This window comes from Inquilinus sp. CA228, from assembly GCF_052078665.1.
Taxonomy (GTDB): Bacteria; Pseudomonadota; Alphaproteobacteria; order DSM-16000; family Inquilinaceae; genus Inquilinus.
In genome coordinates this window covers 1-42,538 of sequence record NZ_JBQJIK010000074.1, presented here as the reverse complement: position 1 = coordinate 42,538, position 42,538 = coordinate 1, and the positions used below count along the sequence as shown (strand labels likewise).

Sequence of the window (42,538 nt, the reverse complement as noted above, 5' to 3'; positions counted from 1 at the left end):
CCCCCGACACGGCGCTGCCGGCCATGGCGGCGATGGTGGCGCGGCTGCGCCAGGCGGCACCCGGCCGGGTGCTGGGCGTCGGCCTGGCCATGCCCGGTCCGTTCGACGTCGAGGCGATGAGCTTCGTCGGCCCCACCACCCTGGCCGGCTGGGCCGGCGTGCCGGTGGAGGATCGGCTGCAGGCGCTGACCGGCCTGCCCGCCTTCGTCGGCGGCGACGCCCCGGCCGCGGCGCTGAGCGAGGCGATGTTCGGGCTGGGCCGCAGCCTGCGCGACGTCTTCTACATCCATTTCGGCTTCGGCCTGGGCGGCGGCCTGGTGGTCGACGGCCAGGTGCATCAGGGCGCCTGGGGCAATGCCGGGGAGTTCGGCCATATACCGATCGTGCCGGGCGGCCGCGCCTGCAGCTGCGGCAATGAAGGCTGCCTCGAGACCTATGTCTCGGTGCATGCGCTGCGCACCGCGCTGGCCGAGGCCGGGGTGGCGCTGGACCCGGCCGATCCGGCGGCCGCGGACCATCCCGCCGTCGATGCGTGGATCGAGGCGGCGGTGCCGCCGCTGCGCCGCGCCGTCTGCGCCATCGAGAACCTGCTGGACCCCGCCTGCGTCGTGCTGGGCGGGGAGATGCCGGAGCCGATCCTGCACCGGCTCGCCGCGCGGCTGGAGCCGCTGCTGCCCTCGGTCAGCCGGCGCAGCGACCGCAGCCATCCGCGCCTCGCGCTCTCCGCGATCGGCGCCGACAACGCGCTGGTCGGGGCGGCGGTGCTGGCCATCTCGGGCCTGCTGTCGCCGCGCTCCGGCCTGCTGTTCGCCGAGGCGGAGCCGGCGGCGCCCGCCACGCACGGCAAGATCGCCATCGCCACGGAGACACGGGCATGACCGACACCGCGACGGCGGGCCGCGAGTTGCTGCGGCTGGAGCACATCCAGATGCGCTTCGGCGCGATCACGGCGCTGACGGATGCCAGCTTCAGCGTCCGCGCCGGCGAGGTGCTGGCCCTCCTAGGCGACAACGGCGCCGGCAAGTCGACCCTGGTCAAGATCATCTCCGGCGGGCTGCAGCCGACCGCGGGCCGGGTGGTGTTCGACCGCGAGGAATGCCATTTCACCAGCCCGGCGGACTCTAAGGCGCGCGGCATCGAGACGGTCTACCAGGACCTGTCGCTGTGCATGAATGTCGACGTCGTCGCCAATTTCTTCATGGGCCGCGAGCTGACCCGGAAATTCCTGGGCGTGCCGGTGCTGCGCGAGCGCGAGACGCAGGCGATCACCGAACGCGCCCTGAGCGCGGCCGGCACCCGCATCCCGTCGGTCCGCACCAATGCCGAGCACCTGTCCGGCGGCCAGCGCCAGGCGATCGAGCTGAGCCGCTTCGTCCATTGGGGCGGCAAGATGGTGATGCTGGACGAGCCCTTCGCGGCGCTCGGCGTCGAGCAGACCAGGCGGGGGCTGGAGATGATCGCGCGGGTGCGCGCCCAGGGCGTCGCCGTGATCCTGATCACCCACAACATGACGCATGCCTTCCAGGTGGCGGACCGGATCGTGGTGCTGCGCCACGGCCGGATCACCGGCGACGTGGCGACGGCCGAGAGCAGCCCCGAGGAGGTGGTGCGGATGATCACCGGCGACGTGAGCCAACGCGTCGCCTGAGAAACTCAACAGAGGAGGCAATATCATGCGGATAGCGAGACGGACCTTGGGGGCGGCCGCGATCGCCCTCGCGACGCTGGCGGCCGGTGCAACCGGAGCCTTCGCCCAGGACAAGGGCAAGATCTACTACCTGGTGCCGACGCTGCTGGACGAGTTCCAGACCGAGTCGGTGGCGGTGATCACCAGCACGATGAAGCAAGTCGGCTACGAGACGGTGTCGCTGGACGCCCAGAACCGCACCGACCTGCAGCTGAACCAGATCGACGACGTGATCAGGCTGAAGCCGAAGGCGATCGTGCTGGCCGCGGTCGATTTCGATTCGGTGGTGCCGGGCGTGGAGCGGGCGCGGGCCGCCGGCATCCCGGTGCTGGTGTTCGACCGGCAGATCAAGAGCACCCCGTTCGACCTGACCTCGGTCGCCGGCACGGTCGAGATCGGCGAGATCGCCGCCGACCAGATCCAGGGCCTGCTGAAGGCCCGGCACGGCTCGGTGAAGGGCAAGGTGCTGCAGATCCTGGGCGACCCGGGTGACAGCTACACCCTCGACATCCAGAAGGGCTTCGAGGACAAGATGAAGGCGTTCCCGGACGTCAAGATCATCACCCAGGCGGCGCTGCAATGGGAGGCGACCAACGCCGGCAACATCGCCTCGGACCAGTTGCTGACCAACCCGGACATCGACCTGATCTTCGTCCACGCCGCGCATCTGGCGGTGCCGGTGGCCGCCATCCTGGAGGCCAAGGGCAAGAAGCCGGGCGACGTCATGCTGGTCAGCTCGAACGGGGCGCCGGTCGGCCTCGACCTGATCCGCAAGGGCTGGGAGCAGGTCGAGGTGGAGCAGCCGCTCTACGCCCAGGCCTATGGGCTGGCGATGTTCATCGACAAGATCGTGGCCAAGGAACCGCTCAAGGCCGGCACCTATGATGTGCTGGGGCTGAAATCCGAGCTGACGATCGAATCCTGGGGCCCGAACCTGAAGATCCCAGGCGCCGCGATCACCAAGGCCAATGTCGACGAGCCGAGCTTCTGGGGCAACCTGAAGCCGCCGGCCACGCCGGTGCAGCCGGTGAAGTGACACACGGGGCGGGGCCGGCCGCCGGCCCCGCCCGCTATCCTGCCTGAGGACCGATGATGGACCGCACCGTGGCCCAGCCCGCTTCCCCGACGACCGCCGGCCGGCGCGGCCGCGCCTGGATCGAGCCGCTGCTCGACCACATCGTCTGGCTGATCCTGCTGGTGGTGCTGGCGGTGTTCTCGCTGGCCATACCGGGCTTCTTCCAGCCGGGGATCTTCACCAACATCCTGGAACAATCGACCTCCATCGGCATCCTGGCGATCGGGCTGTCGCTGGTGATCATCGCCGGACAGATGGACCTGTCGATCGAATCGACCATGGCGCTGGCGGCGATGATCACGGCCCTGCTGTTCGGCACCGCCGGCGCCGGACTGGGCTGGACGCTGGATCCGCCCTGGCTGGTGGTGCCGGTCACGCTGATCGGCGCGATCCTGGTCGGGTGCGTGGTCGGGCTGGTCAACGCCGTGCTTGTGGTGCGGTTCAAGATCAACGCCTTCATCGTCACCCTGGCCGGCTTCATGGCCCTGCGCGGCGCCGTGGTGGCGTCCTCCGGCGGCCGGTCGGTCTTCGGCCTGCCCGCCGAGATCCGCGCGGTCTCGACCAGCAATCTGTTCGGCATTCCGGTGCCCGGGCTGATCCTGATCGCGGTGTTCGTCGTCTTCGGCTTCATCCTGAGGAAGACGCCGTTCGGCCGGCACCTGACCATGATCGGCGGCAATCCGCAGGCGCCGTTCCGCGCCGGGATCAAGGTCGACCGGCTGGTGATGATCGCCTTCGTCCTCGCCGGAGGCCTCGCCGCCTTCGCCGGCTGGCTGCTGGCCGCCCGCACCGCCGGCGCCACCGCCAATCTCGGCTTCGGCATACTGTTCCCGACCTTCGCCGCGGTGGTGATCGGCGGCGTCAGCCTGAAGGGCGGCGTCGGCGGCCTGTCCGGCGTGTTCGCCGGGGTGCTGCTGCTAGGCGCGATCCAGACCGGGATCAACGTCATGGGCATGCCGCCGCACTACACCCAGGTGATCCAGGGCGTCCTGGTGCTCGCTGCGGTGCTGCTGGACACGCTGAAGACCTCGATCCGGAAGCGGTACCTCTAGGCTGCGGCCCCCTCCAGCGCCGCCATGAACCGGCGGCGCCAATGGCCGATGTCGTTGGCGCGCAGCACCCGCATCATCGCGGCGTAGCGCTCGCGCCGCTCCTCCGCCGGCATGGTCAGGGCCCGCTCCAACGCCTCGGCCACGCTTTCGACGTCGAACGGGTTGACGATCAGCGCCGCATCCAACTCCTCCGCCGCGCCGGCGAATTCGGACAGCACCAGCACGCCCGGATCCTCCGGGTCCTGGGCCGCGACATACTCCTTGGCGACCAGGTTCATGCCGTCGCGCATCGGCGTCACCAGCCCGACCTTGGCCGAGCGGTAGAAGCCCAGCAGCGTCTTGCGCGGCACGCTCTTGTTCAGGTAGCGCAGCGGCACCCAGTCGATGTCGGCGAACTCGCCGTTGACCGCCCCGGCCAGGCTTTCCAGCTGGTGCCGGATCTCCTGGTACTCGGCGACGTCGCTGCGGGTCGGCGGCGCGATCTGCAGGTAGCTGACTCGGCCGCGCCGGTCCGGCCAGCGCTCCAGCAGGGTGCGGAACGCCTCGAAGCGGCGCGGCAGGCCCTTGGAATAGTCGAGCCGGTCGACGCCGATGATCAGATCGCGCCCGACCAGGCTGTCGCGCAGCCGGTGCGCCGTGCGCATGTTCCAGGCGCCGGGGGCGTCGGCCGCGATCTCCTCGGTCTCGATCGAGATCGGGAAGGCCTCGACGACGATCCGGCGGCCGTCGATCTCGACCCGCCCGTCGGTGGTCTCGCGCCAGCCGCGGTGCCAGGCCGACAGCAGGGCGTCGCGGTCGCGCGCGGTGTGCAGCCCGACCACGTCATAGGCGGCGAGGTCGTGCAGCAGCTCCTCATAGGTCGGCAGGGTGCGCAGCACCTCCGGCGTCGGGAACGGCGTGTGCAGGAAGAAGCCGATCGGCGCCGTCACCCCACGCGCGCGCAGCGCCCGGCCGAGCGGGATCAGCTGGTAGTCGTGCACCCAGATCCGGTCGCCCGGCCGCAGCAGCGGCATCAGCGCGTCGGCGAACTGGGCGTTGACCCGGCGGTAGCCGTCCTCCGCCGCGCGGGTGTAGTGCACCAGCTGGGTGCGGTAGTGGAACACCGGCCACAGCGTCGAATTGGCGTGGCCATTGTAGTAGAGGTCGAACTCCTTCGGCGTCAGGTCGAGCATGGCATAGGTCAGCGGCCCGGCACGCTTCAGCTTCGGCTGCGGCGACGCGTCCTCCGCCAGCCGGCCGCTCCAGCCCAGCCAGACGCCGCCGGTCTCCTTCAGCGCCGCCAGCACGGCGACGGCGAGGCCGCCCTGCGGCGCCTTGCCCTCCTCGACCGGGGCGATGCGGTTCGAGACCACGATCAGGCGGCCCATGCCGTTCCCTTTTCGTCAGCGGGAGGCGTGCGCGATCCAGGCGCGCATCGCCGCGGGATCAGGCAAACGCCGGTTCGCCACGGTCGGTTCCCTGTCGCCGACCTGCAGCGCTATGCCGTCATGGCGCAGCGCCGCGGCGAAGGCATCCTCGTCGGTGACGTCGTCTCCCGCCGCCAGCGGCCGGCGCCCGGCGAAGGGCGGCAGCGCCAGGAAGCGGTCGACCGCAGCGCCCTTGTCGACGCCGTCGGGCTTGAGCTCGACCACCATCTTGCCGGACAGGGCGTGCCAGCCCGGGGTCCCGGCCAGGAGGGTGTCGGCGAAGGCGATGATCTCGGGGCCGAGGGCCGGCGCCTGGCGGTAATGGATCGCCACCGCGGCCCCCTTGGGCTCGACCCGCAGGCCGGGCTTCCCGGCGGCGAATTCGGCCAGCGCCGCGGCCAGCCGGTCGAGCACCGCACGGTCGACCGGGATGCGCTCGACCGGCCCCGCCGGCGTCGCGCGCCATTCCAGGCCGTGCTGGCCGGCGGCGGGCAGGGACAGCGGCGCGAACAGCCGGTCGAGATCGGCGATGGCGCGGCCGGAGACCAGGGCCAGCGCGCCGCCGACCCGGGCGGAGAGCCGCTCGAGATCGCCGATCAGGCCGGGCGGCACCACCACGTCCTCGGGCCGTTCCGCCAAGTCGATCAGACAGCCATCGACATCAAAGAACAGGGCCATGCCGGAAATACTGTCGGCGAAGGCAGTCGAGTCGATGGCCTGCGGTGTCATGCGCCCTGGGATCTCCGTGTCAATTTTCCGTAAAGATTGCCGAACCGGAACGAGACTGGACACGACAACAGACACGCCAGCCGCCGGGTCTGGCCTAGCGGAGCGATGCATCTGGATTCTGTTTTAGGGACGATGATCGGCTATTGCAAGGGAAGGGGGGTGGAATTTCCCCGAGGCCGCCCTCAGTCGCCGCCGAGCTGCGCGCGGAAGAAGGCGGCGATGTCGCCATTGAACTGCCGCTGGAAGGCGGTCCGGTCGAAGCCGGGGGCATCGACGCAGACCATCGCCCAGATCTCGGGCTCGAGCGCCTGGAGCCCGGGGTTGCAGGGCGCCATGAAGGCGTAGTGGCCGGCGCCTTCGACCCGATGGAAATCGGGCGGCACCGGCAGGGCTGCGCGGATGATCTCGGCGTTGGTCGCGTCGGGGACCTTGGCATCATCGGTCGCGGTCCAGAGCTGGACCGGCACGGTGATCGCGGCCAGCGCGGCCTTGTCGAAGGCGAAGCCAATGCCCGGCGCCGCGATCACGGCGGCCCGGATGCGCGGATCGTGCACCCAGACCGGGGCCGGACCGGGCGCGTCGGAGCTGCCCGCCTCGCCAAGGCTGCAGGCCGGCTCGTCGGGATCCTGCCGGCAGTGACCGACCAGCAGGCCCAGGTCGGGCGTGCCGCCGATCGCCACCAGGGCAGTGAAGCCGCCGGCCGAGAAGCCGAAGATGCCGATCCGGGCGGGATCGAGCCGGTCGTGCCCGGACCAGCGGTCGAGCATGAAGTCGAGCACGCGGCTGATATGGCGCGGCCGGTCCTGGTTCCGGCGGGCCGCCCGATAGCTGTTGTCCTCGGAATTGTTTCCGGTATGGGTGACCGCGACCACCACGAAGCCGGCTTCGGCCAGGGCCTTGGCCAGGCCGGCATGGCCGCCGAGCCAGCCGCTGCTGCCATGGGAGATCACGACCAGCGGCAGCCCGTCGCCCGAGATGGCGCCGTCCACGGCCAGCGCCTGCCGGACCGGGGTGTTCGGCCGGTCCGGCACCGCCGCGGCGCTGGGGTACCAGATGCCGATGGCGAGCGGCCGGTCATCCGGGTCCGGCGCCGTCGCGCTCTGGAACCCGACCGCCCCCGCTGGTCCCGCGGCGAGCAGGAGAACGCCCGTCAGCACCAAGGCCAAAACCCTCATGAGTCCCCCTTCGCGCCCATTGGGCACGCATCGAAGTGCAAATTCTCAGATGTTCGGCGGTGGAGCGGGCGCCAGGCTCAGTCGGCGTAGCCGATGCGGGCGCGGACGAACTCGCCCTTGATCGACACCAGCGGCGGAGTGCCGGCGCTGGCGGGGATGGCGCTGTCGACCACGGACACACGGGCGTCGACGTCCCAGCTGACCGGGGTGCCGCGGCGGAAGCCGAGATCGAGGTCGGCGGCGTCGGCCTGGATGCGGATGGCCTGGCCGGGATCGTCGGCGCGCAGCGTCGCCTGCAGCGCCTTGGCCGAGAGGTCCAGCGTGCGGGCCTGGCCGGCCAGCGACAGCTCGGCCGCCTGCGCCTCGACCGCGACGGCGCCGAAGCGGCCGTTCAGCGTGGCCGAGACCGCGGCCGGCCGCAGGGAGAGGTCGGCGCCGGGCCGGAGGTTGAGCGACAGTTCCGGCCGGCAGTCGCGCGGCCAGACCGAGGACTGCTCGCGGACATCGACGGTCAGGACCCGGCCCTCGACCCGCAGGGTCGCGGCGCAGTCCTCGGCCTCGTCCAGCGTCGCCAGCAGCGGCCGGCCGGGATCGGTGGTGGCGGCGACGGACAGGCCGCCGCCGGTCACCACCACCGTGTCGACCCCCGTCAGGTCGACCGGTGGCTCCGCCGCCGAGGGATCGGCGGTGCCCAGTCCCGCCAGGAAGGCCAAGGTCTGCAACGAACCCATCACGATCCCTCCTCGATCGGCCGGCCTTATCGGCGCGGCCGGGTTTCAGCGGTACGGCTCAGCGATACAGCGGCGTCCGGCTGGCGACGGCCATCCAGCCGCGGATGATGCGGTAGGCGGTCCACAGCCACAGCAGGCCCAGGAGCGGCCAGCCGATCAGCACCCAGGTCAGCATCCAGAACACGACGCCGAGCAGCAGGAACGCCCAGAAGGTGCGGATCGCCCAGGTGAAGTGGTCCCAGCCGACCGTGCCGCGGGCGTCGCCGCGTGCCAGATAGGCGATGACCACGCCGATCAGCATCGGCAGGGCGGTGAACAGCGACACGGCGTAGATCGCGTAGACGACATGGCCGACCGTGCCCAGGCTGCCGCGCGCGCCGCGCGGCGAGACGATGTCGTAATCCGGTCGGTAGGAGGCGGCCATTGCTGGCTCCTTTCTTCAGGGTGGGGCCGGGAGGCTCAGCGACCTTCGAGGTCGCGGAAATCCCGGTTCAGCTTGAATTCGCTGGAGGTGACGTAGCGCTCCATCCCGGCCAGGCGCTGCTCCAGCTCGCGGAAGTTGTGCCGGATGGCGGAGAAGGTGTCGGCCGGCTGGACCGAGACCGAGCGCCAGAACACCTCCTCGTCCGGGCTGCGGTACAACAGCCGCGGCCGGCGCTTCAGGAACACCGCCGCCGCCAGATAGGCGATCAGGATGTGCGGGAAGAAGATCAGGCCCAGGACCACGGTGCCGACGCGGACCTTGCCGGGCGAGACGCCGAAATAGGCGGCGATCCCGGCGCAGACGCCGAGGAACACCCCATTGTCCGGATCGCGGTAGATGCGATGCGGGTTCGGCGATTCGGTGAAGCGGTCGGTCACGGCGTCGGCCTCCGCCACTGCGGTGCCTCGGCGTCGAGGATCTTCTCGAGCGTCACGATCCTGTGCTCCATGCGCTTGGCGCTTTCCCACAGGTCGACCAGCATGCGCTCATCCTCACGCGACAGCGTCCGGGACGATCGCCAGCGGGTGACGTAGTGCAGCACCAGCCAGATCGGCGCCACGATCACCATGAAGACGATGACCGGGACGAAGAAGAAGGCGTGAAACATGGTCGTCCTTGCGTCTGCGGCCCGGCGGTTCCCGCCGGGCCGGTTTGACGAAACCGATCAGCCGCCGGTGCGGCCGAGGCGGTCCTTGATCGCCTGCAGCTCCTTCTCGACGCCGCTCTCGGCCTCGAGATCGGCGAACTCGTCGCTCAGGCTCTTGCGCCGGCCGAGGTCGAAGGATTCGACTTGGCCTTCCAGCGTGTCGATCTTGCGCTCGATCTGCTCGTAGCGGGACAGCGCCTCGTCGATCCGGCCGTCATGCAGCTGGGTGCGGATGCGGATCTGGTCGCGCGCCGCGTCATGCCGGATGGCGAAGGATTTCTGCTTGTTCTTGGCCTCGGTCAGCTTGGCTTCGAGCCGGCCGAGATCCTCGTTGGTCTTGGCCAGCGCGGCCTCGATCGTCTCCAGCTCGCGGCGCAGCAGCTCGGCCGCGGTGGCGGCCTGGGCCTTGGCCACCAGCGCGCCCTTGGCCAGGTCCTCGCGGCCCTTCCCGACCGCCAGCTCGGCCTTGCGCTGCCATTCGGCCTGCGCCGCCTCGAGCTGGTCGACCTTGCGCAGGATGTCCTTCTTCTCGGCGATCGAGCGGGCGGCCGCGGCGCGCACCTCGACCAGCGTGTCCTCCATCTCCTGCACGATCAGCCGGACGATCTTCTCGGGATCCTCGGCGCGGTCGAGCATGGAATTGAGGTTGGAATTGATGATGTCGCCAAGGCGGGAAAAGATACCCATTACACGGTCCTCTTTTGATCCTACAGGAACAGGGAAGCGATCAGCACGCCGGCGCCGAAGAACACCCAGTTCTCGGTCGGCCGGCTGGTGATCCAGGCCAGCAGGCGCTCGCCCGTGCGGCGCCAGTCGGCGGTCCCGGCGCTGCGCCGGGTGCGGGTGCCGGTCGGGTCGAAGCCGTAGCTCATTTGGTCCTCCTCGAGCCCCGATGCGTTCGGGCCGTCCCCAAGGTTGCAAGGGCCGTGCCAGACGCGGGATTGGCTGATTTCCGCCGCTCCACCTCGATCACACCTTGACCATTCGGCGAAAATTTCCAATTCTTCGGGAAATTTCACCGAGCCGAATCGATGGCCGACGGATTGCCGCATCTGCTGGGCGAGGCGCCCGCCTTCGCCGACCTGTTGGATCGGGTGTCGGCCGCGGCGCCCCTGGATCGGCCGGTGCTGGTGATCGGCGAGCGCGGCACCGGCAAGGAGCTGATCGCGGCGCGGCTGCACTTCCTGTCGCCGCGCTGGGACCGGCCCTTCGTCAAGCTGGACTGCGCCGCCCTGTCGCCGGAGCTGTTGGAGAGCGAGCTGTTCGGCCACGAGGCCGGCGCCTTCACCGGCGCGGTGCGCCGCCATGTCGGCCGGTTCGAGCGCGCCGACGGCGGCACCCTGTTCCTGGACGAGCTGGCGAATGCCGGCCTGCGAGTGCAGGAGAAGCTGCTGCGCGTGATCGAATACGGCGAGATCGAGCGGGTCGGCGGCACCCAGACCATGACGGTCGATGTCCGAATCGTCGCCGCCACCAATGTCGACCTGCCGGGCGAGGTCGCGGCCGGGCGCTTCCGCGGCGACCTCTTGGACCGGCTGGCCTTCGACGTGCTGACCGTGCCGCCGCTGCGCGCCCGGCCGGAGGACATCCCGCTGCTGGCCGGCCATTTCGGCCAGGCCATGGCCCATGCGCTGGACCGGCCGGGCTTTCCCGGCTTCGCCCCGGCGGCGATGGCGGCGCTGCACGGCCATCCCTGGCCCGGCAACATCCGCGAGCTGAAGAACGCGGTCGAGCGCGCGGTCTACCGCACCCCGCCGGATGAGCCGGTGGCGGAGATCGTGCTGGACCCCTTCGCCTCGCCCTGGCGGCCGAAAGGACTCCAGACCGGGGCCGGGGCCGGGACCGAGGTCCCCGCCCTCGGCCCCGCCGCGACGCCGCCCCTGCCCTACGACTTCCGGACCGAGATCGCGGCGGTCGAGAAACGCTGGCTGGAGGCCGCGCTGCAGGCCCATGGCGGGCATCAGGGCCGCGCCGCCACTGCGCTCGGCCTCGGCTACGACCAGCTGCGGCACCTGCTGCGCAAGCATGGGATCTCGGCACGATCGGGGGGAGATGATTGATGAAGACGGTGCTGATCACCGGCTGCAGCTCCGGCTTCGGCTTTGCCGCTGCGAGGCGCTTCGCCGCCGCCGGCTGGTCGGTGCTGGCGACGCTGCGCGGCCCTGCGGATCGGCCCGAGGCCGCGGCGCTGGCCGCCATCCCGGGCGTCACCGTGCTGCCGCTCGACGTCACCGACCCGGCGCAGCGGGCGGCGGTGGTGGCGGTCGCCGAGGCCGGGGGCCTGGACTGCCTGATCAACAATGCCGGCTACGGCCTGTACGGCCCGATCGAGGCGCTGGACGACGACCAGGTCCGGCGCCAGATCGCGACCAATCTCGAGGCCCCGATCCTGCTGACCCGCGACCTGCTGCCGGCGCTGCGCCGCAGCCGCGGCCGGGTGATCAACATCTCCTCGGTCCTCGGCTTCATCGGCACGCCCTTCATGGCGATCTACACCGCCAGCAAGCACGGCCTGTCCGGCTTCAGCGAGGCGCTGCGCCTCGAGCTGGCGCCGCATGGCGTGCAGGTCTGCGCGGTCGAGCCCGGGCGCCACGACACCGGCTTCAACGCCCGGCTGGACCAGCCGGCGCCGGCGGCGAATTCGCCCTATCGCCGCAAGTTCGACCGGGCCAGGGCCCGGCGGGCGGCGCTCGGCGAAGTGGCGCCGGAGCGGGCGGCCGCGATCAGCGGCCGGGCGGCGGACCGGCTGCTGCGCCTGGCCGAATCCCGCCGGATGCCGGCACGGCTGCGCCTGGGCACCGATTCCAAGCTGGTGTTCTGGGTGAAGCGGCTGCTGCCGGCCGCCCTGTTTGACCGCCTGATGATCGCCGCCACCAGCCGCGGCATCAACTGAGGGCGGGGTGTCGCCGCCATCAAGCGATATGTCGGATCTTGACCATCGCCCGCATCTTCGCCGATTCCATGATGGGCAACGTCTCGGGGAGGGAGGGCGACATGCGTGAGGGAAAAGGCCATCTGCGTCGCAGGGCAGGACCGGCACGGCGCGCGGTCCTGGCCGGCCTGGCGATGCTTCCCCTGCTGCCGGCATCGGGACGGGCGGCGGCTGCGCCGCAGGTCACCGTCTCCACCGCCTTGGGCGACTTCACGGTCGAGGTCTATCCCGACCGCGCGCCGCTGTCCGCCGCGGGCTTCCTGGCCTATGTCGACAAGGGGCTGCTCGACAACCAGTCGGTCTATCGCATCGTGTCGATGGCGAATCAGCCCGACACCGTCCGGGCCAAGATCGAGGTGATCCAGTTCGGCTGGCGGGCGGCCGACGGCAATGACGACGCCCCGCCGCCTTTGCCGCCGATCGTGCATGAGCCGACCAGCGTCACCGGCCTGAAGCACCAGGACGGAACGCTGTCGATGGCGCGGCTCGCGCCCGGCACGGCCAGCAACGCCTTCTTCATCTGCATCGGCGACCAGCCCGAACTGGATTTCGGCGGGCGCCGCAATCCGGACGGCCAGGGCTTTGCCGCCTTCGGCCGGGTGGTCGACGGGATGGACGTGGTGCGGACGATTTTCGCCAAGGCCGAGGCGGAGGATCGCCTGACATCGCCCATCCCGATCCTGCGGGCCAGGCGGAAGCCTTGACACGGCCGGTCGGACCGCCGGGGCCGCAAGCCAAAGCCGACGGACGAGAAGAAGGCGGGAAAGCGATGGCGTTGAACTGCGCCGATTTCTACGACGCCGAACTGCGGCGGCACAACGAGGTCTTCCAGGCCGCCCTCAAGGTCGGACCGCGCGATCGCGTGCTCGATATCGGATGCGGCGCGGGACAGACCACGCGCGCGGCGGCCCGCATCGCGGTGCAAGGCAGCGTGCTGGGCGTCGACGTGTCGGCGCCGATGCTCGAGATCGCCCGCCGGCGCAGCGCGCAGGAGGGGCTGCGGAACGTCGTGTTCGACGAAGGCGACGCCCAGCTTCAGGTGTTTTCCCCTGCCCGCTTCGACCTGTGCATCAGCCGGTTCGGGACGATGTTCTTCGCCGATCCGGCGGCGGCCTTCGCCAATATCGCCCGGGCGATGCGACCGGGGGCGCGCCTGGTGTGGATGGTGTGGCGGCCGGGACCGCAACGAGTGGGCGACCGTCATCCGCCAGGCGCTGGAACCGGGGGTCGCCCCGTCAGCGGAGGCCCCCCCGGCCTTCTCGCTGGCCGATCCGGCCGTCGCCACGGACCTCCTGACCGCATCCGGCTTTGTCTCGGTCGACTTTGCCGAGGTCCACGAACCGGTGTTCTATGGTCCGGAAGTCGATGCGGCCTGCGAGGCCGTGACCGGCCTGCAATTCGCCAGGGATGTGCTGGCCCGGACGGATGCGGAGGGCGATGCGGCGCGGCAGCGGCTGCACGATCTGCTCGAGACGCACCTGACCCCGGACGGTGTGCTGTTCGATTCGCGCGCATGGATCATCACCGCGCATCGGGCAAAGGGCTAGAGCGGTAGCCGGTCAGGTTGAATCGTCTGGGGGATTCCCGTGGGAGCGAGAATGTGATTCAAACTGCTGGCTGGAATTGGAGGCTCGCAATGCCGTCGTCGCGGCGGCCCACAGGCCGCCGCGACCCCGCGCCGGATCTTCAGCGCCAGTCGATCTCCGTCGACCGGAAGAACTTCGTGCCATAGGCATCCCACCGGGGGCCCTGGTCCCCCAGCCGGACCCGGAATCGATCCCAGGAGCGCGCGGCGAGCGGCGACCAGCCGATCTCCGCGATCGATGCGATCCGCGGGAAGGCCATGTAGTCCGCATAGACCCGCGGCGGCGGCCACACCGTGTCGGGCGTCGGCAGCGAGTTGCTGCCGAAATAGGCGCGATCCGCCCAGAGATTGCCTTCCACCCCGGCGATGTCGCTCTGCCGCAGGATCGATATGCTGCCGTCCGGCGACGACAGCATCTGCGCCGGCTCCCAGTCATACGACTTCCGGACGCTGACATAGCCGGCCCAGTGCAGCCCAAAGGGCGTGCTGGTGTCGTACTGCATGTCGATATAGGCGTGATCGGCCGGGGAGAGGATGAACCGCGCCCCCTTGGCCAGGCCCTGCCTCACCAGCCCGATATCGACCCCCTCATCGGCCGTTCCGATCCGGGCCCGCACGGCCTCGGTGGCCCAGTATTGCAGCAGCGTGCCGGCCGGAATCGGCCCGGACGCGATCTCGTGCCATCCCATCAGCGTCCGCCCGGCGGCCGCGACCTGCCGGCTCGCCAGGCCGACGTAGGTGTTGTAGCGCTCCAGCCCCAAGGACACCGGAACCTCGTCGCCGCCGATATGCACGTACCGGCCCGGCGACTGCTGCGCGATATCGGCGATCACGGTCTGCAGGTAGGATCTGACATTGCCGACATGCCCCTCGTCCAGGCACAGCGCGCTGATCCCGACATCGAATCCGCTGTACGGGGGCCGCGCCCGGTCATCGCAGTTCAGGCCCGGTATGGAGGCCAGCTGCGACGAGACATGGCCCGGCCCCTCGATCTCCGGCACGATCTCGATGAACCGCGCCTTGGCGTAGGCGACGATGTCCGCGTACTGCTCCCGGGTGTAGTACCACTTGTTCTCCGGCCGGGACGGATACCCGGCCTGGGTGGTTCCGCCGATCTCGGTCAGCGCCGGAATCGCGGAGATCTGGAGGCGCCAGCCCTGGTCGTCCGTCAGGTGCAGGTGCAGCGTGTTGATCTTGAGCAGCGCGATCTGGTCGATGTACCGCTTGACGTCCTCGACCGGATAGAAGCGTCGCACGACATCCAGCATGGCCCCGCGATGCTCATATCGCGGATAATCGACGACGAGGCCGGCCGGGACGGTCCAATTGGCACCCTGCACCGTCGGGCTGTAGATCTTCGCCGGGAACAGCTGGAGAAGGGTCTGCACCCCCATGAACAGCCCGGCCTCCGACCGTGCTGTGATCGTTATCCGGTTCCAGTCGGAGGTCAGCACATAGCCTTCGGCACCGATCCTGCCGGAGAGATCGTCGGTCAGCCTGAGAACGATGCAGGATGATCCGCCGCCATAGCTGCCATGGCTGCCACCGGCCCTGCGAATGTCCAGCCCGGTCGACCGCTTGATCGTGTCCGCGAGATAGTCGACGGACCGGCGGGCCGGTCTCGTGCCATGCCGGTCGGACCTGTCTCCCGTATCGTCATAGGCGACGACGACCGTCCGCCGGTTCAGGGCGAACGGCCGGGCCATGCGCGACACGGCATAGACCGGCGCCGGGACGAGGCTGAACGCCTCCATCCGGGGCAGGGACCCGTTGGCAGAGCCAAGCACCAGGGCGTTCGCCGTACCGACAACCAGACGGGTTTCCATCCAGCTCGGCCGGCAACCGCCGGACCCATTGAGATCGAACGCCTCGCCCGGTCCCTGGTCGGCGACGGCGGTGCCACCGATGCCCAGCACGGTCAGCGGCAGCAGCAGCGCCAGAGTCCGAAGCGTCACCCCTTTCCGACGAAATCTCGGTAGTCCCCTCTCCTTCTCCACGGCCCCCTCCTCGCTGGATGTGATGCAATGATCTCGGATGGCGGGCTGGCTATCTCTTCATTGCCTGGTTTCAGCCGAAAGGAAGTTTCCCCCGAGATATCAGCCCATACGGCGCCACCGATTCGGCTTCTCAAAATATAAACTCAAAATCAACAGAGAAGATGGCAATTTTTACTATGTGTGTACAAGCGAAGTTTATTTTCGCTCAAATTTCTGTTTGATTTTACTATTATGATCTCTTCTGAATTTTCTTCACTCAAACACCACTGGACGATGTCTTGCCCATGCGGGCATCCAGTTGGGACGGGACAAGCGCCGCCGCCTCGCGGCGTCAGCATCAACGCCCGATGGCGCTGCCTCGACCTCGGCTGCGGTGCCGCGGGCGTCCCCGGCCCGCTGTCCCGCCACCCCCCGCCTCGAACAGCACCGTCATCTCCGGCCGGTCCCCGCCCTGTTGAAGCTGGGCGGGCGGGCGATCTCGACCGGTTTGTCGGTGCCGCAGGCGAAGCTCCGCGCCCGCTCGTCCGCCAGCCTGCGGGCGGCCTCGTTCGCGTCGGGATGGCCGCTGGCCGTCACCAGCCCGACGACGCAGCCCTGGCGCCCGTCCAGCTGCCCGACCTTGGCGACGACCAGCACCTCGGCCTGCTGGTCGTCCGCGCCGCCGACGGTCCAGCGGTGGATCGTGGCGAAGGGCGTGCTGCGATCGCCGTCGGTCTCGATCCGCCATTCGATCCGCGGCCCGACCCCGTTGAACGCGGCGAAGGTCTCGAACGGCCGGTCGCCGGCCGGCGGGAAGCCGTAGAACACCGAGGAGCGCAGGTCGGCGGTCGACAGCAGCACCGGATAGCCGCGCCAGCCGGCGCAGACCAGGTCCTGCCAGTCGCCGTCATCCGGGCCGGCCACGGCGACGGTGGCGCAGTCGCGCCCGGGATCGAGGTCGGTGTAGGCGCTGGCGATCTCGGCCGCCGTCGCCGGGCCGCTCCAGGCGGCGACCGCCAGGGCGAAGACGATGGTGATGGGACGCATCGGAATTCCTCCCTTCCGCTTGTGGAATCTAGGCGATTTCCACGGCCGGACCAGCCCGCTTCCCTGAACCGTTGCGTGGATTTCCTCCCGCACTGCGAAAAGGCGATTGCACCGCCGGCCCCGACTCAGGCAGGGTTCCCCGAAATCTTAAAATTCGTTGCGAATGCACCGTCCTCGGGGAGGCACCATGAAGCGGAGCGCTGTTGCTGTCGGGCTGCTGGTCGCGGGCTTGGCCTGGCCGGCCGCGGCCCAGGTCTCGGGCAATGTGGTCAAGATCGGCGTCCTGAACGACCAGTCCGGCGTCTATGCCGATTTCGGCGGCAAATGGTCGGTCGAGGCCGCGAAGATGGCGGTCGAGGATTTCGGCGGCAAGGTGCTGGACGCCCCGATCGAGATCGTCTCCGCCGACCACCAGAACAAGCCCGACATCGGCTCGAACATCGCCCGGCAGTGGTTCGACGTCGACGGCGTCGACACCATCACCGAGCTGACCACCTCCTCCGTCGCGCTGGCGGTGCAGGCGCTGGCGGCGGAGAAGCACAAGGTCACCATCACCAACGGCGCCGCCACCGTGGACCTGACCGGCAAGGCCTGCTCACCCACCGGCTTCCACTGGACCTATGACACCCATGCGCTGGCGGTCGGCACCGGAGGCGCGCTGGTGCAGCAGGGCGGCGACAGCTGGTTCTTCCTGACCGCCGACTACGCCTTCGGCTATTCGCTGGAGGAGCAGACCAGCAAGTTCGTCACCTCCAAGGGCGGCAAGGTGCTGGGCAGCGTGCGGCACCCGCTGAACACCACCGACTTCTCCTCCTTCCTGCTGCAGGCCCAGGCCTCCGGCGCCAAGGTGGTCGGCCTGGCCAATGCCGGGCTCGACACCGCCAATGCGATCAAGCAGGCGGCGGAGTTCGGCATCGTCGCCGGCGGCCAGAAGCTGGCCGGCCTGCTGTTCACCCTGGCCGAGGTGCACGGCCTGGGCCTCGAGGCGGCGCAGGGGCTGGTGCTGACCGAGGGCTTCTACTGGGACCGCAACGACGAGAGCCGGGCCTGGGCCCAGCGCTTCTTCGAGCGCACCAAGCGCATGCCGAACATGGTCCAGGCCGGCGAGTATTCCTCGGTGCTGCACTATCTGAAAGCGGTCCAGGCCGCCGGCACCGACGACGGCGACAAGGTTGCCGCCAAGATGAAGGAGCTGCCGGTCGACGACGTCTTCGCCCATGGCGGCAAGGTGCTGGCCAATGGCCGCATGGTGCACGATATGTACCTGGCCGAGGTCAAGAAGCCGTCCGAGAGCACCAAGCCCTGGGACTACTACAAGATCCTGGCGACCATCCCCGGCGACCAGGCCTATCTCTCGCTGGAGGAGAGCGGCTGCCCGCTCACGGCGAAGAAATAGCGGGCTGATGTCGGACTCCCAGCCGATCCTGGTGGCGGAGGGCCTGACCAAGGCCTTCCGCGGCTTCCTCGCGGTCAAGGGCGTGGATCTGAGCGTGCGCGAGGGCACGATCCACGCCCTGATCGGGCCGAACGGCGCCGGCAAGACCACCGTCTTCAACCTGCTGACCAAGTTCCACCAGCCGACCGCCGGCCGCATCGCCTTCCGCGGCGAGGACATCACCCGGCTGAAGCCGGCCGAGGTGGCGCGGCGCGGCCTGGTGCGGTCGTTCCAGATCTCAGCCGTGTTCCCGCATCTGACCGTGCTGGAGAATGTCCGGGTGGCGCTGCAGCGGCCGGAGGGCCTGTCGCGCCAGTTCTGGCGCTCGGACCGGGTGCTGCGCCGGCTGGACCAGCGCGCTTTGGCGCTGATCGAGGCCGTCAACCTGACCGAATTCGCCCGCACCGCCGCGGTCGACCTGTCCTATGGCCGCAAGCGGGCGCTGGAGATCGCCACCACCCTGGCGCTCGACCCGCCGATGCTGCTCTTGGACGAGCCGATGGCCGGCATGGGGCATGAGGAGATCGGCCGCATCGCCGATCTGATCCGCAAGGTCGGGGCCGACCGCACCGTGCTGATGGTCGAGCACAACCTGTCGGTCGTCGCCGATCTCTGCCACCGGGTCACAGTGCTGCAGCGCGGCGAGATCCTGGCCGAGGGCAGCTACGCCGAGGTCTCGGCCGACCCGCGGGTGCGCGAGGCCTATATGGGGTCGGAGCATGGCTGAGTCGGCCCCTCTCCTCCCTGTCCGCGGGCTGCAGGGCCACTATGGCGAGAGCCATGTGCTGCACGGCGTCGACCTCGACGTGTTCCCGGGCGAGACCGTGACCCTCCTGGGCCGCAACGGCGCCGGCAAGACCACGACGCTGCGCGCCATCATGGGCATCCTGCGCCGGCGCCAGGGCACCATCCGGATGGGCGGGGCCGACCTGATGGCGACGCCGCCGCACCGGATCGCCCGCGCCGGCATCGGCTATGTGCCGGAGGAGCGCGGCATCTTCGCCTCGCTGTCGGTGGCGGAGAACCTGACGCTGCCGCCCAAGGTGGCCGAGGGCGGCATGAGCCTGGCCGAGATCCACCGCCTGTTCCCGAACCTGCTGGAGCGCGCCGGCAGCCAGGGCACCAAGCTGTCGGGCGGCGAGCAGCAGATGCTGGCGATCGCAAGGGTGCTGCGCACCGGCGTGCGCCTGCTGCTGCTGGACGAGCCGACCGAGGGGCTGGCGCCGGTGATCGTGCAGCGCATCGGCGAGCTGCTGCGCACGCTGAAGGCGCAGGGCATGACCATCCTGCTGGTCGAGCAGAACTTCCGCTTCGCCAGCACCCTGGCCGACCGGCACTATCTGATGGAGGACGGCCGGGTGGTGGCCGAGATCCGGCGCGAGGAGATGGCCGGCAAGATGGATCTGCTGCATGAGACGCTGGGAGTCTGAGATGGGGGGAGTCTGAGATGGGGACCACGCCATGATCCCGCTGCTCGGCATCCCGGTCCAGGTGCTGTTCGGGCAGTTGCTGCTGGGGCTGATCAACGGTTCCTTCTACGCCCTGCTCAGCCTCGGCCTGGCCGTCATCTTCGGCCTGCTCAACGTCATCAACTTCGCCCATGGCGCGCAGTACATGCTGGGCGCCTTCGCCGCCTGGATGCTGCTGAACTTCCTCGGCGTCGGCTACTGGCCGGCGCTGGTGCTGGCGCCGATCGCAGTCGCCGTCACCGGCATCATCCTGGAGAAGCTGTTCCTGTCGCGCCTCTACCGGCTCGACCCGCTCTACGGCCTGCTGCTGACCTTCGGCGTGACCCTGATCCTGGAGGGGCTGTTCCGCAGCCTGTACGGCACCTCGGGCCAGCCCTACAGCCCGCCGGCGATGCTGACCGGCGCGGTCAATCTCGGCTTCATGGTGCTGCCGATCTATCGCGGCTGGGTGGTGCTGGCCTCGATCGTGATCTGCTTCGCCACCTGGTTCGTGATCGAGAAGACCTCGCTGGGCGCCACGCTCCGGGCTGCGACCGAGAACCCGACCCTGGTCCAGGCCTTCGGCATCAACGTGCCGCGGATGATCACCCTGACCTATGCCTTCGGCGTCGGCCTGGCCGGGCTGGCCGGGGTGCTGGCGGCGCCAGTCTACCAGGTCAGCCCGCTGATGGGGTCGAACCTGATCATCGTCGTCTTCGCCGTGGTCGTGATCGGCGGCATGGGGTCGATCCTCGGCGCCATCGTCACCGGCTTCGCGCTCGGCATCTTCGAGGGGCTGACCAAGGTGTTCTACCCGCCGGCCTCGAACATCGTGGTCTTCGTCATCATGGCGCTGGTGCTGCTGGTCCGCCCCGCCGGCCTGTTCGGGCGGGAGCGCTGAGATGGCCCTGATCGAGCGCCAGGCCGGGGAGCTGAACGGGACCAGGATCGCCATCGCCCTGGCGGTCGCGGTGATCGCCCTCGGCGCGCCCTGGCTGCTGTACCCCGTCTTCCTGATGAAGCTGATGTGCTTCGCCCTGTTCGCCTGCGCCTTCAACCTGCTGATCGGCTATGTCGGCCTGCTGTCCTTCGGCCACGCCGCCTTCTTCGGCGGCGCCGCCTATGTCACCGCCCATGCGGCCAAAATCTGGGGCTGGTCGCCGGAGCTGGCGATCCTGGCCGGCACCGCCGCCGCCGCGGCGATGGGGCTGGTGATGGGCTTCCTCGCCATCCGCCGCCAGGGCATCTATTTCGCCATGATCACCCTGGCGCTGTCGCAGATGGTGTTCTTCGTCGCCCTGCAGGCGCCCTTCACCGGCGGCGAGGACGGCATCCAGTCGGTGCCGCAGGCCCGCATGTTCGGCCTGTTCGACCTGTCGGATTCGCTGACCTTCTACTATGTCGTGCTGGCGATCTTCGGCCTCGGCTTCTTCATCATCTGGCGCATCGTCAACTCGCCCTTCGGCCAGATCCTGAAGGCGATCCGCGAGAACGAGCCGCGGGCGATCTCGCTCGGCTACCGGGTCGACGCCTACAAGCTGACCGCCTTCGTCATGTCGGCGACGCTGGCCGGCCTGGCCGGCGGCACCAAGGCGCTGGTGTTCCAGCTGGCCTCGCTGACCGACATCCAGTGGCAGATGTCGGGCGAGGTCATCCTGATGACGCTGCTCGGCGGCATCGGCACGCTGGTCGGCCCGGTGGTCGGCGCCGGGCTGGTGATCGCGATGGAGAACTACCTGGCCGAATCCGCCCTGCCGGTGACGGTGGTGACCGGCGCCATCTTCGTCGTCGTGGTGCTGCTGTTCCGCCGCGGCATCGTCGGCGAGGTCGCCCACTGGCTGCGGCGAAAGGGGTAGCTCCCACGATATTGCTCCGAGAGCAACACTCCGATTGCACCGATAATTGCATCGGACCATTTTGTCCGTACAACCTCGATTGCACGGGCCATGGACCTGACGGTCGCCACCATCCTGGTCGCCTTTGCCGGCGTCTTCCTGATCAGCCTGCTGCGGGGCGCGTTCGGCGGCGGCTTCGCCATCATCGGCATTCCGCTGCTGTCGCTGGTGATGGACCCGGTCACCGCGGGCGGCCTGCTGGCGCCCCTGTTCGTGGCGACGGACCTGGTCGCGCTGCGCTACTGGAAGCCCTCGACCTGGTCGAAGCCGGACCTGGCGCTGCTGCTGCCGGGGCTGGTGGTCGGCATCGGCTGCGGCACCCTGCTGTTCCGCTTCCTCGACCACCGCGCCATCGCCATCGTGATGGCGGCCGTCACCCTGGTCTTCGTCGGCCTGTGGTTCCTCGCCGGCGCGACGGTGACGACCCGGCCGCGGTCGACGCCGAAGGCGATCACGGCCGGCCTCGCCTCGGGCATGACCACCATGGTGGCGCATTCGGGCGGGCCGCCGCTGGCGATGTACCTGCTTCCGCTCGGCCTCAGCAAGGCCGTGTACGCGGGCACGACGAGCCTGTTCTTCACCGTCGGCAACGCCACCAAGGCGGTGCCGTGGCTGCTGCTGGTGCAGCCGACCGGCGAGGTCTGGACCCTGATGGCGCTCTGCCTGCCCGCCATTCCCGCCGGCGTGTGGCTGGGCTGGCGGCTGCACGGCACGCTGGACCAGCGCCAGACCTATCGGGCCTGCTACGGGCTGCTGGTGGTGACGGCGCTGAAGCTGCTGTGGGACGGCGTGTCCGGCTATCTCGCGTGACAGGGAGGGCTGGCTCCCTCCAACGGGCACAGACCTGGATCTGCGCCGTCACCTGAACTCCACTGTCTCAACCGAAGGGGCAGGAGATTGCAATCTCAACCAGGGTCCCGCAATATGGTGTCTCACCGTCTGCGACCCTTGTTTCAAAGCTGTTCCGCGACCAGGCGCTCGTTCTAGCGGTAAGAATTTATACTTGCACGCCGGTGCGCTGAAGGAACGGAAATTGGGTTGGTCTCGTGCCTGTTTCACGCCGGGAGCCGCCGAGGAGTCAAGCATCGCAGCTTTGCCGACCCATCCGATGGACCCAGGGCGCTCTGGCGACACACTCACGTCCCGGGAGGGGCGTGATGGAAGAGGAGTCGAGTAGCATGAACGCGCATTTGAGTCATCGCCGCCGCCGCGTGCCGCTCATCATGGCCCCGGCGATTCTCTGCTCTCTTGCGGCATCGTTGCCGGCCATCGGCGCGCCAAGCGGCACGATGCTCTTCGACGGCGCCGGCTTCGGACCCACGGTCGACGTCGCGATCCAAAGCGCGATCTGGGACGCCGAGGCTTCCGCCGGCGCCAGTCAATTCTACACCTGCGAACTCGCCGGCCAGCCCCAGATCTTCCCGGGCCCCAACCCCGCATTGAACCGCAACTTCACCGCGCAGGTGACGCTCTCCTGTACGTCCTGAGAGACCGTTTGGGCTTCAAGCCGAACCATCGCCGCCTGCTTCAGCGACGACGGAGAACTGCGGGTGGGAGTCCTGGGCCTGTCGGGCATTCACCCTCCGATCGCCCATGTCACCGAAACTCCGTTGTCTCAGTCCAGGGGTGCAGTCCAGTGCTACAGGCCGCCTGGCAGCGAGGTGTTCGGCAGCAGCGAGGTGTTCGGCGCCCCCAGCGTCTGCGCCTGCCGTGGAGCGGGGATCGGGGCCGCCCGGAACGGCGCCAGTTGCGGGGACGGGACGATCCTCATGTGCGGCCGCATGGAGTGGCCGTTGACGATCGGTCGCGAACCGATGCCGCCGGTGCATGAGGTGCCGATGGCATCGGGACTGACGATGCATTGCGCCATGGCGGCCGGTGCGGTCGCGATGGTCAGGCTGGCGGCCAGCGCCAGACGGATCCAGGTGTTCATGTCTGTCATATTTGCAGCGCCCGATCGGCTTCAATTGCCATCGGCGCGCAGTGCGATGTTGCGCCGCGAGGTCGGGAATCGGAGCGGTCTCGCGGCTTTCCGGCGCCCGGAATTCGGTGCAGAATTCAGTGACACCATCGGCAGACGCTCAAAGCGTCTCCGGGGCCGCGAAGATATGCACCGCGTCGCGCAGCATCGAGGCCGCGGTGGGCGTGGGCTCGCGCTCCCACAGCTTGTGGTAGCTGATGCCGTAGATGTCGGTGTGCATCTCGACCGCCATCTCCCAGCCCTTGCACTGGGCCAGGAAGTCGGTGCCGGGAAGGGCGACCGGCGCCACGGCATAGCGCCCGGCCTCGGCGCTGGCGACCAGGCGGATGACGTTCCCCAGCGCCGCCTCGGCCGCGATCCTCTCCGCCGTCACGCCGGCGATGCCCGTGACCTCGATGTCTTCGAGCGCGATGTCGGCGCCGAGCAGGCTGTTGGCGATGATCAGCAGCTTGTTGACCGTGTCCCAGCCGTCGACGTCGAGGGAAGGGTCGGCCTCGGCGATGCCGCGGCGCTGGGCCTCGGCCAGCGCATCGCCATAGGCCGCGCCGGCGGCCATCTCGTCCAGGATGAAGTTGGTGGTGGCGTTGAACACGCCGCGCAGCCGCAGGATCTCGCCCGCGATCATATCGCGCCGCCCGATGTTGAGGACCGGAAGCCCGCCGCAGACCGTGGCGCTGTATTTCAGGCCCGCCCCGGTCCGCCCGGCCGTCTCGTGCAGCTCGCGGAAGGCCAGCACCACCGGGCCCTTGTTCGCCAGCACGACGGAGATGCCCTGCCCCAGCGCCGCCCGCGTCAGCGCCAGCCCCGGCCCGCCGGTCCGCAGGTCGACCGGCGACGCCTCGAACACCAGGTCGATGCCGGCCAGCAGGCTCTCCACCGGAACGGCGCCGCGATAGCCGGCAAGATCCGCGGTAGAGCCCCCGGCTGCCTTGCGGGCGGCGATGTCGGCCGGATCGAATCCGGCGGGGTCGACCGCGACGCCCCGGCTGTCGGCGACCAGGACGATGCGAAAGCCGATCCCGTGATCGCGCTGCAGCACGTCCGCCTTCCCGGCCAGGATCGTGAGCAGGTTCCGGTTGACGCTGCCGAGCCCCATCAGCGCTGCGTTGATCAACATCTCTCGTCCTCGTTCCGGCGCAGAATCGCGGCCGCAGTTTCCAGGTCCCAACCCGTCATGGCGAGCCCCGAAGGGGCGTGGCCATCCAGACTGTCACCGCAGTTGCTGATTGTGGTATAGGGGCCGGATCAGCATCGACGTCCACTGCGCGCCTGACAGGCGAAATTATGAGACATGAAAAATGACCCATCGGAGTTCTCAGCAGCCGAACTCGTAAGCCGAATCCAATCCGCCGACGAAGAGAACGATAGCGACTTCAGATACAGGGCGGGGCGATATCTGATCGGAAGATGGCGGCAGGGACTGGATTTGGAGTCCCTTACCAATCTATTGCATTCTGAGAAATCCGGCGATCGGGCCCTTGGGGCATACTACCTCTGCGAATTGGCCGAGCCGGTCGAAGGCCTGAAGAGTCCCGTGCTGCGGCTTGCGGATGACTCTATTTCTCACTGTCGACGCGCCTTCGTCGAGTTCATGGCGAGCGCGGGATACTACGACGAGCCTATCGGCATTGCCTTGGCAGGATGCCTTCTCGACCTGGAACTCTATGTGAGGGTGTCGGTGTTGAGGTGGGGAATCGGCGCATCCGCCGAGCAGTTCGAGCTCTTCTCCACATTGGTTGAGGCGGGAGCCGGCAGGCGGGTGCCCAGATTTCCCAATCCCCTCAGCAGCGAGTATTGGAATGAATCTCAGCTGAGGCGCGGCATCCGCGGGCTGAACATCGTTCGCCGTATCCGCGCGGGAGAAGGGGTCCCGCAGATCAGAGGTGAGTTTCCGGAGGAAGACAATTTTGTCTTCGACAGCATCAATTTCGTGAGGACGATCAGTGAGCGTGAGTCGGCGTGGAGAGACATGAAGAGACGCCGCGCTGATCGATAGACTGCGGAGATTTATGACGATGAAGCACTCCGGCAGGCCTCCATCCTTGCCCGCTATCAATAAGACCCTCCGGCCGCCCTAGAACAGCCGCGCATCCATCGCGAAAGACTCGGCCGCCATGATCGTGATCCTTGCGGCGGCGGGATGCCGGTGATTGATCAGCACGTTCAGATCCGGCGAACCGTCCAGCGGGACGATCACCGAGGGCACGTGCAACAGCGGCGTGCCAAGCCCGGCATGCCACCGGTCCCCACGCTGTTGCGTCCAGCTCTCGTGACGCCGCCACGAATCCGGCAGGTCGGCGATGGAGATGGTCTCGATGCCGAGGTCGTCCGGAATGTCGTAGCGCACCATCACGAGGGCGGGCAGCAATTCGGGATCCTGGACGTGCACGAGCTTTTCGAGCACGCACAGCGACGGCGACGTCGCGCCATAGGTGACGGCATGTCCGGCGGTGTTCCAGCGTCCGTCGTGGAGCAGGCCGTAGCCGCCGTCGAAAGCCTGGGCATGCCGTTCGCCCGACAGGCGCCACAGCATCATCAGGCAGCGGCGCCCCAGGCGATTTTCGCAAGGATCGTCTCGATGACGCGGGCGCCGGCTTCGGTCCCGGCGATGTCGAGGGGGGTCTCGCCGTTGAGTTCGGCGAGAGGGCGGCGAAGCCAGGTGTTGGCCTTCCCATGATTCCCGAAGGTGTCTTCGGCGATGGTCTGAATCCGAAGGAGCCGTACCGCGCGGTCCGATTCGTCGATGGTCAGGGGCTGCTTCTTCTCCGCCCGGTGCCGGCGCGTGCGCTGCGGTATGACGAACCGCTCGATCTCCTGCTCGGTCAGCCCAGCTTCTGCCAGGCCCCTCAGCGCCACCAGCGGCAGGCGGTCACGAACGGCGAGGGCCAGGTCGGCCTGCGAGCGCACGGTCCGGCCGAGCACGGCCTGTCCGCCCAGCTTGCGGGCCACCTCTTCAACCACGGCGGACATCTGAGGCCTCCTCGAGCTTCGGCAATCTGCCGCATACGTTAGAGGCAACTTGCCGGAATGCAAGAACCACTGTCCGGCTGAGGAATTCAGGATGCGGCGCCCTCCAATCGCGCCAGCTTCCCTGGCGCACCACTGTCACCGCAATTTCCGATGGGGCGCTTTGACAATAGGCCTATTGCGCATTCTGCCTAATCTGCCTAATCTGCCTAATCTGCCCAAAAAGAGGATGAAGGTGAGCACCGTGAAACGTTCGCAAATCGCGCAGCGTGATGCCCTGACGCAGGCGATCGAAAGCAAGGTCCACAGACTGGATATGGCGGCGCTGGTCAAGCTTGCCGTCGAATTGAAGGTGCCCGTTCCGACCGGCGTGAAGGCAGCGCGGGCAGGCACGCGGCCGCATGCGCCGCGTCGACGCGTTCGGGACGAAAAGATCCTGGTGGGCAGTGGCGTGGGGCCTGTGGTCTCGGCGTCGGAAGGGAGCCGGATCCTCGATGCGATGACGGTCGATGACAGCTCTGCGGATTGGGCGGAGAGCGAACTCGTCGGCGCAGGCGAACTCGTCCGGCGGCTCGAAATCTCTCGCGGCACGCTCGACAATTGGCGCAAGGCGCAAAAGATCGTCGCCTTCCGCAAGGGGCTGCGAAATTACATTTATCCGGTTCGACAGTTTGAGCGCTTGAAACCGGTCGAGGGGCTCGATCGTATCGCGCCCCTGTTCTCCTCTTCCGAGGAAGCCTGGGAATGGCTGGTTGCGCCCAACCGCATGACCGACGGAAAGCCCCCCATCGAGACGTTGCGCGAAGGGAAAGTCGCGCTGGTCATCAGCGCGGCGGAGGGGGCGCTCGACTACGCGTGAGACTGATCTCGAAGAAGATTCGCGAGCGGATCATCACCGCCGGTGTCAGCGATTGGCCGCGCATCCTGCCCAGCCGACATCGCTCGACCCCGGCCGGCGCGGGATTTGGATCGAGCCGCTTCTCGAGCCCGTCCCGAACGTTCAAGGTCCTGTACGCGGCCGAGGATTTCGCGACGGCTTTTGCGGAGGCCGTCGTGCGCGACCGCTTCGCGGGCAAAACGCGACGGTATCTCTACCGGCCGCATCTCGATGCGCTGTGCATAACGGCAATCTCGTCCAGCCGCGAGCTGACGTTGCTCGATCTGACCGGCGCAGCCACGTACGAGCTCGGCGTCGACACCGACACAAGTCGCGCGCGCACGCATCAACCCGGACAGGCTTTCTCCGAAGCGCTGCACACCGAGCTGGCCGGGATCGACGGCATTCTCTTCAACTCGCGATTGACCGGCGGGCTGTGCGTCGCCGTCTACGGCCGCGCTCTTGCTGCGCTATCCGGGCAGGCGCCGATTGCCTTGGTGCAGGCGACGCAATTGCCGGTGGAGATCAAGCGGCTCGATATCATCGTCCGGCGCGAGCGCGGCTTTGCGGCACCGTGAGGCAGGCTTTTGGGAACGGCCACGGCAGCTGCTGCCCAGCCCAACCCGTCATGGCGAGCCCCGAAGGGGCGTGGCCATCCAGGCGGCACCGGGCTTCGACGTCTCGGCTCCAGGGAGCATATTGCTTGTTCAAAGGAGTCGAGCCATGCCCCCGACCAGCCGATCCACCGAGTCCGCCATCCCCGCGAAACGCCGGAGCCTCTCCTATCTGGCGGTGTTTCACGCGTCGCCGTGTCTCACCACAGGGGGTCCACTCCAGTCCAAGCGGGAAGCCCGCTAAAAGTGCACCGTCACCGCAAATTCCACGATTCCGCCGCTTCCGCCCGATGCTCTCGTAATATATCGACCATATTCACAGGATACTCCCTTGCTTATTCGGCGAACACGTGGCTTATGAAGCCACGCATTCTCTGAAAGGACATATCCATGACGACACCCTGTCTCTCGGTTCTCACCGCGCGCGGCGTTGACCGCCTTCTATCAGAGGGAGGGTCGCAGGCGTGGCGGTTGAGACCCGACAATGTGAAGAAGGTCCGCTATTGCGTCTGTGTTCAGAACCAGCGCAACGGCCACTGGGGCAGAGCGGATCAGCCGCACCACCATGCATTCATGGTCGGCAGGATCGCCGATGTGGTCCCTTCGCCCGAAGGACACTCCGATAGATATCTCGTCACATTCTCGGAGTATGCGCGCATAGACTACGCGAATGCATGGCCCGGACTGCGTAATCCCGTCCGCTATGCCACCCTGGAGGAGTTCGGCGTCACCGACCCGGACGCTCTGGAATGGCATCCTATGCCGGTCGATCTATTGGATGCGTCGATCGAAGACGCTGAAGATGAGGAGCAAGGAGGGTTCGGGCCGCTGACTATCGCCGAAGCCAAAGCAGGTCTGGCGCTTGGACTCGGCGTCCCGGAGTCCGCCATCGAGATTTCGATTCGTTACTAGGTTAGGTATTTTATCGCGGATCGCGGTAGGGACGCCCATTGCTGAGCGCCCCCCGCACAGATCCGTACGTGCCCGATTAAGGCATACGGCTCCTACCTTGGGTGTTGGCGGTCAAAGGCTAACGCTCGTCGATCAGGTCCGCCGACCACTCCCGCGCGCTGTGCAAGATGCGCAGGATCCTCACCGTGTCGTCCTCGATCTGGTAGATCACGAAATAGGGCGTGCGCCCGACGGTCAACTCACGGGTGCCCTCGACCCGCCCCGGCCGCCCACTATGTGGCAGTTGGAGCAGTGTCAGGACGCGAGCCAGAATCCGCTCATCGACGCGGTCGGCTGCTTGCGGATTGTCGGCTTCGATGTGGTCGTAGATGGCGAGACGATCGGCCTCGGCGGCCGGGCGCCAGGACAGTTTCAAGACTTGCCGGCGGCCAGCTTGCGCCGTGTCTGAGCCCGCCGCGCGGCGAACCTGGCCTCCACCTCCTCATGCGGGATGTCCGGCCGCGGATCGTCGAGCGCCTCCTGTACCTTCGCGCGGACCCATGCGTCATAGGTCGCCGGGTCAACGGCCAGCCCGGCCGGCAGGGCACCTTCATTCGCGACCCGGGTGAGCAGCATCCGCACCGCATCGGACACGGTCAGCCCCATTTCCGCGAGCACCAGCGACGCCTTGTCCCTCAAAGCGGGGTCGATGCGGGTCTGGATCAGTGCACTCGCCACCATGTCGGGCCTCCTGTGCGGCCATATTGTCATTCAAATGCATTACGAGTCAAGCCGGAACCCGTCGGAGGTTCATCCGCGGCCAGCCCCGCTATTCTCCTCGCATGGCAGCCGGGTGCACTGTTACCGCGATTGGGACCGATGCGTCCTATCTTGCAGCGGAGGCGGATTTAGCAAGTGAGCTAACAAGATCAAATATGCCATACCATAGCATGGCGGTCGCGAACAACGCCAATGCGTAAGATATATACTTGACTATTCGCCTATTGTGCTTATGAACATCATAGGATAAGTAGAGCAAAATCAATACAAATATTCGGGCCGCCAACATTACCGTGAGCCCGAGTGCCATGAAGCCACAGCATCCCAGGGCGAATGCGCTGAGGCCGGATTCAGCACCCGATCTCCTAAAGAAATAATAAGTCGAGAAAAGTCCAAATGAGAGCCGAACCATCATTCCAATGAAATCAGAGATCCTTTTCGCTTCATCAAAGCGATAGCTTAAGTTCCTGTCATAATCTTCTTTTGTATGCGATATTACGCTAAATAACAATCGAGTTTTATTGAATTCAACAAGATACCTCCATAGTGCTTTTAATCTGTGAATTATCATGGCTCGTGTGTCCAGGATGACGCAACGCATCGATGGTACAGTATCTTCCCGGTATGTTGTAACGGGGCATGCGCAATAGGGCGGGGTCGGCCTCCTCTCCGACTAACGGTCCATGGCAGCCATCTTGAATGGTCGACCGTCTTCTCCCACGTATAGAAAGCGCAGAAGGGAGGCACAGTATGCTTAAACTTCGCGTACCGCAAAACCCGCGCAACTTAACGAGTTGATTTTACTGAATTTAATCGCACTAGAGCGATCCAGATCAGCGGGATAACCACGACCCGGCGGCAAGCTGCGTGACGACGCAAAAACGGGTGTACAAGGCGTGGCAGCGATTGAAAATCCGTCGTCTGAGGTTGAGGGGCCGATCCTTGGGATCGGCCTTTCTCACCTCTGCACGACCGTCAGCGCGAGGGGCCACGCCCCGCGGCTACACCACATCCCGCAGCATCGCCACCAGCGGCTTATCCGCCGGCGGCATCGGATAATCCCGCAGCTTGTTCGGCGCCACCCAGGCCAGGGTCTGGCCCTCGCGCGGCTGCGGCGTGCCCTGCCAGCGGCGGCAGAGATACAGCGGCATCAGCAGGTGGAAGCGGTCGTAGCGGTGGCTGGCGAAGGTGAAGGGGGCCAGGCAGCTCTCCTCCGTGTCGATCGCCAGCTCCTCGCGCAGCTCGCGGATCAGCGCCGCCTCCGGCGTCTCGCCCGGGTCGACCTTGCCGCCCGGGAACTCCCACAGCCCGGCCATCGACTTGCCCTCGGGCCGCTGCGCGATCAGCACGCGGCCATCGGCATCGACCAGGGCGACGGCGACGACCAGCACCACCGGCAGGGGAGGAAGCGGTTCCTTAGGCGGCATAGATCTTCAGATAATCCTGGCGGCTGAGGGCGAAGAGCGGGCAGGGCACCGCCTGCCCCAGCGCCTTGAACTCGATGGTCCGGACCCCGTCGGTCATCAGCCCGGCCTTGACCAGGACATGGCCCGACGGGGCGTTGTCGGGGTGGTAGGCCGCCTGGATCCGCTCCAGCCGCAGGTCGAGGAAGCCGAAGGCGATCACCGCATGCGCCGCCTCGGTGGCATAGCCCTGGCCCCAGTAGCGCCGGCCGAACCAGTAGCCGAAGCTGCCGACCCGGCCGTTGGTCGCGATCGACAGCCCCATATGGCCGATCACCGCGCCGCTGTCGGGCAGCGTCACCACGAACTGGTAGTCACGGCCGGCGATCCAGCGCTTCTCCGCGGTCCGGATCCAGTCCTCGGCATCGGCGAAGCCATAGGGGAAGGGCACGTCCGACAGCCAGCGCACCACCTCCCAATCGTCCAGCAGATGGGTGATCTCCCCGGCATCGGAGGGGCGGTGACGCCGCAGCCGCAGCCGCTCGGTCTCCAGATCCTCCGGCAGGTCGGTCACGAGTGCACCGGCTCCTGGCCGGAGCGGGCCTTGCCTTCCATCCTCCCCCTCCCCTTGCGGGAGGGGGCAGGGGGAGGGGTATTCGTGCCGCCGGACCAATGCCGAGCGTCACTCCGGCCTGGCAGAGATCCCGGACAGTTTCGGCGGCTCTTGCCGTCAACACCCCCTCCCCCTACCCCCTCCCGCGGGGGGAGGGGGAGGATGAAAAGGGCCATACCCAAAGGGCGGACGCTGTTCCGCAAAGGTCTCACCCGCGCCTGCCCCATCGATCCGCCATCCGCAATTGGGCGCCGAGAGATCGTTCGGAAATGCGCTGGCGTGAGTCGGCTGGTGGTGGTTTCGAGAACCGGCGCGCAGCGGACGTTGAAGTCCGTGAGCACCGGAAGCGCAGAAACCGCCGCCAGACGGCCTCGCCAGTAGCGTTTACGGACGGTCTCTCAGCTGCGGTAATCCGCATTGATCGAAATATAGCCATGCGTGAGGTCGCAGGTCCAGACCGTGGCGTGGCCGCGGCCGATGCCGATATCGACCTCGATTTCGATCGACCGGGTCTTCATATGCGCCGCCACCGGCGCCTCGTCATAGCCGTCGACCACCATGCCGTCGCGCGCCACCTGGACGCCGCCGATGGCGATGCCGAGCTTGTCCCGGTCGGCCGGCTCGCCCGACTTGCCGACCGCCATGACGATGCGGCCCCAATTCGCGTCCTCGCCCGCCACCGCGGTCTTCAGCAGCGGCGAATTGGCGATGGAAAGGCCGATGCGCCGGGCCGAACGGTCCGAGATCGCGCCCTTCACCGCAATGGTGATCAGCTTCTGCGCGCCCTCGCCGTCGCACGCCACCTGGCGCGCCAGGTCGGCGGTCAGCTCGTCCAGCGCCCGCTGGAAATCGGCCAGGTCGGCCGCCCCGGCCGGCACCGGGTTGCCGGCCCGGCCGGTGGCGAACAGCATCAGCGTGTCGCTGGTCGAGGTGTCGCCGTCGACCGTGATGGCGTTGAACGACTGGTCCACCGCCGCCGCCAGCGCCGTCTGCAGCAGCGGCGCCGGGATCGCCGCGTCGGTGAACACGAAGGACAGCATCGTCGCCATGTCCGGCGCGATCATGCCCGAGCCCTTGGCGATGCCGGTCAGGGTCACCGTGGTGCCGCCGATCACAGCATGCCGGGTCGCGCCCTTGGCGAAGGTGTCGGTGGTGCGGATCGCCTCCGCCGCCGCCGCCCAATCATTCGAAGTGGGGGCCTCACCCAGCGCCTGGGCGAGATCCGGCAGGTGCCGGGCGACGCGGTCCTCCGGCAGCGGCTGGCCGATCACGCCGGTGGAGGCAATGAACACCTCCTCCCAGTCGCAGCCGACCTGCTTCGCCGCCGCCACCACCGTGGCCGCCACCGTCTTCACCCCGGCCTGGCCGGTGAAGGCGTTGGCGTTGCCGGCATTCACCACCACCGCCCGCGCCTTGCCCTGGGGCAGCGCCCGGCGGCACCAGTCCACCGGGGCGGAGGGGCAGCGCGAGCGGGTGTAGACGCCCGCCGCGCTGGTGCCGGGGTCGAGGGCGACGAACAGCACGTCCGGCGCCCCCGTCTTCTTCAGCCCGCAGGCGGCGGCGGCCAGCCGCACGCCGGCGATCGGCGCCAGATCCGGCAGCCGCTCGGGCGCGAGCGGCGAACGCGGCAATGCTCCGGCCATGGTCCCCTCCCCCCTCTCGATGCGCCGGTTACTTCGCCGGCGCGGGCGGGGCCGCCGGGTCGGCCGGAGCCGCCGGATCGGCGCCCGGCGCGGCCGGGGCGTCGGTGCTGGGCGGGGGCAGCGGCTTGCCGTCCTGGCCCATGACCACGATCTGGGCGCCCTGCTTCACCTCGGCGATGATCTGCGGCACCAGCTGCTGCGACAGCTGCTCCTCGAGCTGCGGCTTGACCTCGTCCAGCGTCGGCTGCGGCAGGGTGCGCTTGTCCTCGAGCAGGATGACGTGCCAGCCGAACTGGCTCTTCACCGGCGTGGTGGTGAACTTGCCCTTCTCCAGCTTGAAGGCGGCGTCGGCGAATTCCGGCACCATCTGCTCCTTGGCGAACCAGCCCAGGTCGCCGCCCGAATCCTTGCCGGACGGGTCGGTGGTGTTGGCGTTGGCCAACTCCTCGAACTTGGCGCCGCCCTCCAGCTTCTTGATCAGGTCCTTGGCCTTGTCCTCGCTGTCCACCAGGATATGGCGGGCCTTGACCTGGTCCTGCGCCGGGTTGTCGGCCAGGTACTTCTTGTACGCCTCCTGGATGGCCTGGTCGGTGACCTTGGCCTTGATCTGGCGCTGCAGCCAGATGTCCTGGATGATCCGGCGCTCGGCCGTCGCCAGGCGCTCCTTGACCTCGGGGTCGGCCTGCAGGCCGGCATCGATGCCCTTCTGCGCCACCAGGCGGGCGGTCGCCACCTGCTCGGCCATCAGCGGCACCAGCATCTCGACCGGCATCTGCCGGTACTGCTGCGGCAGGCTGTTGATCGCCTCCAGCACCTCGGAGCGCAGGATCGGCTGGCCGTTGACCGTGGCCGCGACCGGATCATCGGGCTTGGCGGCCTGGTCAGCCGGGGCGGCGGCGGCCGGGGCCTCGGCGGGCTTCGCCGCATCCTGGGCCAGGACCGGACCGCCCAGCAGCGTGAGGGCAGCCGCGCCGGCGAGCAGGCGGAGGGCGAGGGAAGACATCAAACGCGTCCTTTCAGATCCTGTGGGACGAGTGGCGCCTCGGCCGAAAAGGCCGGCATCCGGTCATGGGATCGCGGCGGCGCCAGCTGCGCGACGTGGCCGACAGGTAAAGCACAGGGCGGAAGCAGGCACAAGCGGACCAAGGACCGCTGTCATCAAAGCTTCATCCAGTCGTCACGGGCGCGACACGCGGCAAATCCTAGAAGACGGGCGGCTTCCCGGCGCCGCCATCGCGGCTTGCCGATCCGAAGTGACAAAGAATTAAGGAGGGGTTCATGCCGTTCCGTCCTGCTCTTGCGGCCCTGCTGCTGTCGGTCGCGATCCTGCCGGCCGCGCAGGCCGCCGAGACCATCACCAGCTACACCAGCAGCGACCCGAAGCTGGCGCTCGGCAGCATCTCGGTGCCCGGCGGCAAGACCCGCGAGCTGAATGTCGGCATCGGCAGCGGCGCCGGCCGCCGCGCCGGCGACCCGCCGATGACCTTCTGGACCATCTCCGACCGCGGCGCCAACTTCACCTGCGGCGACGTCAAGGACGTGTTCGGGGTCGACGGCAAGACCATCTGCGGCGACCTCAAGGGCGCCCGCATCTATCCGCAGCCGGATTATTCGCCGACGATCTACCGGATCACGCTGCAGGATGGCGGCACCTACACGGTCGACACCGTGCTGCCGCTGCGCGACGGCGACGGCAAGCCGGTCAACGGCCTGTTGAACCCGCTGACCCACGCCTCGACCGAGCAGCCGATCGACCTGTCGGGCAAGACGCTCGAGCAGAACCCGGACGCGGTCGATGCCGAGTCGGTGGTGCCGATGGCCGATGGCAGCTTCTGGGTGTCGGAGGAGAACGGCCCGTCGCTGCTGCATGTCGCGGCCGACGGCAAGATCCTGCGCCGGCTGGTGCCGCAGGGCACCGAGGACGACTTCAAGGGCGCGCATTACCCGGTCGATGGCGGCCTGCCGGCGGTGCTGGCCAAGCGCTTCCTCAACCGCGGCCTGGAATCGCTGGCGATCACCCCGGACAACAAGCGCCTGGCCACCATCATCCAGAACCCGCTCGCCAACCCGGACGCCGACACCTACCGGGCCTCGAAGAACGCCCGGCTCTGGACCCTCGACCCGGCGACGCTCGCGGTCACCGGCGAATACGTCTATACGCTCGATGATCCGCAGAGCTTCCGGCTGGACCCGTCGGACAAGCAGAACGACCCGCGCATCAGCGAGATGATGGGCCTCGGCCCCGACCGCTTCCTGGTGCTGGAGCGCACCGAGGGCACCACCAAGCTGTATGAGGTGTCGCTGGCCGGCGCCACCGACGTCCACGGCACCGCCTGGGACGACCTCAAGACCTCGCCCAGCCTGGAGGCCAGCAAGGACCTGGCCGCCGCGAAGATCGTGCCGGTGACCAAGACGCTGCGCTTCGACAGCGCCGACCACCCCGAGGTGCCGGTCAAGATCGAGGGCCTGGCCTTGACCGGCGACGGGTCGCTGCTGATGATCAACGACAGCGATTTCGGCATCACCGGCCAGACCACGCGACCGGTCATCCTGAAGGGCAGCGCCATCGCCGCCGACCCGGCGAGCTGACCGGTCAGGCCCGGCCATTGGCAGGGCCGGGCCCTTCCGCTATGGTGCCGCGCCGCGTTGAAAGCCGCGTGGTGCGGCCCCAATTCAAGGGGGAGTGCGGCCGCGTGCTCTCCCTGCCCAAGTCGAGGTTTCGATGTTCGGTGCGCTTGCCCGAAAGCTGTTCGGTTCGTCCAACGATCGCTTCGTCCAACAGCTGATCACCGGTCCGGTCGTCCAGGCCAATGCCCTGGAGCCCCAGGTCCAGGCGCTCAGCGACGACCAGCTTCAGGCCAGGACCCAGGAGTTCCGCGCCCGGCTGGACCAGGGCGAGGCGCTGGACGCGCTGCTGCCGGAGGCCTTCGCCACCGTGCGCGAGGCGGCCAGGCGGGTGCTCGGCCAGCGCCATTACGACGTCCAGCTGGTCGGCGGCCTGGTGCTGCACCAGGGCAAGATCGCCGAGATGAAGACCGGCGAAGGCAAGACCCTGGTCGCCACCCTCGCCGTCTATCTCAACGCCCTGGCCGGCAAGGGCGTGCATGTCGTCACCGTCAACGACTACCTGGCCCAGCGCGACAGCGAGTGGATGGGGCGGATCTACCGCTTCCTCGGCCTCACCGTCGGCTGCATCGTCCATGGCTTGGATGACAATGAACGCCGCCAGGCGTATGGCTGCGACATCACCTACGGCACCAACAACGAGTTCGGCTTCGACTATCTGCGCGACAACATGAAGTTCCGGCTCGAGGACATGGTCCAGCGGCCGTTCAACTACGCCATCGTCGACGAGGTCGATTCGATCCTGATCGACGAGGCGCGGACGCCGCTGATCATCTCCGGCCCGGCGCAGGATTCGTCGGAGATGTACATGCGGGTCGACCGGCTGATCCCGAGCCTGGTCGCGGTCGAGGACTACGAGCACGACGAGAAGCAGCGCACCGTCGCCCTGACCGAGGCCGGCCAGGTCAAGATCGAGCAGCTGCTGATCGAGAACGGCCTCTTGCAGGGCGACAACCTCTACGACATCCACAACGTCAACCAAGTGCATCACGTGACCCAGGCGCTGCGCGCCCACGTCATGTTCCAGCTCGACCGGGACTACATCGTCAAGGACGACAAGGTCGTCATCATCGACGAATTCACCGGCCGCATGATGGAGGGCCGGCGCTATTCCGAGGGCCTGCACCAGGCGATCGAGGCCAAGGAGCGGGTCGAGATCCAGCGCGAGAACCAGACCCTCGCCTCGATCACCTTCCAGAACTATTTCCGGCTCTATCCGAAGCTGGCCGGCATGACCGGCACGGCCCAGACCGAGGCGGCAGAATTCGGCGAGATCTACAACCTCGAGGTGGTCGAGATCCCGACCAACGTCCCGGTCATCCGCAAGGACGAGGACGACGAGGTCTACCGCACCGTCCGCGAGAAGTACGACGCCATCGTCACCCTGATCCGCGAGTGCAACGCCCGGCAGCAGCCGGTGCTGGTGGGCACCGTGTCGATCGAGAAGTCGGAGACGCTGGCGGCGCTGCTGCAGCGCGAGAAGATCCCGCACAACGTGCTGAACGCCCGCTTCCACGAGCAGGAAGCCTATATCGTCGCCCAGGCCGGCCGGCCCGGCGCGGTGACCATCGCCACCAACATGGCCGGCCGCGGCACCGACATCCAGCTCGGCGGCAATGTCGAGATGCGGGTCGCGCTCGAGCTTGCCGGCATCGACGACCCGGCGGCGCGCGAACAGCGCGAGGCCGAGATCCGGGCGGAGGTGGCGAAGAACAGGGAGATCGTGCTGGCGGCCGGCGGCCTCTACGTCGTCGGCACCGAGCGGCATGAGAGCCGCCGCATCGACAACCAGCTGCGCGGCCGCTCCGGCCGCCAGGGCGATCCCGGCGGATCGAAGTTCTTCCTGTCGCTGGAAGACGACCTGATGCGGATCTTCGCCTCCGAGCGGCTGGACGGCATCCTGCGCCGCTTCGGCCTGAAGGAAGGCGAGGCGATCATCCACCCCTGGATCAACCGGGCGCTGGAGAAGGCGCAGGAGAAGGTCGAGGCGCGCAACTTCGACATCCGCAAGAACCTGCTGCGCTTCGACAACGTGATGAACGACCAGCGCAAGGTGATCTACGAGCAGCGGCGCGAGATCATGCAGGCCGCGGACGCCACCGCCATGGTCGCCGACATGCGGCAGGAGGTGGTGGCCGGCATGGTCGCCCGCGCCATCCCCGAGAACAGCTACGCCGAGAAGTGGAACATCGACGGGCTGCACGAGGAGGCGCTGCGCATCTTCGGCCTGGACCTGCCGGTGCAGGAATGGGGCAAGGAAGAGGGCATCGCCGACCGCGAGATCGAGGAGCGCATCCAGCACGCGGTCGACGCCAAGATGGCCGCCAAGGTCGAGGCCTATGGCGCCGAGATCATGCAGATGGCCGAGAAGAGCCTGCTGCTGCAGATCCTGGACCAGAGCTGGAAGGACCACCTGCTGACGCTGGACCATCTGCGCCAGGGCATCAACCTGCGCGCCTATGCCCAGCGCGACCCGCTGCGCGAGTACCAGGCCGAGGCGTTCAACCTGTTCGAGCAGATGCTGGCCGGCCTGCGCGAGAACGTCACCCAGGTGCTGGCGCAGGTCGAGCTGCGCGTCACCCGGCCGGAGGATGTCGAGGCCCAGCAGCGCGCGGCGATGCAGCGCGAGATGCACGAAAGCCGCTTCGACCCGGCGCTGGGTCTGCCGGAGCCGGCGATGGCCACCGCCGACGGCGCGGTGGCGGCGGCCAGCGCGGCCTTCGCCCTCAATCCGGACTGGGCCCACACCCCGCGCAACGCCCCCTGCCCCTGCGGCTCGGGCAAGAAGTTCAAGCACTGCCACGGCTCGGTGGCGTAAGCCCCACGGTACGGTAGACGGATCGGCAAGGCCGGCGGCGAATCCCATCGCCGCCGGCCTTTGCTTTTGCCAAGCTGCCGCTACCGAAGTGGGAGCGGACCCTGATGACTGTGGCCCTGACCAGGCGAGCCGACATCACCCTCGACGTGGTGCGCCGCGTCGCCTGGCAGGGCGAAGGCGTGCGCATCACCGAGGCGGCGCTGGCCCGGATCTCGGAGTGCCGCGCCGCCTTCCTGCGGCTGATCGACACCGACCCGGACCTCGTGATCTACGGCGTGACCACGGCGATGGGCGAGCTGGCCGACCGGCGGCTGCGGCCGGAGGAGCGCGACCGCCACGCCCGGATCAAGGCCTTCGCCGCCGCCACCGCCTTCGGCGACCCGCTGCCGGAGCGGGTGGTGCGCGGCATCGTGCTGGCCCGGCTGGCCAATTTCCTGGAGGGCCATGCCGCCACCACGCCGCGGATCGCGCTGGCCGTCGCCGCCATGCTGGACGGCGGCCCGCTGCCGCCGGTGCCAGCCGGCGGCCAGGGCGGGGCCGGCGAGATCCTGGCGCTCTACCCGCTGTTCGCCGCGCTCAGCGCGCGCTTTGACCTCGAGGTCAAGGAGCGCGGGTCGCTGATCAACGGGTCGCCATGTGCCGCGGCGCTGCTGGCCGATTCGGCCCTGGCGGCGCGCAACCGGATCCGGCTGGCGGAGAGCGTCTTCGCCCTGTCGATCGAGGCCTTCCGGGCGCCGCTGGAGCATTACGATTCGGCGCTGGACACGCTGTGGGGCGACGCGCACGACGCCGCGGCGCTGCGCAACCTGCGCGCGCTCCTGCACGGCGCCGGCGACGGGCGGCGCGGCTATCAGGCCCCGGTCAGCTACCGCATCGTGCCGCGGCTGCTGGGCCAGGCGCATCGCGCCCTGGCGGCGGCGGAGCGCGCGGCCGCGGTGTCGCTGGCCGCGGCCTCGGACAACCCGGTCTATATCCCGCCCGACGAGGCCGGGCCGGACCATCCCGACGGCCGCTGCCTCAGCACCGGCGGCTACCACAACGCCATGGCGGCGCCGGCGCTGGACGATTTGGCCGCGATCTGGGCGGATCTCTGCCTGCTTTGCGACCGCCACAGCTCGAAGCTCCTGGCCGGTCGGGTGTCGCAGCTGCCCGACCTGCTGATGGTCGGGCGCGACCCCAGCGACAGCGACGGCCATGGCAGCCTGGGCTATGTGCCGATGGCGGTGACAGGCTACCTGGAGCAGGCCAAGGCGGCGGCGCAGCGCACCTTCCTGCCCGGCACCGAGGCCGCCGGCGCCGGCCAGGACGACGTCGCCGCCCCGGCCGTCCTGGCCTGGGCCAAGGAGGAGCGCGCCGGCCGCTGCCTGGACGCGGCGCTGGCGATGCTTTCGGTGATCGCGTCCCAGGCCCTGCACGTCACCGGCCGCGCGGCCCTGCCGGCGCTGCGGCCCCTGGTCGACGAGGTGTGCAGCCTGGTGCCGCCGGTGGCGGAGGACCGGGTGCTGGGCCCCGAGCTCGGCCGCCTCGCCGAGAGGTTCACGCAGCGGGTGTTCGCGGTGGAGAGTTAGGGAGGAAAGCAGACGCATACATCTGAGACGGGTCCATCCCTGTTGTGTTGCCTGGGTAGGCTTCCCACATTCGGATGGAGTACGACGTGCGCCCGTAAGGTTCCCGGACCCGAAATACTGCTGACAGCGTCTGCTGGTAGGCCACAGATCCGGGCAGGTTTGCCAACGCGTCGTACTCGCTTCAGATGGCGTCGCAGCTTGGCATCCAAACGCTATTGGCTAATCGAAGGGTATGAAGGAACTCGCCTCATTTATGAGAGAAAAGTTCCATTGAGTATGTTTTCGGATAAAAAGATGATCGTCCTGCTCCAGCGCTTGGCTTCCCGGCATCTTGATTGTAACGAAATAGTGAATTCCACATGCTCGCGGCGCAATCGATCCTATGCGCCATTGCTTGAGCCACGAGTCGAGTTCGCCAAACGTTACATCGTCACGGTGGGCGACAATCCACACTATATCGCCAGCTCATGGGCAGCCGAAGAGATTGGCCTACCCCTTTAGCGACGCGTCGCAGCCAGAGCCTGATCGATCGCCGCGTCGAGGGTGTCCTGGTCGACATCCGCATTGGCTGCCTTGGTCTGGGCTGCCGTCAGCTCCAGGATATGGGCGCGCACCGCCTCCTCGACGAAGCGCGACAGGTCGCCCTTGCGGCCGCCGCCCTGGCTGGCGAGGAACTGGCGCAGGGCGATGTCGGTGGATTGCGAGACGACGAGATTCCAGCGGGTGGCGGACATCGTGCCCTCCTGACAAACACATATACACATAAGCACCTAAGCACCGATCCGCAAATCCGAATGGCGAATTTATCCCGCTCGGCGGGAGGCTGATGGTCATTGCCACATCACCCATGGACCCATGGCCATCACGACGATCGTCGCCGACGAGCCCGAGGGGCTGGCCGACGACCTGCCTCCCCAATGCCGCGTCGTCGCCCCTGACGACCTGCTGGACGGGCGCCACCTGCCGCAACCCGGCAGCATCGTGGTCAATCTGTGCCGCGACCAGCGCCCCCTTTCCTTCGGATATTACGTCTCCTTGATCGCCGAGGCGCGCGGCTATGCCGCGATCCCGACCGCGGCGGCGCTGGCCGACCAGGCCGACGACCGGCTGGTCCGCAGCCGCTTCGCGCCGGTCGACCACGCCCTCGCCGCGCTACGCCGCCAGGGCGCGCGCCTGGTCCTGCCGCGCCGCCTGTTCGTGGCGCTGGGCCGCTGCAACAAGCCGCATCTGCAGGAGGTCGCCGAGGCGGCCTATGAGGCGTTCGGCCTACCGCTGATGACCTTGCAGATCGATCCGAGCCGAGCACAACTGCTGCAGGCGGTGCCGGAGCCGCTGGCCGGGCTGGATCCGCGCCAGCGGCGCCTGCTGCGCGCCGCGCTGGAGCGGCTGGCCGGCACCCCGCCGACGCCGCGCCCGTTTCGCCGCGCCCCGAAGCTTGCCGTGCTGCTGAATCCGGACGATCCGCTGCCGCCGTCCAAGCCCAGCACCATCGTCCGGCTGCGCGACGTGGCGTCGTCGATGGGCATCGACACCGAATGCCTCGGCCATCGCGACCTGCCCCGGCTGGGCGGCTTCGACGCGCTGCTGATCCGCGAGACCACGGCGCTGCAGACGCCGAGCTACATCTTCGCCGAGACCGCGACGCAGCTGGGCCTGCCGGCGATCGACGACCCGGTGTCGATCCTGCGCTGCTGCAACAAGGTGTTCCTGCACGAGCGGCTGAAGGCCGAAGGTGTGGCGCAGCCGCGCACCCTGGCGGTGCGGGCCGACACGCTGGCCGCCGCCGGCGAGGCGCTGGGCTTTCCGCTGGTGCTGAAGGTGCCGGACGGCGCCTGCTCACGCGGCGTGGTCCGGGTCGACACCCCGGCCGAGCTGCCGGTGGCGGGGCGCCGGCTGCTGCGCCGGTCGCGCCTGATCCTGGCGCAGGAATACCTCTACACCGAGTTCGACTGGCGCATCGGCGTGCTGGCCGGCCAGCCGCTGTTCGCCTGCCGCTACGGCATGGTGCGCGGCCATTGGCAGATCTTCCGCCACGACGGCGACGGAAGCAGCGAGGAGGGCGCGACCGAGCCGGTGCCGCTCGACGCCGTGCCGCCCGCGGTGCTGTCGGCCGCGCTGGCCGCCGCCGCGCTGATCGGCACCGGCCTCTACGGCGTCGACCTGAAGGAGACGGCGCAGGGCCCGGTGGTGATCGAGGTCAACGACAACCCGAACATCGATGTCGGGCTGGAGGATGCCTGCCTGGGCGACGCGCTGTACGAGCGGTTGCTCGGGCACTTCCTGGAGCGGATCGAGGCCGGCGAGGAGCGGGCGGCCGTGCCGGCCCGGGCCGCGGGGTCGATCTGGTAGTCGCGGCGCGGCGCCAGGCGCCCGAAGAGCCCGCCCGCTCTTGATTTAAAGCCGTCATCGCGAGGCGCATAGCGCCGTGGCGATCCAGTGGCCGATGCCGCTGGAT

The 42,538-nt window shown here is 68.2% G+C and carries 45 protein-coding genes and 1 pseudogene; 24 read left to right on the top strand and 22 right to left on the bottom strand.

Features of this window, described 5'->3' with window-relative positions; all coding sequences use genetic code 11:
- The 4 genes from ACTOWL_RS29430 to ACTOWL_RS29415 all read left to right on the top strand — a co-directional run.
- The coding region (locus tag ACTOWL_RS29430) for an ROK family protein (RefSeq protein WP_441324844.1) at window positions 1–878 on the top strand (878 nt) is incomplete at its 5' end.
- Complete coding sequence (locus ACTOWL_RS29425; RefSeq protein WP_441324843.1) at window positions 875–1,648, top strand: ATP-binding cassette domain-containing protein; 774 nt, start codon at window positions 875–877, stop codon at window positions 1,646–1,648. The genes ACTOWL_RS29430 and ACTOWL_RS29425, both read left to right, overlap by 4 nt.
- A gap of 25 nt (window positions 1,649–1,673) precedes the next feature.
- Window positions 1,674–2,723, top strand: coding sequence for a sugar ABC transporter substrate-binding protein (locus tag ACTOWL_RS29420; protein WP_441324842.1), 1,050 nt, complete (start codon window positions 1,674–1,676; stop codon window positions 2,721–2,723).
- 53 nt (window positions 2,724–2,776) lie between these two features.
- Window positions 2,777–3,814 (top strand): ABC transporter permease, encoded by a 1,038-nt coding sequence (locus tag ACTOWL_RS29415; protein ID WP_441324841.1) that lies wholly within the window; start codon window positions 2,777–2,779, stop codon window positions 3,812–3,814.
- On the opposite strand, the gene otsA is transcribed toward ACTOWL_RS29415, so the two are convergent.
- From otsA to ACTOWL_RS29370, 9 genes are all read right to left on the bottom strand, one after another.
- A complete protein-coding gene (gene otsA / locus ACTOWL_RS29410) occupies window positions 3,811–5,181 on the bottom strand; it encodes an alpha,alpha-trehalose-phosphate synthase (UDP-forming) (RefSeq protein WP_441324840.1) in 1,371 nt (456 codons plus the stop codon). The genes ACTOWL_RS29415 and otsA overlap by 4 nt on opposite strands.
- Before the next feature lie 15 nt (window positions 5,182–5,196).
- Window positions 5,197–5,949 (bottom strand): trehalose-phosphatase, encoded by a 753-nt coding sequence (gene otsB, locus ACTOWL_RS29405; protein WP_441324839.1) that lies wholly within the window; start codon window positions 5,947–5,949, stop codon window positions 5,197–5,199.
- 182 nt (window positions 5,950–6,131) lie between these two features.
- Window positions 6,132–7,124, bottom strand: coding sequence for an alpha/beta hydrolase family protein (locus ACTOWL_RS29400; protein ID WP_441324838.1), 993 nt, complete (start codon window positions 7,122–7,124; stop codon window positions 6,132–6,134).
- 77 nt (window positions 7,125–7,201) lie between these two features.
- Window positions 7,202–7,855: a hypothetical protein gene (locus ACTOWL_RS29395; RefSeq protein ID WP_441324837.1), complete on the bottom strand. Its 654-nt coding sequence runs from the start codon at window positions 7,853–7,855 to the stop codon at window positions 7,202–7,204.
- Between the two features lie 58 nt (window positions 7,856–7,913).
- Window positions 7,914–8,279 carry a DUF4870 family protein gene (locus tag ACTOWL_RS29390; protein WP_441324836.1) on the bottom strand — a complete coding sequence of 122 codons (366 nt, stop codon included), beginning with the start codon at window positions 8,277–8,279 and terminating at the stop codon, window positions 7,914–7,916.
- 35 nt (window positions 8,280–8,314) lie between these two features.
- Entirely contained in the window at window positions 8,315–8,716 is a 402-nt protein-coding gene (pspC, locus tag ACTOWL_RS29385) for an envelope stress response membrane protein PspC (protein ID WP_441324835.1), read from the bottom strand.
- A complete protein-coding gene (pspB, locus tag ACTOWL_RS29380) occupies window positions 8,713–8,946 on the bottom strand; it encodes an envelope stress response membrane protein PspB (protein ID WP_138887012.1) in 234 nt (77 codons plus the stop codon). Before pspB ends, pspC begins: the two co-directional genes overlap by 4 nt.
- Before the next feature lie 57 nt (window positions 8,947–9,003).
- Window positions 9,004–9,672 (bottom strand): phage shock protein PspA, encoded by a 669-nt coding sequence (pspA, locus tag ACTOWL_RS29375; RefSeq protein WP_441324834.1) that lies wholly within the window; start codon window positions 9,670–9,672, stop codon window positions 9,004–9,006.
- A gap of 20 nt (window positions 9,673–9,692) precedes the next feature.
- Window positions 9,693–9,857, bottom strand: a complete 165-nt coding sequence (locus ACTOWL_RS29370) for a hypothetical protein (RefSeq protein ID WP_429224675.1) — start codon at window positions 9,855–9,857, stop codon at window positions 9,693–9,695.
- A gap of 159 nt (window positions 9,858–10,016) precedes the next feature.
- On the opposite strand from ACTOWL_RS29370, the gene pspF reads away from it, so the two are divergent.
- The 5 genes and pseudogenes from pspF (at window position 10,017) to ACTOWL_RS29345 (ending at window position 13,464) form a co-directional block, all read left to right on the top strand.
- The gene (gene pspF, locus ACTOWL_RS29365; protein ID WP_441324833.1) at window positions 10,017–11,045 is read left to right on the top strand and encodes a phage shock protein operon transcriptional activator; all 1,029 of its coding nucleotides are present in this window, start codon (window positions 10,017–10,019) and stop codon (window positions 11,043–11,045) included.
- Window positions 11,045–11,878, top strand: a complete 834-nt coding sequence (locus tag ACTOWL_RS29360) for an SDR family NAD(P)-dependent oxidoreductase (protein WP_441324832.1) — start codon at window positions 11,045–11,047, stop codon at window positions 11,876–11,878. Before pspF ends, ACTOWL_RS29360 begins: the two co-directional genes overlap by 1 nt.
- A 101-nt stretch (window positions 11,879–11,979) precedes the next feature.
- Complete coding sequence (locus tag ACTOWL_RS29355) at window positions 11,980–12,621, top strand: peptidylprolyl isomerase (RefSeq protein WP_441324831.1); 642 nt, start codon at window positions 11,980–11,982, stop codon at window positions 12,619–12,621.
- Between the two features lie 65 nt (window positions 12,622–12,686).
- Window positions 12,687–13,079, top strand: a pseudogene (locus ACTOWL_RS29350) (class I SAM-dependent methyltransferase); the annotation flags it as partial.
- A 220-nt stretch (window positions 13,080–13,299) separates the two neighbouring features.
- Window positions 13,300–13,464 (top strand): hypothetical protein, encoded by a 165-nt coding sequence (locus ACTOWL_RS29345; RefSeq protein WP_441324845.1) that lies wholly within the window; start codon window positions 13,300–13,302, stop codon window positions 13,462–13,464.
- 139 nt (window positions 13,465–13,603) lie between these two features.
- On the opposite strand, the gene ACTOWL_RS29340 is transcribed toward ACTOWL_RS29345, so the two are convergent.
- The gene (locus tag ACTOWL_RS29340; protein WP_441324830.1) at window positions 13,604–15,457 is read right to left on the bottom strand and encodes a beta-N-acetylhexosaminidase; all 1,854 of its coding nucleotides are present in this window, start codon (window positions 15,455–15,457) and stop codon (window positions 13,604–13,606) included.
- Between the two features lie 471 nt (window positions 15,458–15,928).
- Window positions 15,929–16,525, bottom strand: coding sequence for a hypothetical protein (locus ACTOWL_RS29335; protein WP_441324829.1), 597 nt, complete (start codon window positions 16,523–16,525; stop codon window positions 15,929–15,931).
- 187 nt (window positions 16,526–16,712) lie between these two features.
- Between ACTOWL_RS29335 and ACTOWL_RS29330 the strand changes: the two genes are divergently transcribed.
- The 7 genes from ACTOWL_RS29330 (at window position 16,713) to ACTOWL_RS29300 (ending at window position 22,790) form a co-directional block, all read left to right on the top strand.
- Window positions 16,713–17,921, top strand: a complete 1,209-nt coding sequence (locus tag ACTOWL_RS29330) for an ABC transporter substrate-binding protein (protein ID WP_441324828.1) — start codon at window positions 16,713–16,715, stop codon at window positions 17,919–17,921.
- 7 nt (window positions 17,922–17,928) lie between these two features.
- A complete protein-coding gene (locus ACTOWL_RS29325) occupies window positions 17,929–18,687 on the top strand; it encodes an ABC transporter ATP-binding protein (protein ID WP_441324827.1) in 759 nt (252 codons plus the stop codon).
- The gene (locus tag ACTOWL_RS29320; protein ID WP_441324826.1) at window positions 18,680–19,390 is read left to right on the top strand and encodes an ABC transporter ATP-binding protein; all 711 of its coding nucleotides are present in this window, start codon (window positions 18,680–18,682) and stop codon (window positions 19,388–19,390) included. Before ACTOWL_RS29325 ends, ACTOWL_RS29320 begins: the two co-directional genes overlap by 8 nt.
- A 31-nt stretch (window positions 19,391–19,421) precedes the next feature.
- Complete coding sequence (locus ACTOWL_RS29315) at window positions 19,422–20,309, top strand: branched-chain amino acid ABC transporter permease (protein WP_441324825.1); 888 nt, start codon at window positions 19,422–19,424, stop codon at window positions 20,307–20,309.
- A 1-nt stretch (window position 20,310) separates the two neighbouring features.
- On the top strand, window positions 20,311–21,264 hold the full coding sequence (locus tag ACTOWL_RS29310; protein WP_441324824.1) for a branched-chain amino acid ABC transporter permease: 954 nt from the start codon (window positions 20,311–20,313) through the stop codon (window positions 21,262–21,264).
- A 90-nt stretch (window positions 21,265–21,354) separates the two neighbouring features.
- A complete protein-coding gene (locus tag ACTOWL_RS29305; protein ID WP_441324823.1) occupies window positions 21,355–22,113 on the top strand; it encodes a sulfite exporter TauE/SafE family protein in 759 nt (252 codons plus the stop codon).
- A 347-nt stretch (window positions 22,114–22,460) separates the two neighbouring features.
- Complete coding sequence (locus tag ACTOWL_RS29300) at window positions 22,461–22,790, top strand: hypothetical protein (RefSeq protein ID WP_441324822.1); 330 nt, start codon at window positions 22,461–22,463, stop codon at window positions 22,788–22,790.
- Window positions 22,791–22,942: 152 nt separating this feature from the next.
- Here ACTOWL_RS29300 and ACTOWL_RS29295 read toward each other — a convergent pair whose 3' ends face one another.
- Window positions 22,943–23,236 (bottom strand): hypothetical protein, encoded by a 294-nt coding sequence (locus ACTOWL_RS29295; protein ID WP_441324821.1) that lies wholly within the window; start codon window positions 23,234–23,236, stop codon window positions 22,943–22,945.
- A 148-nt stretch (window positions 23,237–23,384) separates the two neighbouring features.
- The gene (locus ACTOWL_RS29290) at window positions 23,385–24,401 is read right to left on the bottom strand and encodes a homoserine dehydrogenase (RefSeq protein ID WP_441324820.1); all 1,017 of its coding nucleotides are present in this window, start codon (window positions 24,399–24,401) and stop codon (window positions 23,385–23,387) included.
- Between the two features lie 417 nt (window positions 24,402–24,818).
- On the opposite strand from ACTOWL_RS29290, the gene ACTOWL_RS29285 reads away from it, so the two are divergent.
- Window positions 24,819–25,280: a hypothetical protein gene (locus ACTOWL_RS29285; protein ID WP_441324819.1), complete on the top strand. Its 462-nt coding sequence runs from the start codon at window positions 24,819–24,821 to the stop codon at window positions 25,278–25,280.
- 78 nt (window positions 25,281–25,358) lie between these two features.
- On the opposite strand, the gene ACTOWL_RS29280 is transcribed toward ACTOWL_RS29285, so the two are convergent.
- The gene (locus ACTOWL_RS29280) at window positions 25,359–25,820 is read right to left on the bottom strand and encodes an RES family NAD+ phosphorylase (protein ID WP_441324818.1); all 462 of its coding nucleotides are present in this window, start codon (window positions 25,818–25,820) and stop codon (window positions 25,359–25,361) included.
- Window positions 25,820–26,254, bottom strand: coding sequence for an antitoxin Xre/MbcA/ParS toxin-binding domain-containing protein (locus ACTOWL_RS29275; protein WP_441324817.1), 435 nt, complete (start codon window positions 26,252–26,254; stop codon window positions 25,820–25,822). Before ACTOWL_RS29275 ends, ACTOWL_RS29280 begins: the two co-directional genes overlap by 1 nt.
- A 232-nt stretch (window positions 26,255–26,486) precedes the next feature.
- On the opposite strand from ACTOWL_RS29275, the gene ACTOWL_RS29270 reads away from it, so the two are divergent.
- The 3 genes from ACTOWL_RS29270 (at window position 26,487) to ACTOWL_RS29260 (ending at window position 28,654) form a co-directional block, all read left to right on the top strand.
- Window positions 26,487–27,110 (top strand): antitoxin Xre/MbcA/ParS-like domain-containing protein, encoded by a 624-nt coding sequence (locus ACTOWL_RS29270; RefSeq protein WP_441324816.1) that lies wholly within the window; start codon window positions 26,487–26,489, stop codon window positions 27,108–27,110.
- Window positions 27,107–27,706, top strand: a complete 600-nt coding sequence (locus ACTOWL_RS29265) for an RES family NAD+ phosphorylase (RefSeq protein WP_441324815.1) — start codon at window positions 27,107–27,109, stop codon at window positions 27,704–27,706. Before ACTOWL_RS29270 ends, ACTOWL_RS29265 begins: the two co-directional genes overlap by 4 nt.
- Before the next feature lie 426 nt (window positions 27,707–28,132).
- On the top strand, window positions 28,133–28,654 hold the full coding sequence (locus ACTOWL_RS29260; protein ID WP_441324814.1) for a hypothetical protein: 522 nt from the start codon (window positions 28,133–28,135) through the stop codon (window positions 28,652–28,654).
- A gap of 118 nt (window positions 28,655–28,772) precedes the next feature.
- On the opposite strand, the gene ACTOWL_RS29255 is transcribed toward ACTOWL_RS29260, so the two are convergent.
- The 6 genes from ACTOWL_RS29255 to ACTOWL_RS29230 form a co-directional block, all read right to left on the bottom strand.
- Window positions 28,773–29,069: a type II toxin-antitoxin system RelE/ParE family toxin gene (locus ACTOWL_RS29255; RefSeq protein WP_441324813.1), complete on the bottom strand. Its 297-nt coding sequence runs from the start codon at window positions 29,067–29,069 to the stop codon at window positions 28,773–28,775.
- Complete coding sequence (gene relB / locus ACTOWL_RS29250) at window positions 29,066–29,374, bottom strand: type II toxin-antitoxin system RelB family antitoxin (RefSeq protein WP_441324812.1); 309 nt, start codon at window positions 29,372–29,374, stop codon at window positions 29,066–29,068. Before relB ends, ACTOWL_RS29255 begins: the two co-directional genes overlap by 4 nt.
- Before the next feature lie 1,040 nt (window positions 29,375–30,414).
- On the bottom strand, window positions 30,415–30,840 hold the full coding sequence (mutT, locus tag ACTOWL_RS29245) for an 8-oxo-dGTP diphosphatase MutT (RefSeq protein ID WP_441324811.1): 426 nt from the start codon (window positions 30,838–30,840) through the stop codon (window positions 30,415–30,417).
- Window positions 30,830–31,390, bottom strand: a complete 561-nt coding sequence (locus ACTOWL_RS29240) for a GNAT family N-acetyltransferase (protein ID WP_441324810.1) — start codon at window positions 31,388–31,390, stop codon at window positions 30,830–30,832. Before ACTOWL_RS29240 ends, mutT begins: the two co-directional genes overlap by 11 nt.
- A gap of 437 nt (window positions 31,391–31,827) precedes the next feature.
- Window positions 31,828–33,072 (bottom strand): bifunctional glutamate N-acetyltransferase/amino-acid acetyltransferase ArgJ, encoded by a 1,245-nt coding sequence (argJ, locus tag ACTOWL_RS29235; RefSeq protein WP_441324809.1) that lies wholly within the window; start codon window positions 33,070–33,072, stop codon window positions 31,828–31,830.
- Between the two features lie 28 nt (window positions 33,073–33,100).
- Window positions 33,101–34,075, bottom strand: a complete 975-nt coding sequence (locus ACTOWL_RS29230) for a peptidylprolyl isomerase (protein ID WP_441324808.1) — start codon at window positions 34,073–34,075, stop codon at window positions 33,101–33,103.
- Window positions 34,076–34,350: 275 nt separating this feature from the next.
- Here ACTOWL_RS29230 and ACTOWL_RS29225 point away from each other — a divergent pair, with 275 nt between their 5' ends.
- From ACTOWL_RS29225 to ACTOWL_RS29215, 3 genes are all read left to right on the top strand, one after another.
- Window positions 34,351–35,661 carry an esterase-like activity of phytase family protein gene (locus tag ACTOWL_RS29225; RefSeq protein WP_441324807.1) on the top strand — a complete coding sequence of 437 codons (1,311 nt, stop codon included), beginning with the start codon at window positions 34,351–34,353 and terminating at the stop codon, window positions 35,659–35,661.
- A gap of 133 nt (window positions 35,662–35,794) precedes the next feature.
- Window positions 35,795–38,515, top strand: a complete 2,721-nt coding sequence (secA, locus tag ACTOWL_RS29220; protein ID WP_441324806.1) for a preprotein translocase subunit SecA — start codon at window positions 35,795–35,797, stop codon at window positions 38,513–38,515.
- Window positions 38,516–38,619: 104 nt separating this feature from the next.
- Entirely contained in the window at window positions 38,620–40,083 is a 1,464-nt protein-coding gene (locus tag ACTOWL_RS29215; RefSeq protein ID WP_441324805.1) for an aromatic amino acid lyase, read from the top strand.
- A 497-nt stretch (window positions 40,084–40,580) separates the two neighbouring features.
- On the opposite strand, the gene ACTOWL_RS29210 is transcribed toward ACTOWL_RS29215, so the two are convergent.
- A complete protein-coding gene (locus ACTOWL_RS29210) occupies window positions 40,581–40,817 on the bottom strand; it encodes a ribbon-helix-helix domain-containing protein (protein WP_441324804.1) in 237 nt (78 codons plus the stop codon).
- Window positions 40,818–40,938: 121 nt separating this feature from the next.
- On the opposite strand from ACTOWL_RS29210, the gene ACTOWL_RS29205 reads away from it, so the two are divergent.
- Window positions 40,939–42,432, top strand: coding sequence for a RimK-like ATPgrasp N-terminal domain-containing protein (locus ACTOWL_RS29205; RefSeq protein WP_441324803.1), 1,494 nt, complete (start codon window positions 40,939–40,941; stop codon window positions 42,430–42,432).
- Window positions 42,433–42,538 lie beyond the last annotated feature (106 nt).

Bases quoted from the DNA above. Each gene is read 5' to 3' on its own strand.
- ACTOWL_RS29260 (WP_441324814.1), top strand. From the start codon at position 28,133: ATGACGACACCCTGTCTCTCGGTTCTCACCGCGCGCGGCGTTGACCGC.
- ACTOWL_RS29390 (WP_441324836.1), bottom strand. From the start codon at position 8,279: ATGGCCGCCTCCTACCGACCGGATTACGACATCGTCTCGCCGCGCGGC.
- ACTOWL_RS29225 (WP_441324807.1), top strand. From the start codon at position 34,351: ATGCCGTTCCGTCCTGCTCTTGCGGCCCTGCTGCTGTCGGTCGCGATC.
- ACTOWL_RS29315 (WP_441324825.1), top strand. From the start codon at position 19,422: ATGATCCCGCTGCTCGGCATCCCGGTCCAGGTGCTGTTCGGGCAGTTG.
- relB (WP_441324812.1), bottom strand. From the start codon at position 29,374: ATGGTGGCGAGTGCACTGATCCAGACCCGCATCGACCCCGCTTTGAGG.
- ACTOWL_RS29290 (WP_441324820.1), bottom strand. From the start codon at position 24,401: ATGTTGATCAACGCAGCGCTGATGGGGCTCGGCAGCGTCAACCGGAAC.
- ACTOWL_RS29335 (WP_441324829.1), bottom strand. From the start codon at position 16,525: ATGCGTCCCATCACCATCGTCTTCGCCCTGGCGGTCGCCGCCTGGAGC.
- pspB (WP_138887012.1), bottom strand. From the start codon at position 8,946: ATGTTTCACGCCTTCTTCTTCGTCCCGGTCATCGTCTTCATGGTGATC.
- ACTOWL_RS29305 (WP_441324823.1), top strand. From the start codon at position 21,355: ATGGACCTGACGGTCGCCACCATCCTGGTCGCCTTTGCCGGCGTCTTC.
- ACTOWL_RS29330 (WP_441324828.1), top strand. From the start codon at position 16,713: ATGAAGCGGAGCGCTGTTGCTGTCGGGCTGCTGGTCGCGGGCTTGGCC.
- ACTOWL_RS29295 (WP_441324821.1), bottom strand. From the start codon at position 23,236: ATGAACACCTGGATCCGTCTGGCGCTGGCCGCCAGCCTGACCATCGCG.
- secA (WP_441324806.1), top strand. From the start codon at position 35,795: ATGTTCGGTGCGCTTGCCCGAAAGCTGTTCGGTTCGTCCAACGATCGC.
- ACTOWL_RS29415 (WP_441324841.1), top strand. From the start codon at position 2,777: ATGATGGACCGCACCGTGGCCCAGCCCGCTTCCCCGACGACCGCCGGC.
- ACTOWL_RS29300 (WP_441324822.1), top strand. From the start codon at position 22,461: ATGGAAGAGGAGTCGAGTAGCATGAACGCGCATTTGAGTCATCGCCGC.
- otsA (WP_441324840.1), bottom strand. From the start codon at position 5,181: ATGGGCCGCCTGATCGTGGTCTCGAACCGCATCGCCCCGGTCGAGGAG.
- otsB (WP_441324839.1), bottom strand. From the start codon at position 5,949: ATGACACCGCAGGCCATCGACTCGACTGCCTTCGCCGACAGTATTTCC.
- ACTOWL_RS29370 (WP_429224675.1), bottom strand. From the start codon at position 9,857: ATGAGCTACGGCTTCGACCCGACCGGCACCCGCACCCGGCGCAGCGCC.
- ACTOWL_RS29325 (WP_441324827.1), top strand. From the start codon at position 17,929: ATGTCGGACTCCCAGCCGATCCTGGTGGCGGAGGGCCTGACCAAGGCC.
- pspF (WP_441324833.1), top strand. From the start codon at position 10,017: ATGGCCGACGGATTGCCGCATCTGCTGGGCGAGGCGCCCGCCTTCGCC.
- ACTOWL_RS29230 (WP_441324808.1), bottom strand. From the start codon at position 34,075: ATGTCTTCCCTCGCCCTCCGCCTGCTCGCCGGCGCGGCTGCCCTCACG.
- pspA (WP_441324834.1), bottom strand. From the start codon at position 9,672: ATGGGTATCTTTTCCCGCCTTGGCGACATCATCAATTCCAACCTCAAT.
- ACTOWL_RS29420 (WP_441324842.1), top strand. From the start codon at position 1,674: ATGCGGATAGCGAGACGGACCTTGGGGGCGGCCGCGATCGCCCTCGCG.
- ACTOWL_RS29280 (WP_441324818.1), bottom strand. From the start codon at position 25,820: ATGATGCTGTGGCGCCTGTCGGGCGAACGGCATGCCCAGGCTTTCGAC.
- argJ (WP_441324809.1), bottom strand. From the start codon at position 33,072: ATGGCCGGAGCATTGCCGCGTTCGCCGCTCGCGCCCGAGCGGCTGCCG.
- ACTOWL_RS29310 (WP_441324824.1), top strand. From the start codon at position 20,311: ATGGCCCTGATCGAGCGCCAGGCCGGGGAGCTGAACGGGACCAGGATC.
- ACTOWL_RS29215 (WP_441324805.1), top strand. From the start codon at position 38,620: ATGACTGTGGCCCTGACCAGGCGAGCCGACATCACCCTCGACGTGGTG.
- ACTOWL_RS29400 (WP_441324838.1), bottom strand. From the start codon at position 7,124: ATGAGGGTTTTGGCCTTGGTGCTGACGGGCGTTCTCCTGCTCGCCGCG.
- ACTOWL_RS29205 (WP_441324803.1), top strand. From the start codon at position 40,939: ATGGCCATCACGACGATCGTCGCCGACGAGCCCGAGGGGCTGGCCGAC.
- ACTOWL_RS29210 (WP_441324804.1), bottom strand. From the start codon at position 40,817: ATGTCCGCCACCCGCTGGAATCTCGTCGTCTCGCAATCCACCGACATC.
- mutT (WP_441324811.1), bottom strand. From the start codon at position 30,840: ATGCCGCCTAAGGAACCGCTTCCTCCCCTGCCGGTGGTGCTGGTCGTC.
- ACTOWL_RS29360 (WP_441324832.1), top strand. From the start codon at position 11,045: ATGAAGACGGTGCTGATCACCGGCTGCAGCTCCGGCTTCGGCTTTGCC.
- ACTOWL_RS29355 (WP_441324831.1), top strand. From the start codon at position 11,980: ATGCGTGAGGGAAAAGGCCATCTGCGTCGCAGGGCAGGACCGGCACGG.
- ACTOWL_RS29395 (WP_441324837.1), bottom strand. From the start codon at position 7,855: ATGGGTTCGTTGCAGACCTTGGCCTTCCTGGCGGGACTGGGCACCGCC.
- ACTOWL_RS29275 (WP_441324817.1), bottom strand. From the start codon at position 26,254: ATGTCCGCCGTGGTTGAAGAGGTGGCCCGCAAGCTGGGCGGACAGGCC.
- ACTOWL_RS29425 (WP_441324843.1), top strand. From the start codon at position 875: ATGACCGACACCGCGACGGCGGGCCGCGAGTTGCTGCGGCTGGAGCAC.
- ACTOWL_RS29320 (WP_441324826.1), top strand. From the start codon at position 18,680: ATGGCTGAGTCGGCCCCTCTCCTCCCTGTCCGCGGGCTGCAGGGCCAC.